This window comes from Streptomyces sp. NPDC002133 (genome assembly GCF_040296405.1).
Taxonomy (GTDB): Bacteria; Actinomycetota; Actinomycetes; order Streptomycetales; family Streptomycetaceae; genus Streptomyces.
This window is the reverse complement of record NZ_JBEOXF010000038.1, coordinates 1-51,814: the sequence shown is the minus strand read 5'-3', so window position 1 is coordinate 51,814 and position 51,814 is coordinate 1. Positions and strand designations below refer to the sequence as shown.

Here is a 51,814-nt window from a genome sequence, read left to right as displayed (position 1 = left end):
GCACCACCATTGGTCGGGTCACCGGCCGCCGCACCACCATTGGTCGGGTCACCGGCCGCCGCACCACCATTGGTCGGGTCACCGGCCGCCGCACCACCATTGGTCGGGTCACCGGCCGCCGCACCACCGTTCGTCGGGTCACCCGCCGCCGCACCACCATTGGTCGGGTCACCGGCCGCCGCACCACCCGAGATCTGGCCGAGGGTGTCGCCGCCGCTGTTGTCACCGCCCTCGACGGCGTTGATGCCGACGTCCAGCCCATTCTGGTCGGCCTCGACCTCGGCGCTGAGGCCGCCAACGTTCACGCCGATGCCGACGGCCTGAGCGGCGCCCGCGGCGGTCAGGGACGCGCCGGCGGCGATCACCGCACCGGCGGCTATCCGTGCCACACGAACCCGCGTCTTCTTGGTCATCTGCTGCTACCCCCAGTAGCTAAATCGTCAGTGTGCAGCGTCTTGGGGCAGCATCCGCTGAGGGTCGTTCTTCCGTTTCCCCCGCCCACACGCGCCCCAGAAATACGCATGCCGCGCTCACCCTCCCCAGTTTCCGTGAACGCGTCAAGGTCGTTGCGCGCGCAATGCCCGAAATAAGGAGAGTTGACCAAGGTGCGGGCACGCAAATGTGACGTGAACCCGGAACTGCCGCCCCCCGGAGGGCAGTTGTCATGTCGACAAAGCGATCCGACACCACATATTCCGCTTGCGTCAGCGAAGACACATCTTCCCTGCAGGCCGTTCACACACGGCCGAGTGGCTCTGCCTTGAGTGCGCCGAGGAAGGCCGTCCAGGCGGGCGGGCCGAAGACGAGGGCGGGGCCGTGGGGGTTCTTACTGTCGCGGACGGGGACGCAGGCGGTGCAGGCGTCGCTCATTTCGAGGCAGTCGCCGCTCGTCCCGCCGCTGTAGCTGGACTTGCGCCACATCGGTACGACGGAGGCGTCAGGGACGACGTGCTCACTGCTGTGCATGCTCGTATTCCTTTGCGACGGACCTGATCAGTGCCAGGGACTGGCGATGCGAGAGCGCGTCCCCCAGGGCGTGATCGTATGCCGCTTGGCACTCCCGCACCACGGACGGGACTTCGAGCACCCGACCCGTCTTCAAGCCTTCCGCATACGCGACGGGCGGGAGGTCGTCGAACCACATAAGCGTGACGATGCCCTCGATCAGCGCGTGGAATCCCGCCGAGAAGGGAAGCACATGCACGCGGATGCGGTGGCTCTCACCCAACTCCACGATGTGCCGGAGTTGTTCGCACATGATCGCCGGACTGCGGATGGGACGCCTCAGCACCGCCTCGTCCATCAGCGACCAGAACACCGGTGAGTGGAAGTCGTCGAGGATGCGGGCGCGTTCGAGGCGCGTGACGAGCAGCCTGTCACGCTCCTCGGTGGTCTTGGGGGGAAGCCCGAGCCCAGCACCTCGCGCGCATACGCCTCCGTTTGCAGCACGCCGGGCACCAGCTTCGCGGCGTAATCTCGGATCACCGTCGCCTGACGCTCAAGCTCCAGCGCCTGTGCGAAGTGCTCCGCAACCCGCCCCTCGCCCAGCGACGGCAGGAACCTCTCGAAGATCCCACCCGTGTCCAGCACTCGGTCCAGCCGACGCGCATCCTCGACGTCCGGTCTGCGCCGTCCCGCCTCGATGTGCGCGATGTGCGTGCGCGACATGATCGCGCGCTGGCTCAGCTCCTCCTGGGTGAGCCCGGCCGCCTCGCGGCGCCGTTTGAGCTCTTCGCCGTACTTCTCGCGGGACTGCGGGTTGTCTTCGATCGCCATGCCCAACTCCCCCTGCGTGCGGACGCCGTTGTCACGCCTCGACCCCTACCGAGCGTAATGGACACAGCCCCACTCTGTGATCGGATCAGCACACAGAGCGAGAGGCCGGGTAGGTCATGGAAAGGCCGAGCGGGGACGAGACGGGTGCGGTCATCACCCTGCGGGTGTCACGGGACGGCGGGCGTACGTGGGGACCGAGAGTGACGTACCGGCCGGACCGGCTGGCGCCCCCGCTCGAACCGGGGTGCCGCTTCCCGCTGTGCGTGTGTCCGAGGTGTGCGCCGGGCGGGCACGCCCCGTAGACACGCAACGGCGCCGGACCCCGTGAAGGGCCCGGCGCCATTGCTCGTGTCCGGTCTACTTCTCCCGCTGCTTGCGCCAGCGAATTCCGGCCTCCAGGAAGCCGTCGATCTCACCGTCCAGCACCGCCTGCGGGTTGCCGACCTCGAACTCCGTACGCAGGTCCTTGACCATCTGGTACGGGTGGAGGACGTACGAACGCATCTGGTTGCCCCAGGAGCTGCCGCCGTCGCCCTTGAGGGCGTCCATCCTGGCCCGCTCCTCCTGGCGCTGACGCTCCAGGAGCTTCGCCTGGAGGACGTTCATCGCGCTCGCCTTGTTCTGGATCTGGGAGCGCTCGTTCTGGCAGGAGACGACGATGCCGGTCGGGATGTGGGTGATACGGACCGCGGAGTCGGTCGTGTTGACACCCTGGCCGCCCGGGCCGGAGGCGCGGTAGACGTCCACGCGCAGTTCGGACTCGTCGATCTCGACGTGGTCGGACTGCTCGACGACCGGGAGGATCTCGACGCCCGCGAAGGACGTCTGGCGGCGGCCCTGGTTGTCGAAGGGGGAGATGCGGACCAGGCGGTGCGTGCCCTGCTCGACGGAGAGCGTGCCGTAGGCGTACGGCGTCTTGACGACGAAGGTGGTCGACTTGATGCCGGCCTCTTCCGCGTACGACGTCTCGTAGACCTCGGTGCCGTAGCCGTGGCGCTCGGCCCAGCGGAGGTACATGCGCTGCAGCTGCTCGGCGAAGTCGGCGGCGTCGACGCCGCCGGCCTCCGCGCGGATGTTGACCAGTGCCTCGCGCTCGTCGTACTCGCCGGAGAGGAGCGTGCGGACCTCCATCTCGTCCAGCGCCTTGCGGACCGACTCCAGCTCGGCCTCGGCCTCGGCGCGGGTGTCCGGATCGTCCTCGTCCTCGGCGAGCTCGAAGAGCACCTCGAGGTCGTCGATACGCCCACGCAGCGCCTCCGCCTTGCGGACCTCGGCCTGCAGGTGCGAGAGCTTGCTGGTGATCTTCTGTGCCGCCTCGGGGTCGTCCCACAGCGACGGTGCCGCCGCCTGCTCCTCGAGCACGGCGATGTCTGCCCTCAGCTTGTCGAGGTCCAGGACGGCCTCGATCGACCCCATGGTCGAGGAGAGGGACTTCAGCTCTTCGGATACATCGACGACTGCCACGCGTCCAGCGTAACGGCTGGCCGGGGTGTTCCGGCCCGCCGGACAGGACCTAGGGCTGTGAGGGTGCCGACTGCTCGGAGTCCTGGGGCGGTACGCCGTCGTCGTCGCCGCTCGTCGCCAGCCAGCCGCCGACACCGACCGCGGCCACCAGCACCAGGCCCGCGACACCGAGCGTGATGCGGCGTCTGCGGACGGCCCCCGCCTTGTGGCGGGCCGAGCCGGGGCGGCGCTGGCCGGGAGTGCGGGGGGCGCGGGCGGTGCCGCGGGCGCCGCCCGCGAGCTCGTCGGGGCCAGGAACGCGCATGGAGGTGTGGGTGTCCCGGTTGGAGTCGGTGGCCGATCCGGGGACAAGGGGGACGGCTGCCCTGCGGGGTGCGGCGGGGAGGGTGGCGTGGTCCGGCTCCTCGTGGATCTCCGACGGCGGCTCCGTGTCGGGCTCGTCCACGTCCAGCGGGGGCATGCCCGCCAGCAGCGGCAGCAGGTCGTGCAGGCGCGCGGCGAGCTCGGAGGCGCGCAGGCGGGACGCGGGCGCCTTGGCCAGGCACTGGACGACGAGCTGCCACAGCTCGTCCGGGATGCCGGGCAGCGGGACCACGGTCTCGGTGACATGGCGGCGCAGAACGGCGCCCGGATGGCCGCCGCCGAAGGGGGTGAAGCCCGCGAGCAGCTCGTACAGGACCGTCGCGAGGGCGTAGATGTCGACGGCCGCGCGCGGCGGGAGGCCCTCGACGATCTCCGGGGCGAGATAGTCCGGCGTACCGATGATCTTGGTGGCCCGGGTGCGGCGCGGGGTGTCGATGAGCTTGGCGACGCCGAAGTCGGTCAGCAGGGCGGGGTGGGCTCCGCCGGGGCCGAGCGGGCCCTGCATGTCGAGCAGGATGTTCTCCGGCTTGACGTCGCGGTGGACGACTCCTGCGGCGTGGGCCGCGGCGAGGCCCTCGGCGACGTCGGCGATGATCGCGACGGCGGCCTCGGGGGCGAGCCGGCGCTCGCGGTCGAGGCGGGTGCGCAGATCGGTGCCGCGGACGAGATCCATCACGAGGGCGAGGTCGGTGCCGTCCACGACCAGGTCACGGACGCCGACGACATGGGGGTGGTCGAGCCCGAGAAGCGCCGTGCGCTCCTGGACGAAGCGTCCGACCAGCTCCTGGTCCGACGCGAGATCCTCGCGCAACAGCTTGATGGCGACGGGGCCCTCCGGGCCCTCGCCCAGCCATACCGTGCCCGCGCTGCCCCTCCCGAGGATCTGGTGGGCGGTGTACCGGCTGCCGATGTTCCGTGCCAAGACTGCTCCCTCAGCGGCTGGCGTTGCCCATCAAACTACGCGGCTGTCGGGGTACCTCGTGCCCCGGATGGCGCCAACCGTCACTTCTGCGGGGCTATTTCCCCCGCAGAAGTCGACATGACGACAGGGTGATCGCCCGTCGGATGCCGGGCAATCACCGCTACTGCCCGGTACCGGTGTCGGTACCGGTGCCCGGGTCCGAGGCGAACAGATCCTCGACGAACTTCGTCACGTTCGAGACCCCATCGCCAATGGCGTCCCAGTAGCTCTGCCCCTCGGCGACCCAGTCCTGCAGGAACATCTCCCAGGCCAGCCAGCCCGCGCCGACCAGGATCAGGAGCGTGAACAGGCAGCCCTTGAGGCAGCCCAGGCCCGGGATCCGCATCGGGTTCGCGCTGCGCTGCCGCGGCTCGCGCGCCGGGCGCGGAGCGGGCTGCTGGGGCGGCGGCTGCGGGGGCGCGTACTGCTGCCTCTGAGGCTGCGGGGCGTACTGCTGCTGCGGGGGCGGCGGGGCCCACTGCTGCTGAGGCTGCCGTCGCGGCTGCGGCTGGGGACGCTGCTGCCGCTGGGGCGGCTGCTGCGGCCCGGGGGCCGGCTGGCGCTGCGGCCGGCGGCGCAGCGGGTCCTGGCTCGGGTCCAGGTACTGGACCTGGGTCTGCTCGTTGCGGTCCCGGGCCGCCTGCAGCTGGGACTGCCAAGGGTGCGGCTCCTCGGGCCCGGGCTGCGGCAGGCCGTCGGGGCGCGGCGGCAGGGGCGGCATGACCGCGGTCGGGTCGGCGGCGCCGGTCTGCTGCATCACGCTGGTCGCGGCGTTCGGGTCGTACGAGGACGCGTGGCCCGGCAGCACCTGGGTGGGATCGGCCGCTCCGGGCATGCCCGGAACCGTCGCGGGCGACGGGTCGGGCGCGAGCAGCGCGCCGACGCCCTCCGCGGCCTCGATCCGGGCGGGCGTGGAGTGGACGCCGATTCCGGCGGCGACGGTACGCAGGCCTCGGGCGAGGTTCTCGGCGCTCGGCCGCTCACCCGGCTCCTTGCGCAGACAGCGCTCTATGACCGTCCACAGCGGGGCGGGAACGGTGGTCGGGCGGCGGGGCTCCTCGCTGAGGTGGCGTTGGAGCACTTCCAGGGCCGTGCCGCCGGCGAACGGGGGACGGCCGGTGACCAGCTCGTACAGCAGGATCCCCGCGCCGTAGATGTCGACGGCGGAGGTCTGCGGGCGGCCTTCGGCGGACTCCGGCGCGACGTAGGCGGGCGTGCCGACGAACTCGTGCGTACGGGTCAGGCCCGGAGAGTCGGCGAGGCGTGCGATGCCGAAGTCGGTGAGCATCGGGTGCATCTCGCCGCCGCGCTCGGCGAGCAGGACGTTGGCGGGCTTGAGGTCGCGGTGGACGACGCCGTCGGCGTGGCTGGCGGCCAGCGCGTCCGCGATCTGGGCCGTGAGCAGGGCGGCCGCCACGGGGGTGAACGGGCCGCTGTCCCGGAGGTAGCGGTGCAGGTCCGGGCCGTCGACCAGGTCCATCACCAGGGCGAGGAGGTCGCCCTCGACGACCAGGTCGCGGGTGCGGACGATGTTCGGGTGCGTGAGCCGGAGCAGGACGGAGCGCTCGCGCAGGAAGCGCATCACGACATCCGCGTCGTTCGCGAGCTCCTCCTTGAGGACCTTGATCGCGACGGTCTCACCCGGCTGGCCGGGGACCGCTGCCTCGGCTCCGGCGGTCTCCCGCTGGCGGGCTCGCCAGACGGTGCCCGTGGCACCGCGGCCGAGCGGTTCCTCGAGCAGGTACTTGCTGCCTACCGGCCGCACGTCATGCGCTCCCTGCTGATCGTGGTTCTGGTGGTCCTGGGTGGTCCTGGGGACCGGACCCGGGTGGTCCCTGGTGTGGTCCCCGGTCCATATATGGCCCCGACCGGGTGTCCGACCCACTCTAGTGCCGCCGATCGGGTCACCGGTGTGCTCACCGGATTGGCCGGTAAGACGTCATCGGTGGCCGGTTGGTTGCCGAACGGCCGTGCGGAGGACGGCAGAGACGATCCCAACCAGGCACTTTTGCGGCCAGAGCCGACCATTCAAGATCACTTGAGGGTGGGGGGCGGGCGCGCTGTCTGTGGCAGGTGCGAGGATGCCTCCAGCACGGAGTTGTGGGGGCGGGGGCCCGCTGCCGTGCCGACCTGCCGGGTGGGGGGAATCACAGGGCGGCTCCCCTGCCGGGCACCCCGCGCAGAAGGGACCGCTGACGGCGATGCAGATCCGGCTGACCGTCCTCGCGCCGCGCAGCGGCCAGTCCACGCAGGGCGTTGCGCGCGTGTGCGACGTCCTCGTCACGGCCCCTGCCGGTACGGCACTGGCGGCCGTCGCCTCCGGACTGGCCGCGGCCGTGTCCGGGCCGGACGCGCCCGGGCCCGTCGTGCTGTACGCCGGCCAGGAGCGGCTCGACGCCCAGCGGTGCGCGCTGGGCGAGCCTCCGCTCGTGGACGGCGCGGTGCTGTCGCTCCAGGCCCCCGCGGACGGCGACCGGGAGGGAGAGTCCGGGGCACATGCCCAGGCCCGGCTCCATGTGGTCGCCGGGCCGGACGCGGGCGGAGTGCATCTGCTCCACGGCGGCCAGATCCGCGTCGGACGCTCGGCCGAGGCGGACGTCCCCCTCGACGACCCGGACGTCTCGCGGCTCCACTGCGCCGTGACCGTCGCGGACGACGGCGGCGTCACCGTCGCGGACCTCGGCTCCACGAACGGCACCACGCTGGACGGCACCCCCGTCGGCCCCCGCCCTCTCCGGCTGCTCCCGGGTGCCCTTCTCCGCATCGGCGAGTCCACCCTGTGCCTGGCCCCGCCGACGGGTCCTGCCCGGCTGACGACGACCCCGGACGGCGAGGGGCATCTGCGGGTCGGCCGGGCCCATGCCTCCGCGGCGGGTGCGGCAGGATCGCCGGACCACGCCCGCAGCGATGTGCCGGACGCGCAGGAAGGGCCGGAGGCCGCTCCGTACGGCCACGAGCACGGCCGTACGGCCCCGGGCGGGCGGCAGGCGCCGTCGTGGGCCCGTGCGGACGGTACGGCCCGCGGGCAGGCATCCGGTGGCACGGTGCCCGCACAGCGGGGCAGCGCGGGCACGGGCGAGGCGCGCGGCGCGGCGTACGGCACCCAGGCGCGGAGTGGCAGTGCGGGCGGGGCACCCGGTGGCCTTGCCGCCCCCGCAGCCTCCGACGGGGCGGCCGCGGGGTGGAACGACCTCGGCGGCGCGGCCGGAGACAGCGGCGGCCGCGCCGGTGGAACCCACGGTGCGGGTTCCGACGGCCGCCTTCCAGGCATCCCGGCCGGACACGCATCCGACGTGACGCACGGCGGAGCCACCCGGCCGCCGGGCGGGCATGCGCCCGGGACCGAAGCCGGCCACGGAACCGAAGCCGCGCACGACGGCGCCGGGCGGGGGCCGGTCGCGTACGACCAGGGCCACCGCCCTTCGGCCGAGGGGACAGGCGGCGATGCGGCGGCCGTGGACGACGGTGGTGGCAGCGGCCCGGCGCGCGGTGGCGGGACGCCCTCGCGAGGCGAGAGCGGGCCGCGCAAGCGCGGAATAGGGGCCTGGGCGCGGCGGCTGGCCGGGGCGCGCGGGGACGCGGCACCGGAGGACACGGGCGAGCGCGGGGACGCGGCGGTCGCCGCCGCTCCCCTCGTCGAGACGTGGCCCGATCCCGCCACCGTGCTGCTCACCGCCCTCGGGCCCGGGCCGCGGCTGTGGGAGCGGGGGCCGGGGCACCCCGAGGAGCTCGCGGTTCGGCTCGGTACCGCGGACCGCGCGGACACGCTCGCCGTTCCCGTCACCGTCGGACTGCGCGAGGCCGGGTCGCTCGGGCTCGCCGGTCCCCGCTCGCGGCTCACCGGACTCGCCAGATCGGTCGTGGCGCAGCTCGCCGCGCTGCATCCGCCGGGCGATCTGGAGATCGTGCTGATCAGCACGGACCGCGCCAGGTCGCTGGAGGAGCGCAGGCGCGACTGGAGCTGGCTCGGCTGGCTGCCGCATCTGCGGCCCACCCACGGGCAGGACTGCCGGCTGCTCGTCGCCTACGACCGGGACCAGGCCACCGCCCGGGCCGCCGAGCTGACCCGGCGGCTGGACGAGGGCCCGCTCGGACCGGGCTGGCCGAGCTCCGGCCGACGCATGATCGAGGACGCCGCTGCGCGCCACACGGGTCCGCGGACCGTGATGATCCTGGACGGCGACCCCGGTTCCGCGGCGCTCCGCGAGGCCACCGCCCGGCTGGCCGGGGCGGGCGCCGCAGGGGGCATCCATGTCGTCTGCCTGGCCGAGACCCCGGCGGCCTCACCGCTCTCACCCGTCGCGGCGACGTACGAGGAGGCGTGTGCGGCATCGCTCGCGTTCCGGGAGTGCGGGGCGGTCGCGCTGCTGAGCGGCGATGTGGCGACGGCGCTGCGGCTGCTGCGTACGGCGTCGGGGCGGCCCGCCGGGCACGGCACGGTCGGCGCGGTGGACGCGGTCTCCGCGGCGTGGGCCGAGCGGTTCGCCCGATCGCTGGCGCCGCTGCGCCCGGCGGACGCGGACGGCGCCCCGGCCGGTGCCGGGACGGGCCGCGCCAACGGCCGGGCGGCGACCGCGCCGCTGCCGCAGTCGGCACGGCTGCTCGACGAGTTGGGACTGGCCAGGGCCACGCCCGCGTCGCTGATGACCCGTTGGGCTTCGGCCCCGGACGGTACGGCGGTGCTGGGCGCCGGTCCGCGCGGCCCGGTCTCCGTCGATCTCACGGCCGACGGCCCGCATCTGCTCATCGAGGGCCCGGCGGGCAGCGGTCGTACGGAACTGCTCCGCGCCGTCGCCGCATCGCTCGCCTCCGCCGGGCGACCGGACCGGCTCGGGTTGCTGCTCGTCGACGGTGCGGGCGGCGAGCGGGGCGAGGGGCTCGCGGCCTGTACGGAACTTCCGCATGTCACCGAGCATCTGGTCGCATCGGATCCGGTCCGGATGCGCGAGTTCGCGCAGGCACTCGGGGCGGAGCTGAAGCGTCGGGCCGAGCTGCTGGGCGGGGAGAGCTTCTCGGAATGGCACACGCGGCGCGAGGTCTCCGAACTGCTCGTCGGCCAGCGTTCGCCCAGCCCGGCCGAATCACGCGCGGATGCACGTACGGACACGCGCACGGACACGCGCACGGATGGCCGTGCCGACGCGCGCGGCGCCTCCCACGGAGAGTTGTCCGGAGACTCCCGCGGCGACATCGAAGCGCCGGCCGGCGGCACGCTCCGGCTCCGTCCGGCCGGTGCGCGTACGACCGTCGACGCACGGCGCCCGCTCCCCCGGCTCGTCGTCCTCGTCGACGACTACGACGCCCTGGTCGCCCCGGCGCTCGGCAGCCCCGGCCGCCCCGCGGCAGGTTCCGTCGTACGGGCCCTGGAGGCCGTCGCCAGGGACGGCGAGCAGCTCGGCGTCCATCTGGTCGCGACGTCCGCCCGGCCCGACCGCACCGCGGACACGGAGCTGGCCCACCATGCCCGGCTGCGCGTGGTGCTCGACGCCCCGCCCACGTCCACGGGACCGGAGGACCCGGCCCCCGGGCGCGGGCGCCTCGGGCATCCGAGCGGGCGCGTGACGCCGTTCCAGGCAGGCCGGGTGACGGGCCGTATCCCGCGTACGGCGACACAGCGGCCCACAGTCGTGGAGCTGGAGTGGGAGCGGATGGGCGATCCGCCGACCCGCCGCCCGGTCCGCGAACTGGGCAACGGGCCCACGGACCTGGCCCTCCTCGCCAGCGCCCTCGACCGCGCGGCCCGCTCGGTCGACGCCACTCCCCTGCCGCCCCTCAGCCCGGCCCGCCCCTGATCCCGTCCCGCCCCTGGCCCCGCTCTCAGGATCCCGTCCCCAACCCCGCCACGGCGGGCACCAGACCCCCGGCAGGCCCTGACGACACGTCACGAGGCCATCAAGATCACCCAGTTGGCAGCGGAGGCGGTATTGCCTCGCCTCCGCCCCAGGCGTAGACCTGACCCCACGGGACGGGAGCGGTGCCGCCTGCGTCACGGTCGGCTGTGCCCTCCGAAGGTGCACGAGAGACGGGGCAGTGATGCGGACAGCACGTACGACTCGTACCACTCGCACTAGGGCCGCCGCGGGGCTCGTCGCCATAGGCGCCCTCGTCGCACTCACCGGCTGCGGCAGTGACAAGGACGGCGGCGGAAGCACGCCGGTCAGCACCGGCGGCAGCGATTCGGCCCCCACCGTCCAGCTGCCCAAGCTGAACGGCGAGAAGATCGAGGTCGCCGCGGTCTGGACGGGCCCCGAGCAGGAGAACTTCACCAAGGTCCTCAAGGAGTTCGAGAAGCGCACCGGCGCCACCGTCACGTTCGTCCCGGCGCAGGACCCGATCGTCAACTTCCTCGGTACGAAGATCGCCGGCGGCAGCCCGCCCGATGTGGCGATGCTGCCGCAGGTCGGTGCGATCCAGCAGGCCGTGGCGCAGAAGTGGGCCAAGCCCCTCGGCCCGGAGGCCAAGGCCGAGCTCGCCAAGAACTACACCAAGGGCTGGCAGGACCTCGGCTCCGTCGACGGCACGCCGTACGGCGTCTATTTCAAGGCCGCCAACAAGTCCCTCATCTGGTACAACAACGCGGTCTTCGAGAACGCCGGCGCCACCGAGCCCAAGACCTGGAAGGACTTCCTGACGACGGCCGAGACGATCTCGGCGTCCGGCGTCACCCCGGTCTCGGTCGGCGGCGCGGACGGCTGGACGCTCACCGACTGGTTCGAGAACGTCTATCTCTCCCAGGCGGGTCCGGAGAAGTACGACCAGCTGGCCAAGCACGAGATCAAGTGGACCGATCCCTCCGTCAAGCAGGCGCTGACGACCCTCGCCGAACTGTTCGGCAAGCCCGCCCTGATCGCGGGCGGTGCGGACGGTGCCCTGCAGACCGAATTCCCCAAGTCCGTCACCCAGACCTTCACCGGCGGCGACCAGCCCAAGGGCGCGATGGTCTTCGAGGGCGACTTCGTCACCGTCAACATCGCCCAGACCGAGGCCGAGGTCGGTACGGACGCGAAGGTGTTCCCGTTCCCGGCGGTCGGCGCCGAGCCCCCGGTGGTCACCGGCGGCGACGCGGCCGTCGCGCTGAAGGACTCCAAGGGCGCGCAGGCGCTGCTGACGTTCCTGGCGTCGCCCGACGCGGCGAAGATCTGGGCCGGGTCCGGCGGCTTCATCTCCCCCAACAAGTCCCTGGACGTGGCCGCGTATCCGAACGACGTCCAGCGCGACATCGCGAAAGCGCTGATCGCCGCGGGCGACGACTTCCGCTTCGACATGTCGGACCAGATGCCGCAGTCGTTCGGCGGCACGCCCGGCAAGGGCGAGTGGAAGGCGCTCCAGGACTTCCTCAAGAACCCGAAGGACATCGCGGGCACGCAGGCGCGGCTGGAGGCCGACGCGGCCAAGGCGTACAAGAGCTGACGCGGCGATGACGGCCCCCGGAGCGTCCGACCGAGCCTCCAACGGCACGTCCTCCGAAGCGGCGGAGGGCCCCGCGCCCTCCGCCACCGGCGGCGTGCGCAAGCGCACGAGCGTGACCGGCACCCGCAGGCTCGTCGCCGCCGGCTTTCTGCTGCCCGCGCTTGTGCTGCTCGGCGCGCTCGTGGTCTACCCGATCGGGTACTCCCTCTACCGGTCCTTCTTCGACAAGTCCGGCAGCGCCTTCGCCGGGCTCGACAACTACGTCGAGATCTTCACCGACGACACCATCCTCACGGCCGTCAAGAACAACGCGATCTGGGTGGTCGTCGCCCCGGCCCTCGCGACCGCCCTCGGTCTGATCTTCGCCGTGCTCACCGAGCGGGTCCGCTGGGGCACGGCGTTCAAGCTCATCGTCTTCATGCCCATGGCGATCTCGATGCTGGCCGCGGGCATCATCTTCCGGCTGGTGTACGAGCAGGACCCGGAGCGCGGCGTCGCCAACGCGATCTGGGTCGGCGTGCACGACACCTTCGCCGAATCGGCCGGTTTCCCGAAGGCGCATCCGCTGCCCGCCCATCCGCTCGAGGCGGCGGGCGGCGGGGCGTTCATCACCAAGGAGCCGGTCACGGCGGGCACGGCCGTCCAGCTGCCCCTCGTCGGGGTGGCTCCCGGAAAGATGCCCGACGATGCGAAGCCCGCGAAGGCCCCCGCGACCGAGCCCGGCAGGATCACCGGCACGGCCTGGCTGGACTTCACCCGGGGCGGCGGCGGGAAGCCCAACACCGTCGACGCCAAGGAGCTGGGCCTCAAGGGCATCAAGGTCGAGGCGGTCAGGGACGGCAAGGTCGTCGCCACCGCCACGGCGGCCGCCGACGGTACGTTCTCGCTCCCCGCGGAGGCGGAAGGAGCGCGACTCCGGCTGCCGGAGAGCAACTTCCGCGAGCCGTACAACGGAGTGAATTGGCTCGGCCCGTCGCTCGTGACCCCGGCGATCATCGGCTCGTACATCTGGATGTGGGCGGGCTTCGCGATGGTGCTGATCGCCGCGGGGCTGGCGGCCGTGCCGCGCGAGCTGCTGGAGGCGGCCCGGGTGGACGGGGCCAACGAGTGGCAGGTCTTCCGCAGAGTGACCGTCCCGCTGCTCGCGCCGGTCCTCGCGGTCGTCCTGGTCACGCTGATGATCAACGTCCTGAAGATCTTCGACCTGGTCTTCATCATCGCGCCCGGCTCGGCCCAGGACGACGCGAACGTGCTGGCACTCCAGCTCTACCGCTCGTCGTTCGGCACCGACGCCCATCTCGGCGTGGGCAGCGCCATCGCGGTGCTGCTCCTGCTGCTGGTGATCCCGGTGATGCTCTTCAACATCCGGCGGATGCGAAGGGAGACGCGCCGATGAGCACCGACTCCGCCGCAAGGGCGAAGGCGAAGCCGACGCTCGCCGCCCGTGTCGCCGCCCGTACCGGCGGCGGGGCCATGCGGGTCTTCCTCGTCCTGGTCGGGCTGTTCTGGCTGATGCCGACCGTGGGGCTGCTGCTGTCCTCGCTCCGCTCGCCCGCCGACATCAACGCGAGCGGCTGGTGGGAGGTCTTCACCGAGCCCGCCCGGATCACGACCGAGAACTACTCCAGACTGCTGGAGAACGACACCATCACCGATTCGCTGCTCTCCACGGTCCTGATCACCGTTCCGGCCACGGTCCTGGTCGTCGTGATCGGCTCGCTCGCGGGATACGCCTTCGCGTGGATGGATTTCCCGGGCCGTGACTGGTGGTTCCTGGTCGTCGTCGGACTGCTCGTCGTCCCGGTCCAGGTCGCCCTCGTCCCGGTGTCGAAGCTCTTCGGCGAGATCGGGATCTTCGAGACGACGGCCGGCGTCGTGATCTTCCACGTCGCCTTCGGCCTTCCCTTCGCGATCTTCCTCCTCCGGAACTTCTTCGCGGAGATTCCGCGGGAGTTGCTGGAGGCGGCCCGGCTGGACGGGGCGGGCGAGATCAGGCTGTTCACGCGGGTCGTGCTGCCGCTCGGCGGGCCGGCGATCGCCTCGCTCGGGATCTTCCAGTTCCTCTGGGTCTGGAACGACATGCTGGTCGCGCTGATCTTCGCGGACTCCGAGTCACCGCCGATCACCGTGGCGCTGCAGCAGCAGGTACGGCAGTTCGGCAACAACATCGACGTCCTGGCGCCCGGCGCGTTCGTGTCGATGGTGATTCCGCTCGCCGTGTTCTTCGCGTTCCAGCGGCAGTTCGTGTCCGGTGTGATGGCGGGCGCGGTCAAGTAGCGCGCCCCGGTGCAGTCTGCGCCGGCGCCGCGTTCGCACGCCCGATCGAATCGTCGACCGGGCGTGCGTATACACGAGAGCACCGCACGAGAAACATCGGCGCCTCACCCGCCCGCAAACCCTTCGACACCTCTGCCCGGTACGACCGGGTCATGGCCTTCGTCGACCCCCGCGACTCCCGCACGGCGCCGGAGGAGTGGTGCCCGCCGGTCTTCGGGCGGATACCCGGCCACACGTCGGGCACCTGCGGTGCTGCCGCGCGGCGTATGTCCGGTGCGCCTGCGACACGTCCATGACGTACGCCGCACTGTGTGCGCCCACCCAGCGCATCCGGCTCACGGACACGCGTACCAGCCCCAGCCGAAGCCCCGGCCTCAGCGTCACCGCTCATCGTTCCCCCTCATCGCCGAGTCCCGAGAGAGAAGACATCCATGGCACAGACGAGTGCACCGGCGCAGTCCCCCGCCGAGTCCCGCGGAGAACTCCCCCAGCCCACCCGGCTCGATGACGTCAAGGGCTGGTTCCGGCCGGTCGACCAGGTGCTCTTCGACTGGTTCCTGACCCTCCAACGTGACCGGGGCGAAGCGGGTGACCTGCTCGAACTCGGCGCGTACATGGGCAAGAGCGCGATCTTCCTGGGCATGTACCTGCGGGACGGCGAGGAGTTCACGGTCTGCGACCTCTGGGACTCGCCCGCCCCCGACGTCTCCAACAGCGCCGAGATGAACCGGTCGTACGCGACGCTCACCCGCCGCGCCTTCGAGGCCAACTACCTGTCCTTCCACGACCAGCTGCCGACTCTCGTCCAGGCGCCAACCTCCGTGATCTCCTCCCGGGTCCGCGGGGCAAGCTGCCGCTTCGTCCACATCGACGCCTCGCACCTGTACGAGCACGTCAAGAACGACATCGAGGCCGCCCGGGAGCTCGTCACCACGGACGGCCTCGTGGTCCTCGACGACTTCCGGGCCGAGCACTGCCCGGGTGTAGCGGCCGCCGCCTGGGGAGCCGTCGCCACCTCGGGGCTGCGGCCGGTCTGCATCACCGCCACCAAGATGTACGGGACCTGGGGCGCCCCGGAGAAGACGCATGACGCGCTGCTCGCCTGGCTGAGGACGCGGACGGACCTCGTGCACGTGGTGGAGGAGGTGGCCGGGGCGCCGCTGATCCGTATCGACGGCAAGAAGTCGGCCAGTCCGGCGCAGCCGGAGTCCCGTCACCGGCCCGGGCCGGCGACCGGCGCGGCTCAGCGGCGGCGGGCCCCGCTCGCCCGCCGTGTCGCACGGGACCTGCTGCCGCCGATCCTGACCCGCGCACTCAGGCGGGTCGTGCACGGCCGCCGCTGAGCCGGCGCCCCGGCAACCCGACGGGGGAGACGGCGACGACCAGCCCCCGCGTGCCGTCCGCGGCCACGTTCAGCCGGTACGGGCGCAGGCCGCGCAGGCCGTGGGCCCGCCGGGGCGGGGCGCCGACGGGCACAGTGGCCAGGTGCTCGGTACCGAGGAATGACGTGCGCAGGCCGATCCGGGTGCGACCGGGCGGAAAGGCGTCGGCGGGAATGCGTACCTCGATCACCGTGCCGCCGCCGTCGGGAGCCGGGCGCAGCAGGATCCGGCCGGCCTGCGGGCCGGTGCCGGTGAGCCGGACCGGAGCCGGGTCGAGTGCGGCCAGGCGGGGCAGCGGGCTGCGGGCGGTGACGACGAGGGTGTGGCGGGCGGGGCCGGTGCGCCGCCAATTCGCGGAGAGGAGGTGGGTGCGCAGGGGCGGTACCCCGTGGCCGGCCTCGTAGCGGATGACCGAGAGGAGTCCTGGCAGGTCGCCGGTGCGTACGTACGACAGGCGCAGGCGCAGTCCCGGCCTCAGCCGGGCGAGCACTGCGTCGCTCAGGTGGTCCGTGATGAGCCTGCGCAGCCCGGCGAAGACCCGCCGCCGGACCGGCTCGGCCGCCTCCAGGAGTCCGGGGCCGGTCAACCGGTCGGCCTCGTCGGCGAAGTGGCGGAGGTGGAAGCCGTCGCGGAGCGGGCCGGGCTCGGTGAACCGGGCCGTCACGGCCATCGCGGCGGCCGTCCCGCGCAGCAGGTCCTCGATCGCGGGCGCCTCGGAGCCGGGGTCGGCACCGAAGCAGTAGTCGTAGTCGGCCAGTACGGAGATGCCTCGTCCCCGGAAGAGGGCTTCGAGGGTGAACGCCTGCTCGGCGAGGGCGGCGGGGACGTCCTCGTGGAATCGCAGGCCGTGCGGCTCCACGGCCGCCTCCCGGCGGAACAGCTTGGTGCACGACAGCTCCCACGGCAGCCCCGGGGCGTCGAACGGTACGCCGTGCTCGGTGCGGGCGAAGACGGCGCCGGATGCACCGGTCGCGCCTGCGGTCTTGGCGTACACGACCCCGGAGCCGTAGGCGTCCGCGGCGCCGACGAGACGGGCCAGCGCCTCCCGGCCGAGGAAGCCGTCGGCGCGGAGGAAGAACAGATAGCGGCCACGCGCACGTGCGAGGGCCTGGTTGCGGGTGCCGGGACGGAGGAGGACGGTGCGCAGACGGGGGTGGTCGGTGAAGAACCGTTCCAGCTCGGCCCGGCTGCCGTCGTCGGTTCCGTCGTCCACGACGAACACCTCGATGCGGTCCTCACCGATGGTCTGGCCGACGAGCGACCCCAGGCACCGGTGGAGGTGCGGCTCCGCGTCACGGCCCGCCTTGTGGAGCGTGACGATGACGGTGACGTCGGGGACGTCGGGGACGGGAACGTCGGGGATGTCGGGGGTGTCTGCCGTGCCCGGTGCGCTCATGAGGTGACCTCCACACGCCTCGGGCGTGCCGTCCGCCCGCTCGACACAGCAACGACGCTCCGCCCATTCGGGCTACGCACCGGCGGCCGGCGTTCGCCCACTCGGCCGAGCGCACGCAGCAACCGTGCGCCGTGCCACCTGCCGCCCGCATGCGGCACGCAGGCGGCCCGTAGGCGCGACCTCATCTGCGTCTCAGCAGGTCAGCGCGTCAGTGCCGCCACCGCAGAGGCCGCGAGGTCGTCGAGGTACCCCTTGGGCAGATCGCTGCGCACCACGACCAGCCGCCAGTACAGCGGTCCGATGATCACGTCCAGCGCGCGGTCCGGGTCCGTCGAGGCCGGCAGCTCGCCGCGCGCGACCGCGTCGCGCACCACCAGCGCGGCGACGCCCTGCTGGCTGTCGAGCAGGGCGGCCTTGATCGCGTCGGAGATCTCGGGATGGCGGGCGGCCTCGACCAGCAGATCGGGGATGACCTGGGACGCGATCGGGTGGCGCAGGGCGTGCGAGGCGACTTCGAGGAGGGCGCGGACGTCCCCGTACAGCGAGCCGGTCGCCGGCGCCGGCAGCCCCCGCGCGGCGAAGGCCGAGACCAGGTCGAGGACCAGGGACAGCTTGGACTTCCAGCGCCGGTAGACCGCGGTCTTGCCGACGCCCGCCCGGCGCGCGATGCCCTCGATCGACATCCGGGCGAAGCCGACCGCGGCCAACTCCTCGAAGACGGCGACGCGAATCGCTTCGGTCACGTCCTCCCGGAGCACAGCGGCTCCCGCGGGGGCGCGTCGTGGGGTTCCCGGGTCCGTGGCGGTCATGTCCAGAGCATACCCGTGACGACGAGACGGTTGCGTTGCGACGTCATCGCGTCCTACCCTCCCCGTAGCGACGATACGGGTCCGTCCCGTCGTGAACGATCCGCCGCCGCCCCTCCCCCCTGCCTCCGGCGAAAGCGACCAGCGTGAGCAGCAGCCAGACGATGATCAAGACCCGGCCGCCCGCACCACCCGCGGAGAGCCTCGGCGAGCTTGCCGCCCGGCACGGACTGACGGTCAGCGGGGCCCGGCCCTCGCTCGGCGCGTACATCGGACAGCTCTGGTCGCGCAGACACTTCGTCACCGCGTTCGCGACAGCCCGGCTCACCGCGCAGTACAGCCAGGCGAGGCTCGGCCAGGTCTGGCAGCTGATGACCCCGCTGCTCAACGCCGCGGTCTACTACTTCATCTTCGGGATCCTGCTCAAGACCAGCCACCACGTCCCCGACTTCGTGCCGTTCCTGGTCACCGGCGTCTTCATCTGGACCTTCACCTCCAACTCGGTGATGGCGGGGACCAAGGCCATCTCCGGCAACATCGGGCTCGTACGGGCTCTGCACTTCCCGCGCGCCGCGCTCCCCATCGCCCTCTCGCTCCAGCAGCTCCAGCAACTGCTCTTCTCCATGGGCGCGCTGACCGTCATCCTGATCGGCTTCGGGCAGTTCCCGCAGGCGTCCTGGCTGCTGGCGGTTCCGGCGCTGCTGCTCCAGGCCGTCTTCAACACCGGCCTGTCGATGGCCATGGCCCGCATCGCCGCCCGCACCCCCGACATCGCCCAGCTGATGCCCTTCCTGCTGCGCACCTGGATGTACGCGTCCGGGGTGATGTTCAGCCTCGCGACGGTCCTCAGGGGCCGGGACCTGCCGCACTGGGTCGCCGTGGCCCTTCAGTGCAATCCGGCCGCCGTCTACATCGACCTGATGCGCTTCGCGCTCATCGACAGCTTCACCTCGGCCCAGCTGCCGCCGCACGTCTGGGCGGTCGCCCTCGGCTGGGCCATGCTCTTCGGGGCGGGCGGATTCCTGTACTTCTGGCAGGCGGAGGAGCAGTACGGCCGTGGCTGATCGCGTCAACCGCATCGATGCGAGCGAGAAGACCCCCACCGTCGTCGCCGACGGCGTCCACATCACGTACACGGTCAACGGCGCGAAGACCGGCCGCGGCGCCGCCACCGCCGCCCTGAGCCGGCTTCTGTCCCGCAGACAGGACAGGAACGGCGGCGGCCGCGAGGTCCACGCCGTCAAGGGCGTCAGCTTCGCCGCGTACAAGGGCGAGGCGATCGGCCTGATCGGCTCGAACGGCTCGGGCAAGTCCACGCTGCTGAAGGCGATCGCCGGCCTGCTGCCGACCGCCAAGGGCAGCATCTACACCCAGGGCCAGCCGTCCCTGCTCGGCGTGAACGCCGCCCTCATGAGCGATCTGACCGGCGAACGCAATGTCGTCCTCGGCGGGCTCGCGATGGGCATGACGCGCGAGCAGATCCACGACCGCTACCAGCAGATCGTCGACTTCTCCGGCATCAACGAGAAGGACGACTTCATCTCCCTGCCGATGCGGACGTACTCCTCCGGCATGGGGGCGAGGCTGCGGTTCTCGATCGCCGCCGCCAAGAGCCACGACGTTCTGCTCATCGACGAGGCACTGGCGACGGGCGACGCGAAGTTCCAGCGCCGCAGCCGGCAGCGGATCGAAGAGCTGCGCGAGGAGGCCGGCACGGTCTTCCTGGTCAGCCACAGCAATTCGGCGATCACATCGACGTGCGACCGCGCGCTCTGGCTGGAGTCCGGGACCCTGCGGATGGACGGCCCGGCGGAGGAGGTCGTCGCCGCGTACGAGGCCTTCACCAAGAAGAAATAACAAGAAATCAGCGCATTACGGGCTAGGGTGCGGGTCGATGACGACCCAGCAGGTCCCCCAGCAATCCTTCACGGCGCTGGACCGCGGCGACGCCCTTCGACGCCACGCTCTGCGCCGTGCTCCTCTTCACCGTCACCAGCCGCGTCGTCAGCCCGCAGTATCTGATCTGGCTGCTCGGCCTGGCAGCGGTCTGCCTCACCTCACGCCGCACCACCCAGCGCCCGGTCGCGCTTCTGCTCCTGCCGGCGACGGCGCTCAGCTCGCTCGCCTAACCGCTGCTGTACGAGCACGTCGTGGCCACCACCCCGCTGGGCGCTCTGCTCATGGTCGTACGGAACGGCCTGCTGCTGGCTGCGGCACTGCTTTCGGCCCGGCGGCTGTGGGCGGGCACAACATAGGGGGCACGGCACAAGAAGGGGCGCCCACCACAGCGGCGGGCGCCCCTCCTCCAGAACTCAGCTGTTCAACTGTTCCGTTGCTCCGTTCAACAGCGCCTCAGCTGTGGGATCGCAGCAGCTGGCGCATCGTCCGCATGGCCACCGACAGGTTCGCCAGGTCGAACGTGTCCGAACCCTGGATCTCCTCCAGCGTCGTCCGCGCCCGCCCCAGGATGGCGGCGTTCTTCTGCTCCCACGCCGTGAAGCGCTCCTCGGGCGACGACGAGCCGTTGCCCACGGACAGCACGTCGGCCGTGAGCGCGGCATGCGCGGCGTACAGCTCCTCGCGGATCGCGGCGCGGGCCATCGACTGCCAGCGGTCGGCCCGCGGCAGCTCGATGATCCGGTCCATCAGCGCGGTGATCCTCAGCCGGTCCGCCAGGTCGTAGTAGACCTCGGCGACGGCCAGCGGGTCCTTGCCCGTGCGATCCGCGATCGCGACGACGTCGAGCGTCGGGAAGGCGGACGAGAACCCGGCGACACGCATGGCCAGGCCCTCCGGGACGCCGGCGGCCGTGAACTCCTCGAGCAGCCCCTGGTACCAGTCCAGGTCGATACCTCGGAGCATCTTCGGCAGCTCGGCCCACACCTGCTCGACGCCCGCCGCGAAGAAGCCGATCGTCTCCGTGAGTTCCAGCGGCTGCGGCCGGTTGCCGAGCAGCCAGCGCGTGCCGCGCTCGACCAGACGGCGCGAGTGCAGCCGGATCCGGGTCTGGACGTCGGCGGCGACCTTGTTGTCGAGCGCCTCGACGGCGTCCCACACGTCGCCGAGACCGAAGATCGCACGGGCGGCGGTCTGCGCCCTGACGATCTCCTCGGTCGAGGCTCCGGTCTCCTCGCGGAGCCGGTGCAGGAAGGTCGAACCGCCCGTGTTGACGGTGTCGTTGACCAGGACGGTGGTGACGATCTCGCGGCGCAGCGGGTGGCTGTCGACCGCCTCGGTGAACCTCTCCCGCAGCGGCTTGGGGAAGTACGCGTACAGCAGCCCGCGCAGATACGGATCGTCCGGCAGCGCCGTCCCGATCAGCTCCTCGGCCACCGTGATCTTGGTGTAGGCGAGCAGGACGGCGAGCTCGGGCTGGGAGAGGCCCTTGCCGCTGTTCAGCAGCTCGCGGATCTGGCGGTCGTTGGGCAGGAACTCCAGCGCACGGTTCAGCGCGCCGTCCCGGCCGAGCCGGCGCATGAAGCGCTGGTGGGCGTGGAGCAGGCTGGGCGACTGGGCGACGGCGTTGGCCAGGGCCACGTTCTGCGCGTAGTTGTTGCGCAGCACGAGCGTGCCGACCTCGTCGGTCATCCCGGCGAGCAGCTTGTTGCGCTGCTTGACCGTCATGTCACCTTCCGTGACGAGCCCGTTGAGCAGGATCTTGATGTTCACCTCGTGGTCGGAGGTGTCCACGCCCGCGCTGTTGTCGATGGCGTCGGTGTTGATCTTGCCGCCGTTGCGGGAGAACTCGATCCGGCCGAGCTGGGTCAGGCCCAGGTTGCCGCCCTCACCGACGACCTTGACCCGCAGGTCCGCGCCGTCGACGCGGATTGCGTCGTTGGCCTTGTCGCCGACATCGGCGTGCGTCTCGGTCGACGCCTTGACGTACGTACCGATGCCGCCGTTCCACAGCAGGTCCACCGGGGCCTTGAGGATCGACTTCATCAGCTCGGCCGGGGTCAGCTTGGTGACGCCGGGCTCGATGCCGAGGGCCTGGCGGACGTGCGCGTTGATCGGGATCGACTTGGCCGTACGGGGGTGGATGCCGCCTCCGGGCGACAGCAGCTCCTTGTTGTAGTCCGCCCAGGACGAGCGGGGCAGCTCGAAGAGGCGGCGGCGCTCGGCGTAGGAGACGGCGCTGTCCGGGTCGGGGTCGATGAAGATGTGGCGGTGGTCGAAGGCCGCGACCAGCCGGATGTGCTCGGAGAGCAGCATGCCGTTGCCGAACACGTCACCGGACATGTCGCCGACGCCGACGACCGTGAAGTCCTCGGTCTGGGTGTCGTGGCCGAGCTCGCGGAAGTGCCGCTCGACGGACTCCCAGGCGCCGCGGGCCGTGATGCCCATGCCCTTGTGGTCGTAACCGGCCGAACCGCCGGAGGCGAAGGCGTCGCCGAGCCAGAAGTTGTACGAGACGGCGACCTCGTTGGCGATGTCGGAGAACGTCGCGGTGCCCTTGTCGGCGGCGACGACGAGGTACGTGTCGTCCTCGTCGTGGCGGACCACGTCCTGGGGCGGCACGACCTCGCCCGCCACCAGGTTGTCGGTGATGTCGAGCAGCGCCGAGATGAAGGTCTTGTAGCAGGCGATGCCCTCGGCGAGCCAGGCGTCACGGTCCACGGACGGGTCCGGAAGCTGCTTGGCGACGAAGCCACCCTTCGCGCCGACCGGCACGATCACGGTGTTCTTCACCATCTGCGCCTTGACCAGGCCGAGGATCTCCGTACGGAAGTCCTCACGCCGGTCGGACCAGCGCAGGCCTCCTCGCGCGACCTTGCCGAAGCGCAGGTGCACGCCCTCGACCCGCGGCGAGTACACCCAGATCTCGTAGGCCGGGCGGGGTGCCGGCAGATCCGGGATGGCCTGCGGGTCGAACTTCATCGACACGTAGCCGTGCCACTCGAAGGCCTGGGCCTCCTGGAAGAAGTTGGTGCGCAGGGTGGCCTTGATGAGGGTGAGGAAGGAGCGGAGGATCCGGTCCTCGTCGAGCGAGGCGACCTGCTCCAGGGCGGCGTCCAGCTCCTCCAGCAGGGCGTCGGTCAGCTCGGTGCCGGCGCGCTGGCGGTCCGGCGCCATCCGGGCCTCGAAGAGGTTGATCAGCAGCCGGGTGGTGTGGACGTTGTTGAGGAGCGTGTCCTCCATGTAGTCCTGGCTGAAGGTCGAACCGGCCTGGCGCAGGTACTTGGCGTACGCGCGCAGCACCATGGCCTCGCGCCAGGTGAGACCGGCGCGCAGCACGAGCGAGTTGAACGTGTCGTTCTCCGCGGCGCCCGTCCACACGGCGGAGAAGGCTTCCTGGAAGCGCTCGCGCGCATCGTCGGCGAGGTAGTCGCCGTTGCCGCTCGGGATGGGCATGCGCAGACCGAAGTCGTAGATCCACGCGTGCGTACGGTCCGCGCAGCGCAGCTCGTACGGCCGCTCGTCGATGACCTCGACGCCGAGGCGGTTGAGGACCGGGAGCACGGCGGAGAGGGAGACCTGCTCGCCCGATCGGTAGATCTTGAAGCGGCGCTCGCCGGGGCCGGCGCCGACCGGCTCGTAGAGGGAGAGCGAGAAGTCCTTGTCGGAGCGGGCGAGCTGCTCCAGGTGGACCAGGTCGGCGACGGCGGCGCGCGGCGAGTGGTCGGCCTTGTAGCCCTCGGGGATGGCGTTGGCGTACTTGTGCAGCACCTCGGCGGCGCGCTCCTCGCCGAGCTCGGCGTTGAGCGCCTCGGCGAAGCCGTCGGCCCAGGAGCGGGCGGCCTCGGCGAGCCGGGCCTCGATGCGCTCCTTGTCGACGTCGGTGAGGTGGGCCAGCTCGGTGCCGGACGCCACGCGCACGACGAAGTGCAGCCGGGTGAGCACCGACTCGGTGCTCATGAGGGTGAAGTCGACGCTGGTGCCGTTGAGCTCTTCCTTGAGGATGCCGGTCAGGCGCTCGCGGACGGTGGTGTTGAAGCGGTCGCGCGGCAGGTAGACGAGGGCCGAGTAGTAGCGCCCGTACTCCTCCTGGCGCAGGTACAGCCGCAGCCGGCGGCGCTCCTGCAGGTACAGGACGCTCGTCACGATCGACCGGAGCTCGTCGGCGGGTGTCTGGAACAGCTCGTCGCGCGGGTACGTCTCCAGGATCTGCAGCAGGTCGCGGCCGTCGTGGCTGTGCGGCGAGAAGCCGGCGCTGTCGAGGACCTCGGTGACCTTGCGGCGGATGACCGGGACCCGGCGCACGGACTCGGTGTACGCGGCCGAGGAGAAGAGGCCGAGGAAACGGCGCTCGCCGATGACGTTCCCGTCGGCGTCGAACTTCTTCACGCCGACGTAGTCGAGGTAGCTGGGCCGGTGGACGGTGGAGCGGCTGTTGGCCTTGGTCAGGATCAGCAGCTTGTGCTCGCGGGCCTTGGCGCGGGCGTCGACGGGCAGCCGGTTGAAGGAGGGGCTCACCGGGTGGCCGTGTGCGTCGTCGTCGCCGCTGTGGTGCGGGTCGGAGCGGAGGATGCCGAGGCCGGTGCCGGGGACGGCGGAGAGCGCGTCACCGTCGACGAGGTTGTACTCGCGGTAGCCGAGGAAGGTGAAGTGGTCGTCGGCGAGCCAGCGCAGCAGCTCGCGGGCCTCGGCGACCTCCTCCTCACGGAGGTCGTCGGCGATGGGCTCGCCCGGCAGCTCGTCGGCGATGCGCAGCGCGGCGTCGCGCATCTTCTCCCAGTCCTCGACGGCCTCGCGGACGTCGGACAGGACGCGGAGCAGGTCGGTGGTGATCTGCTTCAGATCGGCGCGGTCGGTCTCGCGGTCGATCTCGACATGGATCCAGGACTCGACGAGGGCGTCGTGGGGGCGCTTGCCGCCGTTGGGCTCGCCCGGAAGCACCTCGATGAGCCTGCCGGTGACATCGCGGCGGACGACGACCTGGGGGTGGATCACGACATGGATGCCGCGGCCCTGGCGGGAGAGCTCATTGGTGACCGAGTCGACCAGGAACGGCATGTCGTCGGTGACGACCTCGACCACGGAGTGGCTGGACGTCCAGCCGTTCTCCTCGACGGTCGGGGTGTGCACCCGGACGTTGGCCGTGCCCTGCGGGCGGTTCTCCGCCAGGCGGTAGTGCGAGACGGCAGCGCCGAAGATGTCGACGGGGTCGCGGTCGGTGAGGTCCTCGGGGGCGGTGTGCAGGTAGTAGCGCTGGAGGTACGCGAGGACGGTGTCCTTGTCCGGACGCTCCCCGCTGTCGGACCCAGTCGGAAGTTGCCCCCCGCTTGGGCTGTGCTCAGCTACCCGGGCAGCCCTCTCGAGCAGCTCGGCCTTGGCTTCGTCCAGCTTGGTCTGCATGTCCTCTGGCTCCTGTCGCGCGCCGTTGCGTGACGTCGGTGGAAAAAATGGCACAACGCCACGACGCGGGGTGTCCGGTCGGGATCGACGCTATGCCGTGGTGAGGGATGTCCGGGCCGTTCTCGGCCATTTCCGGCAGCGGGCCCGGGCGGCGACCGCGACTGCGGCCGCGGAGTAGATCAGCTCGCACCCGGTCGCTGTGGCGTACCGGGCGCGGGCCGGGGGCTTCGCTGCCCCCACGGCATATCGCGCTGATCACGGGTCAAGGCTATCGCTCCGCACCCCTGCCCCGTCATGAGCCGTATGTGTACAAAAGCGGGGCCGGAAGTTTGACACTCTGGACAGCGACACGCATGGCCTCTTGGCAAATTCCCCCGGGCGAGGCAGGTTGACTCCGTGACCTGAAGCCCAACAAATCGAGAACAAGCGGCGAAAAGACGACAAATTGATACCGGGGAGCAGTAGCCATGACCGTGCAGATTCTGATCGTCACCGGCGACGCGGCCGAGTCCCTCGAGGTCCTCTACCCGTACCAGCGGCTCCGCGAGGAGGGATACGAGGTCCACATCGCCGCCCCCGCGCGCAAGAAGCTCCAGTTCGTCGTCCATGACTTCGAGCCGGGCTTCGACACGTACACGGAGAAGCCGGGCTACACCTGGCCCGCCGACCTGGCGTTCTCCGAGGTCGACCCCGGCGAGTACGCCGCGATCGTCATCCCGGGCGGCCGGGCGCCGGAGTACCTCCGGAACGATCCCGAACTCCGCAAGATCCTGAAGTCCTTCTTCGACGCGGACAAGCCCGTGGCGCAGATCTGCCACGGCCCTCTGCTGACGGCCGCCACCGGCAGCCTCACGGGCCGCAGGGTCACGGCCTACCCCGCCCTCGAACTCGACATGCAGGCCGCCGGCGCCTCCTTCCGCGACGCCGAGGCCGTGGTCGACGGCACCCTGGTCTCCTCCCGCGCCTGGCCGGACCACCCGGCCTGGATGCGTGAATTCCTCAAGGTCCTGCGAGCCAAGGCCCCTCTGAGCTGACGCGCCCGGGCCCGCGCCCCCGGTAGCCCGCGCCGGGGGCACACCGGCGCCCTCGGGGACGCAGCGACCGACGGTCTCGGCCGCGGGCGCATCGCCCGTCGCGCCGTGTCCCCAAGGCGTCGCCCGACGCACGCGGAACAGCGCGCTACGCCACCAGCTCCTCCGCGACCGTCACGGCCTCCTCGAGGCTGTCCACCACCGGAACGCCCGCGGCCGCCAGGCTGGTCCTGCTGTGCGACCCGCCGGTGTAGAGCACCGCCCTCGCCCCCACGTGCGCCGCCGCCACCGCGTCGTCCACCGCATCGCCGATCACGACGACCCGCTCCGCCTCGACGGCCTCCAGCGCGGACAGATGGCGCACCATGTGCTCGGTCTTGCCCGCGTGCGATCCTCCGATCCGCCCGTCCACCCGTATGAAGCGCGCCTCGATGCCGTGCCGCCGCACGATCGGTACCAGCTGCTCGTGCGGGGCCAGCGACAGCAGCGACTGCGTACGCCCCGAGGCCTGCCGCTCCGCGAGAAGCTCCGCCGCCCCCATGGTGAGCCCGCACGCGTCGGCCCGTACCCAGTAGTGCTTGTGGAACACCGCGTCCATGACCGCCCACTCGTCGTCCGTGGGCAGCCGGCCCATGAGCCGCTCGTAGAAGCGCGGCACGGGCACGCAGTACAGATCCCGGTACCGCTCGAGCGTGATCGGCTCCAGCCCTATCTCCGCGAAGGACGCGTTCGTCGCGTCGATGATGGCGTGGATGTCGTCGAGCAGTGTGCCGTTCCAGTCCCAGACCAGATGTGCGCTGTGCTTCCCCATGCCAAGAGACGGTACCGCCGGGGTGTGACAGCCAGACGTACCGCCCGGAACGGACGGTCGGCGTGCGCCCGGCGGTAGGTCAGCCGATCAGCCCGGGGATCTCCTGCACCCCGTACCACAGCAGCTCATGGTCCTCCGCGCCATCGACGACGAACTGCGCGTCGTCGTCCCCGTGATCCGCGGCCCCCAGCGCAGCCGCCGCCGCGGACACGTCGGCCTCCGCCTCGTCGGAGTCCACGTGCACCGACGCCGCCTCGGCCAGCGGCACCGCCGAGGCGATCCTCACCTCGCCGAGCGACGCGGACCCGAGCGCCTGCCCCGGGTCGGCGACCGCGGCCCCGTCCGGTACGTCGACAGCGACCACGACCCGGCGCCGCGAGGCGCCCGGGTCCCCGGCGAGCAGCCGGAGCGACGCCGCCGCGGCCCTGTTCAGCGCGGCGTACTCGAGCTCCTCGATGTCGTCGGAGACGTACCACTCGCGCAGCGCGGGAGTCACGGCGTACGCGATCAGGGGGCCGGGGCCCAGCTCACCCGCCTTGTACGCCTCTGCGAGACCGGGGAGGGTCAGGGGTACGTAGACGCGCATGGCAGGCCGCTTTCGTCGTCGGGTGAGCACTTAAGGATACGTGCGGAGTACCCCATCGGGCTGCTTCCGGCCGCCCTTTCAGGCGCCGCCCCGGCGCGCCTCCGGCCCTCCTCCGACCCGCTTCCCGCAGGGCCCCGCACACCCTCCGGTCACCCGGATAGGTGATCTTCTGCGCACGCTCCCGCACGGCCCGACGGCGCTTGCGACGGCACCCGCCGCGCCCGTACAAGATCCCCACCGAAAGTTACCTGTGGGTATCGAAGGGAGCGTCAAGCCATGGACCTCACCTCGGCGAGGACACGTACGAGGCCCGCCGGCCGCCACGACAGCCGCGGCCCGGGGCGCGCACCACACCGCAGCGCGCCGCCCACCGGCGGCAGGTCCCGCCTCCCCCGCTACTGGTTCGCCGAACGGCTGCTCTCGGTCCTCAGCGGCACCCGCCCGGTCCACTGGATGCTCGGCCACACCATCGGGGACGCGTACGAGCAGCTCATCCGCCTCGCCCCGGGCGCCCCCCTGGCCACGAACGGGCTGCGGCCGGTCGTCCGCCACTGCGACGAGTACGTCCCCCGCCCCGGCGTCATCGAGGCCTTCGCCCGCATCGGCGCAGGCGACCGCGTCCGCGCCATGGCCTTCCGCCTCGAACAGGGCCCCGACCTCCGCTGGCGCTGCGCCGCGGTGGAACTGGGCGGCGAACGCCTCACCGTCGGCTCGTGACCACCTTGCCGCCGACTGCTGCCCTCAGGTGCGGCGCCCCGGCCCATGAGGAGCCCCTCAGGCCCCGGCACGCCGCCCGCGCAGAGAGGGCCGAGGCCACGGGCCCCGAGCACCCACCGAACCCCCCGCAGGCGGCCGTACAAGCGCAAACGAAACGGCCGTGGGGCCGGACACCTCGGCTGGTGTCCGGCCCCACGGCCGTCTGCGCCGCTAGCCGCGAGGCGAAGGCGGCTTACTTCTTGCGGCGTCGCCCGCCGCTGCTCTTCTGCGCCTTGCGGCGCTCCGCGCGCGTCATCCCGTCCGACTCGGACCGGGCCGGCCCGTCACCGTTCGTGAAGTCGCCCTCCACAACGCCGCCCTCACCGTCGACGGTCGGGGCCGAGAAGTGCAGCCGGTCCGGCCGCTGCGGCGCGTCGAGGCCCTTGGCGCGGATCTCCGGACGGCCCGCACCCGCAGGCACCGCGTCCTCCTTCGCCAGCGAGGTCTTCTCGGCCGCGTCCTGCACCGGGATCTCCTCGACCTGCTGCTCGACCTGGACCTCCAGGTTGAACAGGTAGCCGACGGACTCCTCCTTGATGCCCTCCATCATCGCGGTGAACATGTCGAAGCCCTCGCGCTGGTACTCGACCAGCGGGTCCTTCTGGGCCATCGCACGCAGGCCGATGCCCTCCTGGAGGTAGTCCATCTCGTAGAGGTGCTCGCGCCACTTGCGGTCCAGGACGGACAGCACCACGCGCCGCTCCAGCTCACGCATGATGTCCGAGCCGAGCTGCTTCTCGCGCTCGTCGTACTGCTCGTGGATGTCGTCCTTGACGGTCTCGGCGATGAACTCGGCGGTGATCCCGGCCCGGTCGCCCGCCGCCTCCTCCAGCTCGTCGACGGTCACCTTGATCGGGTAGAGCTGCTTGAAGGCGCCCCACAGCCGGTCCAGGTCCCACTCCTCGGCGAAGCCCTCGACGGTCTCCGCCTGGATGTACGCGTCGATCGTGTCGTCCATGAAGTGGCGGATCTGCTCGTGCAGGTCCTCGCCCTCCAGGACGCGGCGGCGCTCGGCGTAGATGACCTTGCGCTGCCGGTTGAGCACGTCGTCGTACTTCAGGACGTTCTTGCGCGTCTCGAAGTTCTGCTGCTCGACCTGGGACTGCGCCGACGCGATCGCCCGCGTCACCATCTTGTTCTCGATCGGGACATCGTCCGGAACGTTGGCCATGGCCATGACGCGCTCGACCATCTGGGCCTTGAACAGGCGCATCAGGTCGTCGCCGAGCGAGAGGTAGAAGCGGGACTCGCCCGGGTCGCCCTGACGGCCGGAACGACCGCGCAGCTGGTTGTCGATACGGCGCGACTCGTGCCGCTCGGTGCCCAGGACGTAGAGCCCTCCGAGGTCCTTGACCTCCTCGAACTCCGTCTTCACGGCCGCCTCGGCGCGCTTCAGCGCGTCGGGGAGGGCCGCGGCCCACTCCTCGACGTGCTCGACGGGGTCCATGCCGCGCTGGCGCAGCTCCGCCTCCGCCAGATCGTCGGGGTTGCCGCCGAGCTTGATGTCCGTACCACGGCCGGCCATGTTCGTGGCGACCGTGACCGCGCCCTTGCGGCCGGCCTGGGCGACGATGATCGCCTCACGGTCGTGCTGCTTGGCGTTGAGCACCTCGTGCTGGATGCCCCGCTTGTTGAGCTGCTGCGAGAGGTACTCGGACTTCTCGACCGACGTCGTACCGACGAGGATCGGCTGGCCCTTCTCGTGCTTCTCCGCGATGTCGTCGACGACGGCCTCGAACTTGGCGACCTCGGTCCGGTAGATCAGGTCGGACTGGTCCTTGCGGACCATCGGCCGGTTCGTCGGGATCGGGACGACGCCCAGCTTGTAGATCTGGTGGAACTCGGCGGCCTCGGTCATCGCCGTACCGGTCATGCCGGACAGCTTGTTGTAGAGGAGGAAGAAGTTCTGCAGGGTGATCGTGGCAAGGGTCTGGTTCTCGTCCTTGATGTCCACCCCTTCCTTCGCCTCGATCGCCTGGTGCATGCCCTCGTTGTAGCGGCGGCCGGCGAGGATACGGCCGGTGTGCTCGTCGACGATCATGACTTCGCCGTCGATGACGACGTAGTCCTTGTCCTTCTTGAAGAGCTCCTTGGCCTTGATGGCGTTGTTCAGGTAACCCACGAGCGGCGTGTTCACCGACTCGTAGAGGTTGTCGATGCCCAGCCAGTCCTCGACCTTGGAGACGCCGGACTCGTGGATGGCGACGGTCCGCTTCTTCTCGTCGACCTCGTAGTCGCCGGTCTCCTCGATGCCCTTCAGGGGGTTGCCCGGCTCGCCCCTGGTGAGGCGCGTCACCAGCTTGGCGAAGTCGCCGTACCACTTGGTGGCCTGGTCGGCGGGGCCGGAGATGATCAGCGGCGTACGGGCCTCGTCGACGAGGATCGAGTCGACCTCGTCGACGATCGCGAAGTTGTGACCGCGCTGGACGAGCTCCTCCTTCGACCACGCCATGTTGTCGCGCAGATAGTCGAAGCCGAACTCGTTGTTCGTGCCGTACGTGATGTCGCACGCGTACTGCTCACGGCGCTGCGCGGGCGTCATGTTGGCCAGAATGCAGCCGACATCCAGGCCGAGGAACTTGTGCACCCGGCCCATCATCTCGGAGTCGCGCTCGGCCAGGTAGTCGTTGACCGTGATCAGGTGGACACCCTTGCCCGAGAGCGCGTTGAGGTACGCCGGGAGCGTGCCGACGAGGGTCTTGCCCTCACCGGTCTTCATTTCGGCGACATAGCCGAGGTGCAGCGCGGCGCCACCCATGAGCTGGACGTCGTAGTGACGCTGGCCGAGAACGCGCTTGGCGGCCTCGCGGACGGTCGCGAAGGCCTCGGGCAGCAGGTCGTCGAGGCTCTCACCGTCGGCGAAGCGCTCCTTGTACTCATCGGTGAGCGCGCGCAACTCGGCGTCGGAGAGGGTGACGAAGTCCTCCTCGATGGAGTTGACCTGGTCCGCGATGCGGTGCAGTTTGCGCAGGATCTTGCCTTCGCCTGCACGCATGAGCTTGTTGAAGACGGACACTGAGGTTGGTCTCCTTGCCGGTCGGGCCTGGCACTGGGTCGTGTGATGGACACTGGCGCGGGCACGGCAGGTGGGCCCCACCGCAACGGCCATCGTAAGCGAGGACCCCGCCAAGCCGGGAGGTCCTCCCCCACGGGGCTTCGCCCATGTGCGCGTCCCGGACAAAGACCGACTGCCGCGCATCAGGACAACGTACGGAAAGCGCGGAAGGTGCCGCCGACCCCGAAAAGTGTTCGCACGCCGGACGGAGAGTCACCAGAATCCCTTCATGGAGCCCATCACTCTCATCACCGAGCGGCTCGCGCTGCGCACCTTCACGCCGGACGACGCGGAAGAGGTCCGTGCGGCTTGTCAGGATCCCGGCATCCAGCGCTGGATCCCGGCGATTCCCGTGCCGTACGAGCGACAGCACGCGGAGGAGTTCGTCGGCCTGATCGTCCCGGACGGCTGGCGCAACGACTCGGCGTACAGCTTCTGCGTACGTCCCCGGGGCGGCGGTCCGCTCCTCGCGTCGGCCAGCCTGCACCACCCGCGCGCGGGTGCGTGGGAGGTCGGCTTCTGGACGGCCAAGGAGCACCGGGGTCACGGCTACGCGGCGGAGACGGCGCTGGCGCTGGCCCGCTGGGCCTTCACCGAGCTGGAGTGCATCCGCCTGGAATGGCGTGCCGAGGTCGGCAACGTGGGATCGCGTGCCGTCGCCGAGAAGGCCGGCTTCACGGTCGAGGGCATCCAGCGCGCGGGCCTGCAGAACCGGGAGACGCTCCGGGACAGCTGGGTCGCGTCGTTGCTGCCCTCGGACCTGGGGCTGGTGTCGGCGGTCCCGTATCTGCCCGCGAAGGCGTGACACAGGCGGCGCGTCGGTGCGCCGGCGGCGACGCGGGACGCCGGGCCACCTGACCGGCGGGCGTCGGGGCCATCGGGCGGCGGTCGCCGGACACCAGGCGCCGAGGGCGGGTCCCGTCCTGATCTCGCTGGTCAGAGCATGCCTGTCAGTGCCGCCCTCTAAGGTGCCGGACATGACGACCGTGCCGCCCGCCGTTGCCGACCTGTCCGCCGACGACGCCCGCCGCATAGCGCTGCGCGCCCAGGGGTTCCTCGGTGCCCCCGACCGGCGGGGCGGCGTGCGCGGCGTGCTGCGCCACCTCGGCGCCGTTCAGCTGGACACGATCTCGGTGCTGGCCCGCTCGCACGAGCTGATCCCGTACGCGCGCCTGGGCGCGGTCGGCCGCAAAACGGTCGAGGACGCGTACTGGACGGAGACGCACGCCTTCGAGTACTGGTCGCACGCGGCCTGCGTCCTCCCCGTCGAGGAGTGGCCGCACTTCGCCTTCCGCCGCCGCGCCTACCGCTCCCGTCCGCACTGGTACCACGACCTGCCGGACGGTGCCTACGACGCGGTGATCAAGCAACTGCGTGCCGAAGGACCGCTCACCGCCACCGAACTGGGCGGCGCGAAGAACGGTGGGGAGTGGTGGGACTGGTCCGAGTCGAAGGTCGCCGTCGAGCGGGCCCTGATGTACGGCGAGGTGGTGTGCACCGAGCGGCGCGGCTGGAAGCGGGTGTACGACCTCGCCGAGCGCGCGATCCCGGACGAGTTCCTCCACGACGAGCTGGACGACCGCGAGTGCATGCGGCGCCTGGTGCGGCTGGCCGGGCAGGCCCTCGGGGTGGGCACCCGCGCGGACATCGCCGACTACCACCGGCTCAAGGGCGAGCAGTTCGACGCCGTGATCGCCGACTCGGGGCTCGTACCCGTCCGGGTCGAGGGCTGGGACAAGGCAGCCTGGGCGGACCCGGAGGCCCTGGCGAGTGAGCCGCGCGGACGTCACCGTACGACGCTGCTGTCGCCGTTCGACTCGCTGATCTGGGAGCGCGCACGCACCGAGCGGATCTTCGGCTTCACCCACCGCCTGGAGGCGTACGTCCCCAAGGCCAAGCGGGTGTACGGCTACTTCGCGATGCCGCTCCTCTCGGGCGGCAAGCTGCTGGGCCGGGTCGACCCGGCTCGCGAGGGCACGACCCTGGTCGCGCGGCAGGTCTCCCTGGACACCCCGAAGGCGGTCCGCCCCATGGCCCAGGCCTTGCTGGAAGCGGCGGAGTGGGTGGGCTGCGACTCGGTCCGCGTCGAACGCGTCGACCGCCCCGAGCTGACGGCCCCCCTTGTGGCGGCCCTCGCCTGAGAAGGCTCGAGGATCTCCCCCGCATCGCGCAGTGCTCTTCCGGGCGACGCCCCCGAACCCCCAGCCGCAGCCACGATCTCGCCGCCCACCGGCTACCGGATCTCGAGGATCTTCTCCCGCATCGCGTACACCACCGCCTCCATCCTGGAGTGCAGCTGAAGCTTCTCCAGGATGTTGCGCACGTGGTTCTTCACCGTGTTCTCGGAGATGAACAGCTCCTTGGCGATATCCCGGTTGTTCATCCCCGTCGCCACCAGCTTGAGGACCTCCAGCTCCCGGTCGGTCAACCGGGGCGCCGGCACCAGACGGCGCTCGTCGGTGCGCTGGATCATCGACTTGAACTCGGTGAGCAGCTTCGACGCCATGGAAGGGCTGATCTGCGACTGGCCGTCGGCCACGGCGCGGATCGCCGTGGCCACCTCGTCCGTGGAGATCTCCTTGAGGAGGTATCCCGTCGCACCGGCCTTGATCGCGTCGTAGAGATCGGCCTCCTCGTCGCTGATCGTCAGCATGATGATCTTCGCGCTGGGGGCCACCTCCTTGATCGAGGTGCAGGCTTCGATCCCACCGCGCTTCGGCATCCGTACGTCCATCAGCACGATGTCCGGCAACAGATCGGCGGCCTTGTCGACGGCCTCCGCGCCGTCACCGGCCTCGCCGACCACCTGGATGTCCTCCTCCTGGGCAAGGACGATCTCCAGCCCGCGGCGGAAGAGCGCATGGTCGTCCACCACGAGAACCCGGATCGGCTCCTTCCGGGAGACACCCGTCTCCCCGCCGTCCGTGCTCCCCGCGTCGTCCGCGCCCTGCACCGGCCCGAAGCTGTCCGCCATCGTTCCTCCCCCTGAGGCCATGGCCCTCGTTCATCTGCGGTCTGCCAACCGCAGTCCACGGCGCACCGGTTGGCTCGGGTCGCCATGATTCCATGCCTGCACGACAGCGGCGGTGTTCCCGTGGCGGCACGGTGGTGCCCCTGGGGGCGCAGAGGGCGCACCAGGGGCACCACGGAAAGACGGGATCAGCCGCCGAGCGCACCACCGGCGCCGCCCGACTCGTTCCCGGCGAGCGGGTCGGTCTGCAGGTGAATGACGCCGTAGTCATAGGCGTGTCGCCGGTAGACGACACTGGGCTCCTTGGTTTCGGAGTCGACGAACAGATAGAAGTCGTGCCCGACCAACTCCATCTCGTAGAGAGCCTGGTCGAGCGTCATCGGGGCGGCCACGTGATGCTTCTCGCGGACCACCAGCGGTCCTTCGCCCTGCACTTCGAGCGAGCCCATCCTGGTGGTGGGAATGGCGTTGGATGCTTCCTCGGAGACGGGCTTACCGCTCCCGTTCAACTGGGCCACGCCAGGAACGACGTCCGCGACCTCCGCTGCCGACAGCCTGCCGTTGCCTCGGCGCGTGTGGCGCTTGTCGTGCTGCTTGCGCAGTCGAGCCTCCAGCTTGGCCGTGGCCAGGTCGAGCGCTGCGTACGGGTCGCCTGCCGCTGCTTCGGCCCGGATCACCGGGCCGCGTGAAAGAAGTGTGATCTCCACGCGGTCGGAACGGTCGGCCTGCCGCGGGTTGTGCTCCTTGGACACCTCGACGTCCAGGCTGATCACCTTGCCGTCGAGCTTCTGGATCTTGTCCAGCTTCAGCTTCTCGGCCACGTGCTTGCGGAACCGCTCGGGCACCTCGGTCTTGCGGCCCTTGACGACGATGTCCACGCAGAACTCCGTTCCCGGATTGCTCCGCACTCGTCGCGGAGCGTCTCCCTTTTGCACCAGGCCCCGGTGAGCACCGGAGCCTCGGACTTGGTGACTTTCACCTCCTCCTCCCCCATCGGCAAGATCCCCACCCCACCAACTTCGAGGTTCTGGGGTTCCTTCATCAACACCTGGCCTTAACCCGACCATGTATTCGATGAGGGGCAGAGTTCACCATTCCTCACCACCGAACATAGCTCGCCAGGACCGTTGTCGGCACCCGCTACCAGCGCGTACGTCCATTCAGGCGATTTCCCCCGGTCACTACCTGCAACATTGCAAACTTCCCTGTCAGTTCCGGCCAACCCCGAAGGACAGAGGTGGTGCGGCGACCACGGCCGCACTCATCCCGGCGCTTCCGGCGGTGGCGACACGCAGTGCCCGCGCCGCCTCCACCAGCGAGGCTCCGGTCGTCATCAGATCGTCCACCAGAACGGCTCTGCGGCCCTCCAGCAGCCGCTCGGCACCGGGCGCCACCTCCAGGGCCCCCGCCATGTTCGCCAGCCTCCGGCGGGCCGAGAGACCCGACTGGTCCGCCACCTCACGGCACTGCCGCAGTACCGGGAGCGCGCAGGCATGCGCCCCCGAGCGCCGGAGCACCCCGGCCGCGGCGCTCGCGACACGGCGTGCCGCGTCATGACCCCGTGCCCGCACCGCGCGCCGCGCCGACGGCATGGGCACGAGCACCAGCGGCTCCGGGCCGCCGAGGGCCTCCGGCACCGCCGCCCGTACGGCCCCCGCAAGCGCGGCGCCGACCGGCCGTGCGAGCCCCAGCGCACCCCGCTCCTTGTGCGCCAGCAGCACGGCCCGGACCGCGTGCTCGTAGCGAGCGGCAGCGAAGACCACGGGCAGCCCCGCCGGCTCCGGACACGGCCGTACCCGCTGCGGCCCCCGACCGGCCAGCTGCCACACGCACTCCTCGCACAAGGGCGTACGAGGACGGCCGCAGCCGCTGCAGGCGATCGGCAACACCAGCCCGGAGATCTCGCGCCACCAACCCCGCATGACGACCACTGTGCGGCCACGGGGGACTCCCTGCCACCCCTGTGGAAAACTTCCCCCCGGCGCTCCCCCGCGACTGTCGCCACGGCCGTCCACGGGCTGTGGAGAACCGGCTCCTGAAGGCTCGCGCTACCCCGGGTAGACCGGGGACGAGCCCTTGTCGATCATCGTCTGCCAGTTCGTGGAAGGCGCGAGCCGCACCAGTCCGTCGTCGGAGACGGCCACCAGCGGCTGTTCCTCGTCCTCGGTGGCGGCGACCGCGGACACCTTGTTCAGGCCCGGCAGCCCACCTGCGGGGGACAGGGAGCCGTCGGTCTGGATGTAGCGCACCTGCTGCACGCCCCCGGCCTCCTTGCCGACCACGACCAGACGGGTCGGACCGGCCCAGGAAACGGCCGTCACCGACTCCAGCCGGGGCGCCGCGGACTGCAGCTCCACCACGGAGGCGGTGCCGGCTCCCGCGGCGTCCACGTGCCGCTCGATCCGGCCGATCTTCAGGGAGCGCTTGCCGTCCTTGGAAAGCAGCAGCGCTATCCGTACGCCGTCGGCCGCCACCCGCAGCGACTCGATCCGGGCGCCGTCGAGCCCGTCGACCTTGATCTCCTGGGGCTCACCCTCACCGTCCTCGAGACGCAGCAGCCTCGGGCGTGCCGGGTCGCGGTCCGCCACCCACAGATCGTTCCGGTCCCAGCTCGGCGTCGACAGCCGGTCCTGGGGCTTGCCGGCGCGGCTCTCCACCAGGGGGGCGGTGAGGCCTTCGTCGGACATGATCGAGGCCGTGTAAAGGCGCAGCCCGTCGTGCGAGACGCCGGCCGCGCGCTGACCGTTGCGCGCCACGGCCACGGTGCTCAGCTGAAGCTCTCCACTCCCGAACGGCCCGCGCACCGTGGTTTTGTCGACGGTCTTGGCCTCCGCCCCCACGACCGCCATCCGCCGGTTGTCGTCGACGAAGTACACGTTGTCCGGGCTCGCCGGCGCCGGCGGAGCGGCCGCCTCTGCCTGGTCGGCACCGAGCACGCACAGGGAGGAGCCGTCCGCACGCTGCAGCTCGACCTGCTCGACGCGGAGCGACGTCAGGTCACGCAGGGTGAGCAGCAGCTGGGTCGCCATCCGCTGGCACACCGTCCGCCCGACGTTGGACGCCTTGTCGTTGAGCGGCACCTTCAGCAGGTTCTGGTCGTCGGGCGTCAGGGACGTGACGCCCTTCCTCAGTGCCGTACCCGTGGGGAACGACGAGCCCACGACCGGCTTCAGCCAGTTCGTCGGGCCCTCGAACAGCGCCGAAACCGTCTGCGCAACCGGGTCCATCCGCGTCACGGGATCCTCCCGCTGCCGGATGTACGCCGGGTCCGCGACCACCGACTGCTGCCCGGACGCGAAGTAGTACTTGTTGACCGAACGGTAGTTGCGCTGGAAGTCGCTCTCCCCCAGCACAAGGCCCTGCGGGGCGGAATCGATCCGCCACTCCTTGCTCTTGCCGTCCGCCCCGTTCTGCCGCACCAGGCGCAGCGTCCCGCTGTACTGGGTGGGCGCCGCCGCCTGATACGCGTGCCGGTCCACCGTCGCGATCAGCTCACCGGACAGCGAGTAGCTGCGAGTGTCGTCCCCCGCCCCGGTTTCCGCATTCCCGGGGTCGGGCGCCTCGGTCAGCACCGTCGTCAGCTGCTCCGGCTTCCACTCCTTGGCGGCGCGCTTCGTCAGATACTTGCGTGCCGTCGCGAACCTCGGATCGTCACTGGTCATGGCCTCCAGGAAGCCGACGACGATCTCATCGGGCACCGCATCCTCGCGGGGCGGTACGGCCAGGACGCGCACCTGCGAGTCCGCGCCCTTGGTGGCCTTGACCTGCTCCACGTCCCCGCTGTCGGGCATCGACGCACACCCTGACAGCAGTACGGCGGCACAGGTGGGCAGCACGAGTGTCCGCGCCGCGCGCCCACCGCCGTAACCACGACGCTCAGCGCCCACGTGTCGTGTCCTCCCGCTCCGAGTTCCGTCCGGCCGTCTCGCCCTCACCGAGCCGCTCCCCGGCCTGACGTGCCACGACACGGGCCCCGCTGCCCGGCAGGGCCGTCGGGTCCACCCCCGTGGCGTGCGCAGGCACCGCTGCCCGGGCGGGCACCGGCATCGGCAGGCGATCGGCGCCTGGCTGCACCGGAACGGTCGTCAGCCGCTGCGCACCACTGTTCGCCTCGTCGGCCGCAGCGCGCTCACGGGCACGCCGGGAGTCCTCGGGCTCCAGCGGTATCGGCGATCCGCGCAGCGGTTCGTCCGCGGTGCGCGGCAGGGTCAGGCGGAACTGCGAGCCACCGCCCGGTTCGCCCCACGCCTGCAGCCAGCCGCCGTGCAGCCGTGCGTCCTCGACGGCGATGGACAGGCCGAGGCCCGTACCACCCGTGGTGCGCGCCCGCGCCGGGTCGGCCCGCCAGAAGCGGTTGAACACGCGTGTCGCCTCCCCGGGCTTCAGTCCCACGCCGTAGTCACGCACGGCCACCGCGACCGCCCCGCCGGCCGAAGCCATGCGTACGACCACATCGCGTCCCTCGCCGTGCTCGACGGCGTTGACGACGAGGTTGCGCAGGACCCGCTCGATACGCCGGGCGTCGGCCTCGGCGACCACGGGCTGCTCGTCGCCGACCACGCGGATCCGGCTGCCCTTGCGCTCGGCCAGCGGCTCGGCCCCGCCGATCACCCGGCGCACGACCTCGCGGAGATCTATCGGCTCGGCCTCCAGCGCGGCCGCGCCCGCGTCGAAGCGGCTGATCTCCAGCAGATCGGACAGCAACGACTCGAACCGGTCGAGCTGGTCCCCGAGCAGCTCCGCGGAGCGCGCCGTCACCGGGTCGAAGTCGCTCCGTGCCTCATGGATGACGTCGGCCGCCATCCGTACGGTCGTCAGCGGGGTGCGCAGCTCGTGCGACACGTCCGAGACGAAGCGCCGCTGCATCCTGGACAGGTCCTCCAGTTGCTGGATCTTGTGCTGGAGGTTCTGCGCCATCTTGTTGAAGGCCTCGCCCAACCTGGCGATGTCGTCCTCGCCGGTGACCTTCATCCGCTCCTGGAGCCGCCCGGCGGAGAGCCGCTCGGCGATCCCGGCGGCCATCCGAACGGGTGTGACGACCTGCCGCACGACCAGCCACGCGATCGCCCCGAGCAGCACGACCACGAACAGTCCGGCCGTCGCCAGCGTCCCCTTGACCAGGCTGAGCGACTCCTCCTCCTGCGTCAGCGGGAAGAGGTAGTACAGCTCGTACGCGTTGCCCGCGACGTCGTTGAGACGCTTGCCGACGGCCAGCCCGGCCTCGGGCTCCTTCGGAACCGAGTACTTGATCTTGACGTACGTCTGGAACGTGCCCGTCCCCTGCGCGACCGAGCTGCGCAGGGCCTCGGGAATGCTCGTCACGTCCACGTCGCCGGACGCCCGCGGACCCCGGCTGGTCCCGGCGTCCTCGGAGTCCGGGCTGAGCGCCACCACGTGGTAGGCGCCCTGGCCGCCACTGGCCAGCTGCTTCACGAGCTCGGACCGCCAGTTGACGGCTCCGCTGCCGGGCCTGCCGTCGGTGGCGTCACCGTCGGGGCCCCCGATGGCGACCGCCTTGTCCTGCGCCGCCGCGAAACCGCCGGCGGCCTGGCTGAGCGCCGCCTGCTCCTTCGCGTCCAGCAGTCCGTTGCGGACCTGGCCGATGACCACGAGACCGAGCAGCAGCACCACGCCGAGCGACATCAGCAGCGTGCTCGCGACCACCCGCAGCTGGATGTTCCGACGCCACAGCCGCACGGCGGGCAGCAGCGGTCGCCGCACCAGCCGTACGGCCATCCGGAGCACCGGTCCACCCGGCGCCCCGTCCTGGAAAACCCGCCCCACACGTGAATGCCCACGCCCGGGCCCGGCAGCCCGCCCCGTACGGACTCCCGGCCCCCCGGGCTTCGGAGCAGTGCTGCCCACGGTCATGTCAGCTCGGTCCGGCCTTGTAACCGACGCCACGGACGGTCACCACGATCTCCGGCCGCTCCGGGTCCTTCTCGACCTTGGAGCGAAGTCGCTGCACATGGACGTTGACCAGCCGGGTGTCGGCGGCATGGCGGTAGCCCCACACCTGCTCGAGCAGCACCTCACGGGTGAACACCTGCCACGGCTTACGGGCCAGCGCTACGAGCAGATCGAACTCGAGCGGGGTCAGCGCGATCGATTGCCCGTCCCGCTTCACGGAGTGGCCGGCCACATCGATGACCAGGTCCCCTATCGCGAGCTGCTCGGGAGCAGGCTCCTCCGACCTCCGCAACCTTGCCCGGATGCGGGCCACCAACTCCTTCGGCTTGAACGGCTTCACGATGTAGTCATCGGCACCGGACTCCAGCCCGACGACCACGTCGACAGTGTCGCTCTTGGCCGTGAGCATGACGATCGGCACACCCGACTCGGCCCTGATGAGCCGGCACACCTCGATGCCGTCCCTACCGGGCAGCATGAGATCCAGCAGCACCAGGTCCGGCTTGGCCTCCCGGAAAGCGGCAAGTGCCTTGTCGCCGTCCGCTACGAACGACGGCTCGAACCCTTCACCACGCAGCACAATCCCGAGCATCTCGGCCAGTGCGGTGTCGTCGTCGACGACAAGGACGCGTCCCTTCATATTCGACATCATCCCATTCTCATAACAGTGGCAGGGTCGCTGGTGGGAAAGGTCACTGGCCAGTGACGATAGTCGTACGCGGTCGTCACTGTCTGCCCCCGTCCACCGGCGTTGATGTCAGTAACGGATGTCAGCTCCCTCCCCCTGGTTGGAGGGACGCCATCGTCAGAGCGGCTTGCTACGGCCCGACACCGACCTGAACCGGATCAGAGGGTATGACATGGCTCGGCTGTGCCGGCGCTGGTGGGTGTCCTTGTGGGGGCGCTGTTCGCTCCGCTGGCCACCACGCGGTTCGGCCGGCAGACGCCTCGGAGAAGCCATCGATCACGTGATCGCGTGTGTGCGCCGAGCGCAACCAGCGGCGGACCATCCGCGGCGAGTAGATCAGCATGGGATCGGCGTCAGTGACGAGGCGGTTCGCTACCAGCTGGAACTTCCGCTACAGAGGATTCGAGAGGTACTACGAGGCGACCCAAGACATGCGGGCAGCACTCGCGGCCGTCGAACCGTATCTGGTCCTGAAATGGGACGGGTCCCAATGACAGACGCCGGAACTGGAGTACGCCAGCCTGCTTGGACAGCTGAAGAGGGCCCGCCGGCGGACCCTCCTTGTCCATTGGGGTAACGACCGTCGAATCGCAGCCTGAGGTCGGAGCCTCCCCAGTGTCCAGCGGTGCCGGGATCGGTCACCTCACGTGCTTGACGTCGGCGCCCCGACGGGCAATCGATCAGCGGCCGGATGCGTGGGCAAGGTCCGCCTCGGCCCACACGACCTTGCCGCCCGGCACCGGGCGGGTGCCCCATCGGCGGGACAGCTGGGAGACGATGGCGAGGCCGCGGCCGTTCTCGTCGGAGGTGCCCGCGTTACGCGGACGCGGGGAGAAGGCGTCGGTATCCGACACTTCGACGGTCAGGACCTCGTGCCGGGTCAGACGCAGGCGAATCGGGCCGTCGCTGTGGCGGACGGCATTGCTGACCAGTTCGCTGACGATCAGCTTCGTGGAATCCTCGAGACCTTCCAGTCCCCATTCGGCCAGCTGACCGGCGGCCAGGTGCCGGGCGCGGCGGGCAGCGATGTCGTCGCTCGGCAGTGTCCAGGAGGCGACCTGGGCCGGGCTGAGTGCGCGGGTGCGGACCAGGAGCAGGCTGGCGTCGTCGCACGCCGCCTGGCCTTGGACGGGCTCCATCGCGCGGGTGCAGAGGTCCTCCAGGGAGAGATCCGGTTGTGCCAGGGCGGTGCCCAGGCGGTGCATTCCCTCCTCGATGTCCTGTCCTCGGGTCTCGACCAGGCCGTCGGTGTACAGGGCGAGGAGACTCCCCTCGGGCAGTTCCAGCTCGACGGCCTCGAAAGGGACCCCTAGCCCGATGCCGAGCGGGGCTCCGGTGGGAAGGTCGGGGAAGGTCACCCGGGCCTGTGGGTCGATGATCGCGGGCGGGAGGTGTCCGGCCGTTGCCATGGTGCACTTCCGGTTGACCGGGTCGTAGACGGCATACAGACAGGTGGCGCCCACCACCGTGGCAGCCTGGTCCGGGTCATCGGTGTCCTCTTCCGCCAGTCGCTGGACCGTGTCGTCGAGACGGGCCAGCAGTTCGTCGGGAGGCAGCTCCATGTCCGCGAGCGTGCGGACCGCGGTGCGGAGCCCTCCCATGGCCACGGCGGCGTCGAGGCCGTGCCCGACCACATCGCCGACCACGAGGGCCACCCGGGCACCGGACAGCGGGATCACATCGAACCAGTCGCCCCCGACACCGCGGTCCACGTCTGCAGGCAGGTAGCGCGAGACCGCCTCCACCGCCAAGCCTCCCCTGAGACGGCGCGGGAGCAGACTGCGTTGGACCGCGAGCGCTGCGGTCTGCTCGCGGCAGTACTGGCGAGCGTTGTCCAACGACACCGCAGCGCGGCCGACGAGCTCCTCGGCCAGGAGCAGATCGCACTCTTGGAACGGCATCGGGTTCTCGGTGCGGACGAACACCGCCGCGCCCAGTAGCGTGCGCCGGGCACGGATGGGTACGAGCATCGCGGAGTGCATGCCGGTCTCACGGATCTTCTGGGCCCGCTCCGGGTCCTTGTCGATCCATGAGCCCGGAGCAGTGTTCAGGACCGGCAGTATGTGTGACCTGCCGGTGCGCAGGACGTCGATGAAGGGCGAGGCGGGCGGTAGGTGAACGGGCTCACCGCGCTCCCACGCGGACTCCGGCACCCCTGGGCGGATCGAGGCCACGCCAGCACGCCGAAGAACGGGGAAACGCTCGCCGATCGAGCCGATGCGGACCGGGGGCCCCTCACCGAACGGGACCGACTCCTCCAGGTCCACGGCGACGTAGTCGGCGAACAGGGGCACGGCGAGATCGGCCAGTTCCTGACCGGTCTGCATCACATCCAGGGTGCTGCCCAGGCACGTGCCCGCCTCCCCGAGAACCGCCAGGCGCTCGCGCTCCTGCCGACTCTCGGTGAGATCAACGCTGATGACGCACACCCCCAGGGCTCGGCCGTCGGCGCCCTGGAGACAGGAGAACGAAACGGCGTACGGGCGCTCCTCACCCCGACTCGTCGGCAGCCACGTCCGGTACTCGTGGACCTTGGTGCTACCGCTCCTCAGTACCCTCCGCATCACCGCCTCGGCCACTTCGGCCTCGATACCGGGCCACGCGTCGGTCATCCGGAATCCGAGCCGCCGGTCCCGGGAGATGCCGTTGTGGCTCTCCACCGCGTCGTTCACCCAGCTGCAACGCAGCTCCAGGTCACGGACCACGACGCCGATCGGCGCGCGGTCAAGAATCGATCCCTGTACCGATCCATTCACCGCGTCCCCGGACAGCGTGCCCATGTCGGTCACGGAAGCGAGCCACCGCACTGCTCCGTCCTGCCCCCGTACCAACGAGATCCGCAGGCCGACGTCGAGCATGCGGCCGTCCCGGTGGCGCACCGCCGTCGCGCCCGACCAGCCGTTCCGGGCACGGCACCGCTCGACGAACGCCGACATCGTCGACGCTTCACCGAAGCATGGCAGGACGAGCGCGGCAGACCGGCCGACCACCTCGCTGGCTGAGTATCCGACAAGGTGCTCGGCGGCCTGCGTCCACGCGACCACCGTCCCCTGCTCGTCGAGCAGCGCGAACGCCGAGTCGGATATGTCAGACGCGTGCATCTGCCTACCGAGTGTCAGTCGGTCGGTCCTGATCGGGGTCGTAGTCATCGGGCTGTCGTCCTCGGATGGCCAGGAATGGGCAACATGGGCCATAGAAGTTAATTTGCCTCTTACGGGGCAATTGACCGGATGGCGCTCTGCCCTGTGACAACGTCGCAGCCGTGGTTGATACCAGTTCGGTCGTGCAAGCCCGCTGACGGGCCGCGAGGCGGGCGCAGCGAGTGGACGGCATGCGTGCGGCAGCCTGGAAACGGCGCCCAGGAAGCGAGCATTCTCTGCGGCCCCCTCCGCGACGTTTCACCGGCAGTCGCCGCGGTCGGCTTTACCAGGTGCTTGATCTTGCCGTGGCACTGCTCGCCCGGAGATCGGCGGCCACCACTGGTCGCATACCCCTCCAACGCCGAACGGCAGGGGAGCAGACCGAGCCCTGGAGCACGTGATGTGGTCGGTGGAGCGGCTTTGGGCGGGAGCCGCCATGGGGCGAGAGATCATGGCCCCTTACGCTGGCCGCGAATCGGGCCGGCTCCTCGCCTGCCCGCAATAGCCCGATCTGGGGCCATGGTCTTCGAGGCTCGCCCCCATGGTGGCTGCGTAAAGCGGTGGAGCCGACCGCCCCAGCCACAGCGGGTCTACCGTCTTGCGGATCTCTGGCGTTGCTCGCTCCAGCTGCGCGGCCGGCGTGCCGGGCCCGGAGCGGTGGCCGCCCGCATCCGGCAACTGGAGGCCGCTCGAGTCGGACTCCGAGGCCACGTGATGCAGCCGTTGATGCAGCCGTTGGATGTCACGGCCCCTCTCCCTGCGAATCGCCGCAGGTGGGAGGGGTCGCTTTCGTCGATCGGATCGACATCATCCCATCAGCTGATCGTTACCTGGCGTGACCTGACACCCAGCTCCGCTATTCCGCCCCCGGTGACCGGGGACACGACTCCTTCTTCGGTGACGACGGCCGTCACGAGTTCCGGCGGCGTGACGTCGAACGCAGGGTTGTACGCAAGGGTTCCCAGCGGGGCGACCGGAAGCCCGCCGCCGGACTCGGCACCCGCACTCTGCGGCGCCATGACCTCCGTCACCTCCCGCCCCGGCCGCTGTTCCACCTCTATCGACGCTCCGTCCGCGGTCCGCAGATCCACCGTGGTGGTCGGCGCCACCACGATGAACGGCACATGGTGGTACTTGGCGAGGACCGCCAGCGGATAGCTCCCCACCTTGTTCGCCACGGATCCGTCCGCGGCGATCCGGTCGGCCCCGATCAATACCGCATCCACCTGCCCCGCCGCGAACAGCGAACCCGCCGCATTGTCCGTGAGCAAGGTGTAGGGCATGCCGCTCCCGGCCGCCTCGTACGCGGTGAGCCTGGCGCCCTGGAGCAGCGGTCGCGTCTCGTCGACCCACAGCATGCGCAACCGCCCCGCCCGATGCGCGGCCAGCGCCACCGCAAAAGCCGTGCCCTCGCCTCCGGAGACCAGCCGCCCCGTGTTGCAGTGCGTCAGAATCCGGTGGCCACTGCCCGGCAGCAGCTCATCGAGCAGCGCGAGCCCATGGTCCGTCATCCGCGCACTCGCCTCGGCGTCCTCCCGGTGCAGCGCCTTCGCCTCGGCGAGCGCGGCCGCAGCCGCCTCTTCCACGCCGACGCCCTTGCCGACCGCCTCCCGGTACGCGTCGGCCGCCCGCCGCACCCCGTACCCGAGGTTGACCGCGGTGGGCCGCGCCCGCTCCAGCATGGCCGCAGCCTCCGCGACGTCGTACCCACGCTCGGCAGCAAGGGCCACTCCGTACGCACCGGCGATACCGAGCAACGGCGCCCCCCGCACGGCCAGGGTCCGTATCGCCCGCACCAGCGCCGGGACGTCCGTGCAGACCAGCTCGACCTCCTCGGCCGGCAGCCGGGTCTGGTCGAGAAGGACCAGTGCAGGGCCTTCGGGCGGCTCGTCCCAGCGCAGCGAGGGCGGCGGCGCAGGGTCCTCGCCGACGGGTATATGAACGTGCTGATCAGCCATCCGCCCAGTCTGCCCGCTACGGCAGCGACAATGAAGGTGAGAAGGAGATCCAGAGCCCGGTCCACCGGCGGGCGGCGCGTGGCACGATGGCTGCCGGCCTTCCGCCACGCCGTGCGGACAGGCGCCGAGCCAGCACCGGCTCCCCGAGCCGGGCGCATGACCAATCCACGAGGTGGACGACTGTGAACGACACTCCGGGCTGGGCCTCGCCCGGATCCGCGCGCTCCGACGGCCAGGGCGACGGAGTGCCGCGGCCCGACGAGCCCGCCGACGCGGCCGGCCCCTCCTCGAAGTGGTCCAAGCAGCAGCCGCCGGCCGGCCAGTGGGCTCCACCGACCGCGCCCGGTGGCGGGCCTGTGCCCCCGGTCCAGGCGGGCTGGGGCGGTGGGCAGCGGAGCAGTTGGGGCGGCCCGCCGCCGGCCGCCAAGCCGGGAGTCATCCCGCTCCGGCCCCTCGGCGTCGGCGAGATCCTGGACGGCGCGGTGTCGACGCTGCGGGCACACTGGCGACCCGTGCTGGCTGTCACGATCACGGTGTCCGTCATCTCCCAGATCGCCGACATCCTCGTCCAGCGCTACGTGCTCCCGAAGGCTCCGAGCATGGATCCGGACGCCGGCCCCGAGGAAGCCCTCAACCAGGCCGTCGACGCCATGCAGTTCAGCATGCTCGCCATGGTGCCGACCCTGATCATCGCCTTGATCGCCACTCTCTTCGTCACGGCCATGCTGACCATCGTGGTCAGCCGATCCGTGCTGGGGCGCCAGGTGACCCTCTCCGAGGCCTGGAGCGAAGCCCGGCCCCGGCTCCTGAGCCTCCTGGGGCTGACGCTGGCGATCGTGCTCATGTGCACGGCCGCGATCGCCGTGGGCGCCCTTCCCGGGATACTCCTCGGCTCCGACGCCCTCGGCACTCTGGGTGGCCTCGCCGGCGTCGTCGTCGCCATCTGGCTCTGGGTCCGCTACGCCCTTGCCTCGCCCGCGCTCATGCTGGAGCGGCAAGGCATCGCACCGTCCATGCGCCGCTCCGCCAAGCTGGTCAACGGCGCCTGGTGGCGGACCTTCGGCATCCTGCTGCTGGTCCTGGTACTCACCATCATCGTGTCGATGATCATCGCCATGCCGTTCGGCCTGCTCGCCTACATGGCCGACGGCGACGGACTCAGCGGACTCTTCAGCGGCACCACCCCCGAGTTCGGCTGGCCGTTCCTGATCATCACGGGCATCGGCGCGGTGATCGCCTCGGCCATCACCTACCCGATCTCGGCCGGCGTGACGGTCCTCCTCTACGTGGACCAGCGCATCCGCCGGGAGGCCCTCGACCTCGAACTGGCCCGCGCCGCAGGCGTCGCGGGCAGCGGTTCCTCCGCCCCGGGCGACGACACCTCCAGGAGTTGATGCGGTGTCCATCACGGGGGGCGCAATCACCGCGCGGACGCTGATCCGCGCGAACGACGACGTACCGGTGGACATCCCGCGCGTCCCTGCCCGCGAGGCGGCCGAGCGGGAACTGTCCAGGCCGATGTACCACGAGAACGATCCGAACCTCCTCGAGCGAGGCCTCGACCGCTTCTGGGAGTGGGTCGACGGCATCTTCGACTCCGCGTCCGGCGCCGCACCGGGCGGAGTCGTCGGACTCGTCATCATCGTTCTGATCGTCATCGCCCTGGCCGCGGCGCTGTGGTGGCGGCTGGGCACCCCGCAGCGGAGCCTCACCACCGGCGACGCCCTCTTCGAGGACGGTCCGCGCAGCGCCGCGGAGCACCGCACCGCTGCCGAGGCGCACGCCGCCGCCGGGCGCTTCAACCAGGCCGTCCAGGAGCGGATGCGCGCCATCGTCCGCTCCCTGGAGGAACGGGCCCTCCTCGACCCGCGCCCGGGACGCACCGCCGACGAAGCCGCAGCCGAAGCCGGCCGGCCCCTGCCCGACGAGGCCGGCGCACTCCGCGCCGCTGCACGGGCCTTCGACGACGTCACATACGGCGGTCGGACCGCCGACCAGCAGACATATCTGCGCCTCAAGGATCTCGACAGCCGGGTGGAACGCGCCAAACCCCAACTGAGCGCCGCGGCCCAGGGAGCAGCCGAATGACCGCGGCCACGACTTCCACGACGTCCACGGCCCTCACGTCCCGTCAGATCTGGACGCGAAGCCGGGGAGTACTGCTCGCACTGGTCGTCCTCGTCGCCGCCGGGATCGCCATCGCCGCCGTACGCTCCGGTGAACAGCACGGGCGCCTCGACCCCCGCTCCGCGGACGCCCAGGGCAGCCGAGCCGTGGCCGAACTGCTCAGGTCCCGGGGGGTCGACACCCGCGTGGTCACCACCCTCGACGAGGCCACCACGGCCACCGGCCCCGACACCACGCTCCTGGTCGTCGCCCCGGACCTGTTGACGGGACGCCAGCAGGAGGCCCTACGCACCGCCATGGTCCCGTCGGGCGGCCGCACGGTCCTGGTCGCCCCCGGGCCGCCGTCTGTCGACACCCTCGCCCCCGGCGTACGGCCGGACACGCGCACGCCCGTCTCCGCTCGCGACCCCCAGTGCACCTTCCCCGCCGCCGAGCGCGCGGGAAAGGCCGACACCGGCGGTGAGCGGTACGCCACGGACGACGTCCCCGACGCGGACGCCTGTTACCTCAGCGACGGTCTGCCGACGCTGCTCAGGATCAGCGACCCGGGCGACGGCGACACCGTCCTGCTCGGCTCCCCCGACATCCTGCTCAACGAGCGCCTCGACAAGGAGGGCAACGCCTCACTCGCGCTCCAACTCCTGGGCTCCCGGCCTCATCTCGTCTGGTACCTCCCTTCGCTCAGTGATGAATCCGCCGTCGCCGAGGGCAACGGCGACGAAGCCGGCGAGAACGGTATCGGCGACCTGATCCCGTCCGGCTGGCTGTGGGGCACGCTCCAGCTCTTCCTCGCCGCAGTGCTCGCCGCCGTCTGGCGCGCCCGCAGGCTCGGACCGCTCGTGACCGAACGGCTGCCCGTCGCCATCCGCGCATCGGAAGCCACCGAGGGCCGCGCCCGCCTCTACCGCAAGGCCAACGCCCGCGACCGCGCCGCCGCGGCACTCCGCTCCGCCACCCGCACCCGGCTCGCCCCCCTCCTGGGCGTCGCCCCGGCAGACGCCCACTCCCCGGATGCCCTGCTTCCCGCCGTGTCCGCGCGACTCGTCGACGGGGACCGGGACGTCAAGGACCTCCTTTTCGGCCCGGCACCGGCCGACGACGCCGCCCTCATCCGCCTGGCTGACCAACTCGACGCCCTCGAAAGAGAGGTACGCACTTCATGAGCGCCCCGACCCCCGAGACCCCCGAGAGCTCGGACAGCGCACGCGCCTCCCTGGAGGCCCTGCGAGCCGAGATCGCGAAGGCCGTGGTCGGCCAGGACTCTGCCGTCACCGGACTCGTCGTGGCCCTGCTCTGCCGAGGTCACGTCCTCCTCGAAGGCGTCCCCGGTGTCGCCAAGACGCTCCTCGTCCGCGCCCTCGCCGCGTCCCTCGAACTCGACACCAAGCGCGTCCAGTTCACCCCCGACCTCATGCCCAGCGACGTCACCGGCTCGCTGGTCTACGACGCGCGGACCGCACAGTTCTCCTTCCAGCCGGGCCCTGTCTTCACCAATCTGCTGCTCGCCGACGAGATCAACCGGACGCCCCCGAAGACCCAGTCGTCCCTGCTCGAGGCCATGGAAGAGCGCCAGGTCACGGTCGACGGCACCCCGCGCCCGCTCCCCGACCCGTTCCTGGTCGCCGCAACCCAGAACCCGGTCGAGTACGAAGGCACGTACCCCCTCCCCGAAGCCCAGCTCGACCGCTTTCTCCTCAAGCTGACGGTGCCGCTGCCCTCACGCCAGGACGAGATCAATGTCCTCTCCCGGCACGCCGAGGGCTTCAACCCCCGCGATCTTCAGGCCGCCGGGATCCGCCCCGTCGCCGGACCGGCCGATCTGGAGGCCGCCCGCGCCGCCGTGGCGAAGACTTCCGTCTCCCCCGAGATCGCCGGCTACGTCGTCGATATCTGCCGTGCCACGCGTGAATCCCCCTCACTCACCCTCGGCGCCTCTCCCCGAGGCGCCACCGCACTGCTGTCCACCGCCCGAGCCTGGGCATGGCTCACCGGCCGGGACTATGTCATTCCGGATGACGTGAAGGCCCTGGCCCTTCCCACCCTCCGGCACCGCATCCAACTGCGCCCCGAGGCGGAGATGGAAGGAGTCACCGCAGACTCCGTCATCACCGCGATCCTCACCCACGTCCCCGTCCCCCGCTGAGGCGGTACACCGTGGCCCTCACCGGACGAACAGCTCTCCTCGCCGCCCTAGGCTCCATCCCCGTCGGCGTCTTCGCGCCCAGTTGGGCGGGAATCCTCGCCGTCAACGCACCACTCTCAGTAGCAATTCTGTGCGACTATGCCCTGGCTGCACCAGTGCGAAAGCTCCAGTTCACCCGAAGCGGTGACACGTCCGTTCGACTCGGTGACAGTGCGGAAGTCCAGCTCACCGTCACCAACCCGACTGCCCGCCGTCTGCGTGCCCATCTCCGGGACGCCTGGCCGCCCAGCAGCTGGGTCTCTGGAACGGAGCAGGCCGCGTCCCGCCACAGGCTGACGGTCCCGGCCGGTGAACGCCGCCGCATCTCCACGATCCTGCGCCCGACCCGTCGCGGTGACCGCCGGGCAGAGCGCGTCACTGTCCGTTCGTACGGCCCGCTCGGCCTCGCGGCACGCCAGGGAAACCACGACGTGCCGTGGACCGTGCGCGTCCTGCCACCCTTCACCAGCCGCAAGCATCTGCCCTCCCGCCTTGCCCGACTGCGCGAGCTCGACGGCCGGACCAGCGTGCTGACACGCGGCCAAGGCACCGAGTTCGACAGCCTCCGCGAGTACGTCCCAGGCGACGACACCCGTTCGATCGACTGGCGCGCCACCGCCCGCCAGACCACCGTCGCGGTACGGACCTGGCGGCCCGAACGGGACCGCCACATCCTCATCGTCCTCGACACCGGCCGCACCTCGGCCGGCCGCGTCGGCGATGTCCCACGCCTGGACGCAGCCATGGACGCCGCGCTTCTCCTCACTGCGCTCGCGACGCGCGCCGGAGATCGCGTGGACCTCCTCGCCTACGACCGCCGCACCCGAGCCCAGGTTCAGGGCCGAGCAGCCGGAGAAGTACTCCCCTCGATGGTCAACGCACTTGCTCCGCTCGAGCCGGAGCTTGTGGAGACCGATGCCCGAGGCCTCAGTGCCACCGCACTCAAGTACGCCCCGCGTCGCTCCCTCATCGTTCTGCTGACCGGTCTGGACGCTGCTCCGATCGAGGAGGGCCTGCTACCGGTGCTCCCTCAACTCACCCAGCGCCACACGGTGGTTCTGGCATCCGTCGCCGATCCCCACATCGCGGAAATGGCCAACAATCGCGGGACCCTGGACGCGGTGTACAACGCTGCCGCCGGCACGCAGGCCCAGGCCCAACGCCGACGCACCGCCGAACATCTCCAGCGGCACGGGGTCACCGTCGTCGATGCCACCCCGGACAACCTGGCTCCTGCTCTGGCAGACGCCTATCTGGCTCTGAAGGCTGCCGGGCGTCTGTAGGAGCAGCCGCAAGAGGACCAGGACCACTCTTCTGGGGGAGGAGAAGGGTGGTCCTGACCGATTCCACCCGTGTGGACTCCGATTCCCCCTCTGAACGCAGAAAAGCCCCGGACCAAAAGGTCCGGGGCTCCCCGCAATAATTGTTCGGCGGCGTCCTACTCTCCCACAGGGTCCCCCCTGCAGTA

The 51,814-nt window shown here is 70.9% G+C and carries 34 protein-coding genes and 3 pseudogenes; 17 read left to right on the top strand and 20 right to left on the bottom strand.

All coding sequences use genetic code 11. The annotated features are described in order from the left end of the window. The 6 genes and pseudogenes from ABT078_RS28610 to ABT078_RS28585 form a co-directional block, all read right to left on the bottom strand. Positions 1 to 413: pseudogene (locus ABT078_RS28610) on the bottom strand (hypothetical protein); the annotation flags it as partial. Positions 414 to 735: 322 nt separating this feature from the next. After that, positions 736 to 966, bottom strand: coding sequence for a DUF397 domain-containing protein (locus tag ABT078_RS28605; RefSeq protein ID WP_351232647.1), 231 nt, complete (start codon positions 964 to 966; stop codon positions 736 to 738). Next, a pseudogene (locus ABT078_RS28600) lies at positions 953 to 1,776 on the bottom strand (helix-turn-helix domain-containing protein). Before ABT078_RS28600 ends, ABT078_RS28605 begins: the two are co-directional and overlap by 14 nt. A gap of 357 nt (positions 1,777 to 2,133) precedes the next feature. Beyond that, positions 2,134 to 3,240: a peptide chain release factor 2 gene (prfB, locus tag ABT078_RS28595; RefSeq protein WP_351232645.1), complete on the bottom strand. Its 1,107-nt coding sequence runs from the start codon at positions 3,238 to 3,240 to the stop codon at positions 2,134 to 2,136. Between the two features lie 49 nt (positions 3,241 to 3,289). Further along, positions 3,290 to 4,525: a serine/threonine-protein kinase gene (locus ABT078_RS28590; protein WP_351232643.1), complete on the bottom strand. Its 1,236-nt coding sequence runs from the start codon at positions 4,523 to 4,525 to the stop codon at positions 3,290 to 3,292. Between the two features lie 160 nt (positions 4,526 to 4,685). Beyond that, positions 4,686 to 6,329, bottom strand: a complete 1,644-nt coding sequence (locus tag ABT078_RS28585) for a serine/threonine-protein kinase (RefSeq protein ID WP_351232641.1) — start codon at positions 6,327 to 6,329, stop codon at positions 4,686 to 4,688. Between the two features lie 436 nt (positions 6,330 to 6,765). Here ABT078_RS28585 and ABT078_RS28580 point away from each other — a divergent pair, with 436 nt between their 5' ends. The 5 genes from ABT078_RS28580 to ABT078_RS28560 all read left to right on the top strand — a co-directional run bounded on the left by ABT078_RS28580 (position 6,766) and on the right by ABT078_RS28560 (position 15,594). After that, on the top strand, positions 6,766 to 10,356 hold the full coding sequence (locus tag ABT078_RS28580) for an FHA domain-containing protein (protein ID WP_351232639.1): 3,591 nt from the start codon (positions 6,766 to 6,768) through the stop codon (positions 10,354 to 10,356). Between the two features lie 241 nt (positions 10,357 to 10,597). Continuing rightward, positions 10,598 to 11,974 carry an ABC transporter substrate-binding protein gene (locus ABT078_RS28575; protein WP_351232637.1) on the top strand — a complete coding sequence of 459 codons (1,377 nt, stop codon included), beginning with the start codon at positions 10,598 to 10,600 and terminating at the stop codon, positions 11,972 to 11,974. 7 nt (positions 11,975 to 11,981) lie between these two features. After that, positions 11,982 to 13,370 (top strand): carbohydrate ABC transporter permease, encoded by a 1,389-nt coding sequence (locus ABT078_RS28570; RefSeq protein ID WP_351232635.1) that lies wholly within the window; start codon positions 11,982 to 11,984, stop codon positions 13,368 to 13,370. Then, a complete protein-coding gene (locus ABT078_RS28565) occupies positions 13,367 to 14,251 on the top strand; it encodes a carbohydrate ABC transporter permease (RefSeq protein ID WP_351232633.1) in 885 nt (294 codons plus the stop codon). The genes ABT078_RS28570 and ABT078_RS28565 overlap by 4 nt, the downstream gene beginning before the upstream one ends. A gap of 431 nt (positions 14,252 to 14,682) precedes the next feature. Further along, positions 14,683 to 15,594, top strand: coding sequence for a class I SAM-dependent methyltransferase (locus ABT078_RS28560; RefSeq protein WP_351232631.1), 912 nt, complete (start codon positions 14,683 to 14,685; stop codon positions 15,592 to 15,594). Here the strand turns inward: ABT078_RS28560 and ABT078_RS28555 are convergent. Next, complete coding sequence (locus tag ABT078_RS28555; RefSeq protein WP_351232629.1) at positions 15,566 to 17,029, bottom strand: glycosyltransferase; 1,464 nt, start codon at positions 17,027 to 17,029, stop codon at positions 15,566 to 15,568. The genes ABT078_RS28560 and ABT078_RS28555 overlap by 29 nt on opposite strands. A gap of 200 nt (positions 17,030 to 17,229) precedes the next feature. Beyond that, entirely contained in the window at positions 17,230 to 17,838 is a 609-nt protein-coding gene (locus ABT078_RS28550) for a TetR/AcrR family transcriptional regulator (RefSeq protein WP_351232627.1), read from the bottom strand. A 161-nt stretch (positions 17,839 to 17,999) separates the two neighbouring features. On the opposite strand from ABT078_RS28550, the gene ABT078_RS28545 reads away from it, so the two are divergent. The 3 genes and pseudogenes from ABT078_RS28545 to ABT078_RS28535 form a co-directional block, all read left to right on the top strand. Further along, on the top strand, positions 18,000 to 18,899 hold the full coding sequence (locus ABT078_RS28545) for an ABC transporter permease (RefSeq protein ID WP_351232696.1): 900 nt from the start codon (positions 18,000 to 18,002) through the stop codon (positions 18,897 to 18,899). Beyond that, a complete protein-coding gene (locus ABT078_RS28540; protein ID WP_351232625.1) occupies positions 18,892 to 19,692 on the top strand; it encodes an ABC transporter ATP-binding protein in 801 nt (266 codons plus the stop codon). The genes ABT078_RS28545 and ABT078_RS28540 overlap by 8 nt, the downstream gene beginning before the upstream one ends. 68 nt (positions 19,693 to 19,760) lie before the next feature. Continuing rightward, positions 19,761 to 20,090, top strand: a pseudogene (locus ABT078_RS28535) (hypothetical protein); the annotation flags it as partial. A 97-nt stretch (positions 20,091 to 20,187) separates the two neighbouring features. On the opposite strand, the gene ABT078_RS28530 reads toward ABT078_RS28535, so the two are convergent. Then, a complete protein-coding gene (locus tag ABT078_RS28530; protein WP_351232623.1) occupies positions 20,188 to 25,131 on the bottom strand; it encodes an NAD-glutamate dehydrogenase in 4,944 nt (1,647 codons plus the stop codon). Between the two features lie 467 nt (positions 25,132 to 25,598). Here ABT078_RS28530 and ABT078_RS28525 point away from each other — a divergent pair, with 467 nt between their 5' ends. Next, positions 25,599 to 26,165 (top strand): DJ-1/PfpI family protein, encoded by a 567-nt coding sequence (locus ABT078_RS28525; protein WP_351232621.1) that lies wholly within the window; start codon positions 25,599 to 25,601, stop codon positions 26,163 to 26,165. A 145-nt stretch (positions 26,166 to 26,310) separates the two neighbouring features. On the opposite strand, the gene ABT078_RS28520 is transcribed toward ABT078_RS28525, so the two are convergent. Both ABT078_RS28520 and ABT078_RS28515 read right to left on the bottom strand, forming a co-directional pair. After that, a complete protein-coding gene (locus tag ABT078_RS28520; protein ID WP_351232619.1) occupies positions 26,311 to 26,973 on the bottom strand; it encodes an HAD family hydrolase in 663 nt (220 codons plus the stop codon). A gap of 79 nt (positions 26,974 to 27,052) precedes the next feature. Then, the gene (locus tag ABT078_RS28515; RefSeq protein WP_351232617.1) at positions 27,053 to 27,559 is read right to left on the bottom strand and encodes a DUF6912 family protein; all 507 of its coding nucleotides are present in this window, start codon (positions 27,557 to 27,559) and stop codon (positions 27,053 to 27,055) included. A 276-nt stretch (positions 27,560 to 27,835) separates the two neighbouring features. On the opposite strand from ABT078_RS28515, the gene ABT078_RS28510 reads away from it, so the two are divergent. Then, complete coding sequence (locus ABT078_RS28510; RefSeq protein WP_351232615.1) at positions 27,836 to 28,276, top strand: Rv3235 family protein; 441 nt, start codon at positions 27,836 to 27,838, stop codon at positions 28,274 to 28,276. A gap of 232 nt (positions 28,277 to 28,508) precedes the next feature. On the opposite strand, the gene secA is transcribed toward ABT078_RS28510, so the two are convergent. Further along, positions 28,509 to 31,331 (bottom strand): preprotein translocase subunit SecA, encoded by a 2,823-nt coding sequence (secA, locus tag ABT078_RS28505; protein WP_351232613.1) that lies wholly within the window; start codon positions 31,329 to 31,331, stop codon positions 28,509 to 28,511. Between the two features lie 268 nt (positions 31,332 to 31,599). Here secA and ABT078_RS28500 point away from each other — a divergent pair, with 268 nt between their 5' ends. Next, positions 31,600 to 32,175: a GNAT family N-acetyltransferase gene (locus tag ABT078_RS28500; RefSeq protein WP_351232611.1), complete on the top strand. Its 576-nt coding sequence runs from the start codon at positions 31,600 to 31,602 to the stop codon at positions 32,173 to 32,175. Between the two features lie 172 nt (positions 32,176 to 32,347). Continuing rightward, positions 32,348 to 33,511 (top strand): winged helix-turn-helix domain-containing protein, encoded by a 1,164-nt coding sequence (locus tag ABT078_RS28495; RefSeq protein ID WP_351232609.1) that lies wholly within the window; start codon positions 32,348 to 32,350, stop codon positions 33,509 to 33,511. 92 nt (positions 33,512 to 33,603) lie between these two features. Here ABT078_RS28495 and ABT078_RS28490 read toward each other — a convergent pair whose 3' ends face one another. The 8 genes from ABT078_RS28490 to mtnA form a co-directional block, all read right to left on the bottom strand. After that, positions 33,604 to 34,344, bottom strand: a complete 741-nt coding sequence (locus ABT078_RS28490; RefSeq protein WP_351232607.1) for a response regulator — start codon at positions 34,342 to 34,344, stop codon at positions 33,604 to 33,606. Positions 34,345 to 34,529: 185 nt separating this feature from the next. Continuing rightward, positions 34,530 to 35,219, bottom strand: coding sequence for a ribosome hibernation-promoting factor, HPF/YfiA family (hpf, locus tag ABT078_RS28485; protein ID WP_351232605.1), 690 nt, complete (start codon positions 35,217 to 35,219; stop codon positions 34,530 to 34,532). 330 nt (positions 35,220 to 35,549) lie between these two features. After that, positions 35,550 to 36,263, bottom strand: coding sequence for a ComF family protein (locus tag ABT078_RS28480; RefSeq protein ID WP_351232603.1), 714 nt, complete (start codon positions 36,261 to 36,263; stop codon positions 35,550 to 35,552). A 126-nt stretch (positions 36,264 to 36,389) separates the two neighbouring features. After that, on the bottom strand, positions 36,390 to 38,228 hold the full coding sequence (locus ABT078_RS28475) for an LpqB family beta-propeller domain-containing protein (RefSeq protein WP_502981369.1): 1,839 nt from the start codon (positions 38,226 to 38,228) through the stop codon (positions 36,390 to 36,392). Further along, positions 38,218 to 40,212, bottom strand: coding sequence for an MtrAB system histidine kinase MtrB (gene mtrB, locus ABT078_RS28470; RefSeq protein WP_351232599.1), 1,995 nt, complete (start codon positions 40,210 to 40,212; stop codon positions 38,218 to 38,220). Before mtrB ends, ABT078_RS28475 begins: the two co-directional genes overlap by 11 nt. Position 40,213: 1 nt before the next feature. Continuing rightward, entirely contained in the window at positions 40,214 to 40,903 is a 690-nt protein-coding gene (gene mtrA, locus ABT078_RS28465) for a two-component system response regulator MtrA (protein WP_351232597.1), read from the bottom strand. A gap of 716 nt (positions 40,904 to 41,619) precedes the next feature. Further along, positions 41,620 to 44,040, bottom strand: a complete 2,421-nt coding sequence (locus ABT078_RS28460; RefSeq protein WP_351232595.1) for a SpoIIE family protein phosphatase — start codon at positions 44,038 to 44,040, stop codon at positions 41,620 to 41,622. Positions 44,041 to 44,894: 854 nt separating this feature from the next. Next, complete coding sequence (mtnA, locus tag ABT078_RS28455; RefSeq protein ID WP_351232593.1) at positions 44,895 to 46,037, bottom strand: S-methyl-5-thioribose-1-phosphate isomerase; 1,143 nt, start codon at positions 46,035 to 46,037, stop codon at positions 44,895 to 44,897. Positions 46,038 to 46,219: 182 nt separating this feature from the next. On the opposite strand from mtnA, the gene ABT078_RS28450 reads away from it, so the two are divergent. The 5 genes from ABT078_RS28450 to ABT078_RS28430 are packed head-to-tail and all read left to right on the top strand — an operon-like array spanning position 46,220 to position 51,629. Beyond that, positions 46,220 to 47,431: a DUF7544 domain-containing protein gene (locus ABT078_RS28450; protein ID WP_351232590.1), complete on the top strand. Its 1,212-nt coding sequence runs from the start codon at positions 46,220 to 46,222 to the stop codon at positions 47,429 to 47,431. Between the two features lie 4 nt (positions 47,432 to 47,435). Continuing rightward, positions 47,436 to 48,125, top strand: a complete 690-nt coding sequence (locus tag ABT078_RS28445; RefSeq protein WP_351232588.1) for a DUF4129 domain-containing protein — start codon at positions 47,436 to 47,438, stop codon at positions 48,123 to 48,125. Then, positions 48,122 to 49,327, top strand: coding sequence for a DUF4350 domain-containing protein (locus ABT078_RS28440; protein WP_351232586.1), 1,206 nt, complete (start codon positions 48,122 to 48,124; stop codon positions 49,325 to 49,327). Before ABT078_RS28445 ends, ABT078_RS28440 begins: the two co-directional genes overlap by 4 nt. Continuing rightward, positions 49,324 to 50,307: an AAA family ATPase gene (locus ABT078_RS28435; RefSeq protein WP_351232584.1), complete on the top strand. Its 984-nt coding sequence runs from the start codon at positions 49,324 to 49,326 to the stop codon at positions 50,305 to 50,307. The genes ABT078_RS28440 and ABT078_RS28435 overlap by 4 nt, the downstream gene beginning before the upstream one ends. An 11-nt stretch (positions 50,308 to 50,318) precedes the next feature. Further along, on the top strand, positions 50,319 to 51,629 hold the full coding sequence (locus ABT078_RS28430) for a DUF58 domain-containing protein (protein WP_351232582.1): 1,311 nt from the start codon (positions 50,319 to 50,321) through the stop codon (positions 51,627 to 51,629). Positions 51,630 to 51,814 lie beyond the last annotated feature (185 nt).

What these genes read in the sequence shown, in the direction of transcription:
- ABT078_RS28525 (WP_351232621.1), top strand. Translation starts at nt 25,599, where the DNA reads ATGACCGTGCAGATTCTGATCGTCACCGGCGACGCGGCCGAGTCCCTC.
- ABT078_RS28550 (WP_351232627.1), bottom strand. Translation starts at nt 17,838, where the DNA reads ATGACCGCCACGGACCCGGGAACCCCACGACGCGCCCCCGCGGGAGCC.
- ABT078_RS28490 (WP_351232607.1), bottom strand. Translation starts at nt 34,344, where the DNA reads ATGGCGGACAGCTTCGGGCCGGTGCAGGGCGCGGACGACGCGGGGAGC.
- ABT078_RS28520 (WP_351232619.1), bottom strand. Translation starts at nt 26,973, where the DNA reads ATGGGGAAGCACAGCGCACATCTGGTCTGGGACTGGAACGGCACACTG.
- ABT078_RS28545 (WP_351232696.1), top strand. Translation starts at nt 18,000, where the DNA reads ATGATCAAGACCCGGCCGCCCGCACCACCCGCGGAGAGCCTCGGCGAG.
- ABT078_RS28495 (WP_351232609.1), top strand. Translation starts at nt 32,348, where the DNA reads ATGACGACCGTGCCGCCCGCCGTTGCCGACCTGTCCGCCGACGACGCC.
- ABT078_RS28500 (WP_351232611.1), top strand. Translation starts at nt 31,600, where the DNA reads ATGGAGCCCATCACTCTCATCACCGAGCGGCTCGCGCTGCGCACCTTC.
- ABT078_RS28575 (WP_351232637.1), top strand. Translation starts at nt 10,598, where the DNA reads ATGCGGACAGCACGTACGACTCGTACCACTCGCACTAGGGCCGCCGCG.
- ABT078_RS28440 (WP_351232586.1), top strand. Translation starts at nt 48,122, where the DNA reads ATGACCGCGGCCACGACTTCCACGACGTCCACGGCCCTCACGTCCCGT.
- ABT078_RS28565 (WP_351232633.1), top strand. Translation starts at nt 13,367, where the DNA reads ATGAGCACCGACTCCGCCGCAAGGGCGAAGGCGAAGCCGACGCTCGCC.
- ABT078_RS28515 (WP_351232617.1), bottom strand. Translation starts at nt 27,559, where the DNA reads ATGCGCGTCTACGTACCCCTGACCCTCCCCGGTCTCGCAGAGGCGTAC.
- ABT078_RS28530 (WP_351232623.1), bottom strand. Translation starts at nt 25,131, where the DNA reads ATGCAGACCAAGCTGGACGAAGCCAAGGCCGAGCTGCTCGAGAGGGCT.
- mtnA (WP_351232593.1), bottom strand. Translation starts at nt 46,037, where the DNA reads ATGGCTGATCAGCACGTTCATATACCCGTCGGCGAGGACCCTGCGCCG.
- ABT078_RS28560 (WP_351232631.1), top strand. Translation starts at nt 14,683, where the DNA reads ATGGCACAGACGAGTGCACCGGCGCAGTCCCCCGCCGAGTCCCGCGGA.
- mtrA (WP_351232597.1), bottom strand. Translation starts at nt 40,903, where the DNA reads ATGATGTCGAATATGAAGGGACGCGTCCTTGTCGTCGACGACGACACC.
- ABT078_RS28460 (WP_351232595.1), bottom strand. Translation starts at nt 44,040, where the DNA reads ATGCACGCGTCTGACATATCCGACTCGGCGTTCGCGCTGCTCGACGAG.
- ABT078_RS28510 (WP_351232615.1), top strand. Translation starts at nt 27,836, where the DNA reads ATGGACCTCACCTCGGCGAGGACACGTACGAGGCCCGCCGGCCGCCAC.
- ABT078_RS28605 (WP_351232647.1), bottom strand. Translation starts at nt 966, where the DNA reads ATGCACAGCAGTGAGCACGTCGTCCCTGACGCCTCCGTCGTACCGATG.
- ABT078_RS28570 (WP_351232635.1), top strand. Translation starts at nt 11,982, where the DNA reads ATGACGGCCCCCGGAGCGTCCGACCGAGCCTCCAACGGCACGTCCTCC.
- mtrB (WP_351232599.1), bottom strand. Translation starts at nt 40,212, where the DNA reads ATGACCGTGGGCAGCACTGCTCCGAAGCCCGGGGGGCCGGGAGTCCGT.
- ABT078_RS28435 (WP_351232584.1), top strand. Translation starts at nt 49,324, where the DNA reads ATGAGCGCCCCGACCCCCGAGACCCCCGAGAGCTCGGACAGCGCACGC.
- ABT078_RS28555 (WP_351232629.1), bottom strand. Translation starts at nt 17,029, where the DNA reads ATGAGCGCACCGGGCACGGCAGACACCCCCGACATCCCCGACGTTCCC.
- ABT078_RS28580 (WP_351232639.1), top strand. Translation starts at nt 6,766, where the DNA reads ATGCAGATCCGGCTGACCGTCCTCGCGCCGCGCAGCGGCCAGTCCACG.
- ABT078_RS28480 (WP_351232603.1), bottom strand. Translation starts at nt 36,263, where the DNA reads ATGCGGGGTTGGTGGCGCGAGATCTCCGGGCTGGTGTTGCCGATCGCC.